54 protein-coding genes and 2 riboswitches (1 of these 56 only partly in view) are annotated in these 53,277 nt (G+C 34.3%); of the genes, 25 read left to right on the forward strand and 29 right to left on the reverse strand.

Going from position 1 to position 53,277, the window contains the following annotated elements; all coding sequences use genetic code 11:
* The 10 genes from ACNQGN_RS05275 to ACNQGN_RS05320 form a co-directional block, all read left to right on the forward strand.
* On the forward strand, positions 1-441 hold the 3' portion of the coding sequence (locus ACNQGN_RS05275; protein WP_417986797.1) for a queuosine precursor transporter. The gene continues 213 nt to the left of window position 1, outside the view; 441 of the gene's 654 nt are visible here — the last part of the coding sequence; its start codon lies beyond the left edge, outside the window; the stop codon is at positions 439-441.
* Between the two features lie 2 nt (positions 442-443).
* Positions 444-1,004, forward strand: a complete 561-nt coding sequence (locus ACNQGN_RS05280) for a DNA-3-methyladenine glycosylase I (protein ID WP_417986798.1) — start codon at positions 444-446, stop codon at positions 1,002-1,004.
* Positions 1,005-1,094: 90 nt separating this feature from the next.
* A riboswitch (TPP riboswitch) is annotated at positions 1,095-1,190 on the forward strand.
* A gap of 64 nt (positions 1,191-1,254) precedes the next feature.
* Positions 1,255-1,461 carry a sulfur carrier protein ThiS gene (thiS, locus tag ACNQGN_RS05285; protein ID WP_417986799.1) on the forward strand — a complete coding sequence of 69 codons (207 nt, stop codon included), beginning with the start codon at positions 1,255-1,257 and terminating at the stop codon, positions 1,459-1,461.
* Between the two features lie 185 nt (positions 1,462-1,646).
* Positions 1,647-3,470, forward strand: a complete 1,824-nt coding sequence (thiC, locus tag ACNQGN_RS05290; RefSeq protein ID WP_417986800.1) for a phosphomethylpyrimidine synthase ThiC — start codon at positions 1,647-1,649, stop codon at positions 3,468-3,470.
* A 6-nt stretch (positions 3,471-3,476) separates the two neighbouring features.
* Positions 3,477-4,076: a thiamine phosphate synthase gene (locus ACNQGN_RS05295; protein WP_417986801.1), complete on the forward strand. Its 600-nt coding sequence runs from the start codon at positions 3,477-3,479 to the stop codon at positions 4,074-4,076.
* Positions 4,049-4,804, forward strand: coding sequence for a hydroxymethylpyrimidine/phosphomethylpyrimidine kinase (locus ACNQGN_RS05300; RefSeq protein WP_417986802.1), 756 nt, complete (start codon positions 4,049-4,051; stop codon positions 4,802-4,804). The genes ACNQGN_RS05295 and ACNQGN_RS05300 overlap by 28 nt, the downstream gene beginning before the upstream one ends.
* The gene (locus ACNQGN_RS05305; RefSeq protein WP_417986803.1) at positions 4,797-5,435 is read left to right on the forward strand and encodes a thiamine phosphate synthase; all 639 of its coding nucleotides are present in this window, start codon (positions 4,797-4,799) and stop codon (positions 5,433-5,435) included. The genes ACNQGN_RS05300 and ACNQGN_RS05305 overlap by 8 nt, the downstream gene beginning before the upstream one ends.
* A complete protein-coding gene (locus ACNQGN_RS05310; RefSeq protein ID WP_417986804.1) occupies positions 5,416-6,192 on the forward strand; it encodes a thiazole synthase in 777 nt (258 codons plus the stop codon). Before ACNQGN_RS05305 ends, ACNQGN_RS05310 begins: the two co-directional genes overlap by 20 nt.
* Positions 6,193-6,195: 3 nt before the next feature.
* Positions 6,196-7,317: a 2-iminoacetate synthase ThiH gene (gene thiH / locus ACNQGN_RS05315; protein WP_417986805.1), complete on the forward strand. Its 1,122-nt coding sequence runs from the start codon at positions 6,196-6,198 to the stop codon at positions 7,315-7,317.
* Between the two features lie 20 nt (positions 7,318-7,337).
* Positions 7,338-8,048: a HesA/MoeB/ThiF family protein gene (locus tag ACNQGN_RS05320; protein ID WP_417986806.1), complete on the forward strand. Its 711-nt coding sequence runs from the start codon at positions 7,338-7,340 to the stop codon at positions 8,046-8,048.
* On the opposite strand, the gene ACNQGN_RS05325 is transcribed toward ACNQGN_RS05320, so the two are convergent.
* The 4 genes from ACNQGN_RS05325 to ACNQGN_RS05340 form a co-directional block, all read right to left on the reverse strand.
* Entirely contained in the window at positions 8,045-8,839 is a 795-nt protein-coding gene (locus ACNQGN_RS05325) for an MOSC domain-containing protein (RefSeq protein ID WP_417986807.1), read from the reverse strand. The genes ACNQGN_RS05320 and ACNQGN_RS05325 overlap by 4 nt on opposite strands.
* Positions 8,840-8,912: 73 nt before the next feature.
* Positions 8,913-9,554, reverse strand: a complete 642-nt coding sequence (aat, locus tag ACNQGN_RS05330; protein WP_417986808.1) for a leucyl/phenylalanyl-tRNA--protein transferase — start codon at positions 9,552-9,554, stop codon at positions 8,913-8,915.
* Between the two features lie 77 nt (positions 9,555-9,631).
* On the reverse strand, positions 9,632-10,009 hold the full coding sequence (locus ACNQGN_RS05335) for a DUF3127 domain-containing protein (protein WP_417986809.1): 378 nt from the start codon (positions 10,007-10,009) through the stop codon (positions 9,632-9,634).
* A gap of 27 nt (positions 10,010-10,036) precedes the next feature.
* On the reverse strand, positions 10,037-10,912 hold the full coding sequence (locus ACNQGN_RS05340) for a flavin reductase family protein (RefSeq protein ID WP_417986810.1): 876 nt from the start codon (positions 10,910-10,912) through the stop codon (positions 10,037-10,039).
* Positions 10,913-11,086: 174 nt separating this feature from the next.
* On the opposite strand from ACNQGN_RS05340, the gene ACNQGN_RS05345 reads away from it, so the two are divergent.
* Positions 11,087-12,241, forward strand: a complete 1,155-nt coding sequence (locus ACNQGN_RS05345) for a sensor histidine kinase (RefSeq protein WP_417986811.1) — start codon at positions 11,087-11,089, stop codon at positions 12,239-12,241.
* Here ACNQGN_RS05345 and ACNQGN_RS05350 read toward each other — a convergent pair.
* The 3 genes from ACNQGN_RS05350 to greA all read right to left on the reverse strand — a co-directional run bounded on the left by ACNQGN_RS05350 (position 12,233) and on the right by greA (position 14,433).
* A complete protein-coding gene (locus ACNQGN_RS05350) occupies positions 12,233-13,405 on the reverse strand; it encodes a transglutaminase domain-containing protein (protein ID WP_417986812.1) in 1,173 nt (390 codons plus the stop codon). The two genes, ACNQGN_RS05345 and ACNQGN_RS05350, sit on opposite strands and share 9 nt — an antisense overlap.
* A 98-nt stretch (positions 13,406-13,503) precedes the next feature.
* Entirely contained in the window at positions 13,504-13,893 is a 390-nt protein-coding gene (locus tag ACNQGN_RS05355) for an HIT family protein (RefSeq protein WP_417986813.1), read from the reverse strand.
* A 63-nt stretch (positions 13,894-13,956) separates the two neighbouring features.
* The gene (greA, locus tag ACNQGN_RS05360; RefSeq protein WP_073352474.1) at positions 13,957-14,433 is read right to left on the reverse strand and encodes a transcription elongation factor GreA; all 477 of its coding nucleotides are present in this window, start codon (positions 14,431-14,433) and stop codon (positions 13,957-13,959) included.
* 161 nt (positions 14,434-14,594) lie between these two features.
* Between greA and ACNQGN_RS05365 the strand changes: the two genes are divergently transcribed.
* The gene (locus tag ACNQGN_RS05365; protein ID WP_417986814.1) at positions 14,595-15,008 is read left to right on the forward strand and encodes a Rieske (2Fe-2S) protein; all 414 of its coding nucleotides are present in this window, start codon (positions 14,595-14,597) and stop codon (positions 15,006-15,008) included.
* 166 nt (positions 15,009-15,174) lie between these two features.
* Here the strand turns inward: ACNQGN_RS05365 and ACNQGN_RS05370 are convergent, their stop codons facing one another.
* From ACNQGN_RS05370 to ACNQGN_RS05395, 6 genes are all read right to left on the reverse strand, one after another.
* A complete protein-coding gene (locus tag ACNQGN_RS05370) occupies positions 15,175-17,370 on the reverse strand; it encodes a TonB-dependent receptor (RefSeq protein WP_417986815.1) in 2,196 nt (731 codons plus the stop codon).
* 264 nt (positions 17,371-17,634) lie between these two features.
* Positions 17,635-18,039 (reverse strand): alternative ribosome rescue aminoacyl-tRNA hydrolase ArfB, encoded by a 405-nt coding sequence (gene arfB, locus ACNQGN_RS05375; protein ID WP_417986816.1) that lies wholly within the window; start codon positions 18,037-18,039, stop codon positions 17,635-17,637.
* Between the two features lie 2 nt (positions 18,040-18,041).
* Entirely contained in the window at positions 18,042-20,168 is a 2,127-nt protein-coding gene (locus ACNQGN_RS05380) for a DUF4301 family protein (protein WP_417986817.1), read from the reverse strand.
* Positions 20,117-20,752, reverse strand: coding sequence for a nicotinamide riboside transporter PnuC (gene pnuC, locus ACNQGN_RS05385; RefSeq protein ID WP_417986818.1), 636 nt, complete (start codon positions 20,750-20,752; stop codon positions 20,117-20,119). Before pnuC ends, ACNQGN_RS05380 begins: the two co-directional genes overlap by 52 nt.
* 14 nt (positions 20,753-20,766) lie before the next feature.
* Complete coding sequence (locus ACNQGN_RS05390; RefSeq protein ID WP_417986819.1) at positions 20,767-21,483, reverse strand: phosphoglycerol geranylgeranyltransferase; 717 nt, start codon at positions 21,481-21,483, stop codon at positions 20,767-20,769.
* Positions 21,484-21,540: 57 nt separating this feature from the next.
* The gene (locus ACNQGN_RS05395; RefSeq protein WP_417986820.1) at positions 21,541-22,200 is read right to left on the reverse strand and encodes a 4'-phosphopantetheinyl transferase family protein; all 660 of its coding nucleotides are present in this window, start codon (positions 22,198-22,200) and stop codon (positions 21,541-21,543) included.
* Between the two features lie 275 nt (positions 22,201-22,475).
* Here ACNQGN_RS05395 and ahcY point away from each other — a divergent pair, with 275 nt between their 5' ends.
* Entirely contained in the window at positions 22,476-23,792 is a 1,317-nt protein-coding gene (ahcY, locus tag ACNQGN_RS05400) for an adenosylhomocysteinase (RefSeq protein ID WP_417986821.1), read from the forward strand.
* Between the two features lie 361 nt (positions 23,793-24,153).
* On the opposite strand, the gene rpmA is transcribed toward ahcY, so the two are convergent.
* Positions 24,154-24,420 carry a 50S ribosomal protein L27 gene (gene rpmA, locus ACNQGN_RS05405; RefSeq protein WP_026709571.1) on the reverse strand — a complete coding sequence of 89 codons (267 nt, stop codon included), beginning with the start codon at positions 24,418-24,420 and terminating at the stop codon, positions 24,154-24,156.
* Positions 24,421-24,443: 23 nt separating this feature from the next.
* Positions 24,444-24,866, reverse strand: a complete 423-nt coding sequence (rplU, locus tag ACNQGN_RS05410) for a 50S ribosomal protein L21 (RefSeq protein WP_291248821.1) — start codon at positions 24,864-24,866, stop codon at positions 24,444-24,446.
* A 264-nt stretch (positions 24,867-25,130) separates the two neighbouring features.
* On the opposite strand from rplU, the gene ACNQGN_RS05415 reads away from it, so the two are divergent.
* Both ACNQGN_RS05415 and ACNQGN_RS05420 read left to right on the forward strand, forming a co-directional pair.
* On the forward strand, positions 25,131-26,456 hold the full coding sequence (locus ACNQGN_RS05415; protein WP_417986822.1) for a M16 family metallopeptidase: 1,326 nt from the start codon (positions 25,131-25,133) through the stop codon (positions 26,454-26,456).
* A 13-nt stretch (positions 26,457-26,469) separates the two neighbouring features.
* On the forward strand, positions 26,470-27,885 hold the full coding sequence (locus ACNQGN_RS05420; protein ID WP_417986823.1) for a M16 family metallopeptidase: 1,416 nt from the start codon (positions 26,470-26,472) through the stop codon (positions 27,883-27,885).
* Between the two features lie 85 nt (positions 27,886-27,970).
* Here ACNQGN_RS05420 and ACNQGN_RS05425 read toward each other — a convergent pair whose 3' ends face one another.
* Positions 27,971-28,837 carry a DMT family transporter gene (locus ACNQGN_RS05425; RefSeq protein WP_417986824.1) on the reverse strand — a complete coding sequence of 289 codons (867 nt, stop codon included), beginning with the start codon at positions 28,835-28,837 and terminating at the stop codon, positions 27,971-27,973.
* A gap of 105 nt (positions 28,838-28,942) precedes the next feature.
* Here ACNQGN_RS05425 and ACNQGN_RS05430 point away from each other — a divergent pair, with 105 nt between their 5' ends.
* Positions 28,943-29,326 (forward strand): heavy-metal-associated domain-containing protein, encoded by a 384-nt coding sequence (locus tag ACNQGN_RS05430; protein WP_417986825.1) that lies wholly within the window; start codon positions 28,943-28,945, stop codon positions 29,324-29,326.
* 62 nt (positions 29,327-29,388) lie between these two features.
* On the opposite strand, the gene gldD is transcribed toward ACNQGN_RS05430, so the two are convergent.
* The 4 genes from gldD to mutY are packed head-to-tail and all read right to left on the reverse strand — an operon-like array spanning position 29,389 to position 32,803.
* Positions 29,389-29,952: a gliding motility lipoprotein GldD gene (gldD, locus tag ACNQGN_RS05435; protein WP_417986826.1), complete on the reverse strand. Its 564-nt coding sequence runs from the start codon at positions 29,950-29,952 to the stop codon at positions 29,389-29,391.
* Positions 29,953-29,958: 6 nt separating this feature from the next.
* The gene (locus ACNQGN_RS05440; protein ID WP_417986827.1) at positions 29,959-31,254 is read right to left on the reverse strand and encodes a gliding motility-associated protein GldE; all 1,296 of its coding nucleotides are present in this window, start codon (positions 31,252-31,254) and stop codon (positions 29,959-29,961) included.
* A gap of 23 nt (positions 31,255-31,277) precedes the next feature.
* On the reverse strand, positions 31,278-31,718 hold the full coding sequence (locus tag ACNQGN_RS05445) for a single-stranded DNA-binding protein (RefSeq protein WP_417986828.1): 441 nt from the start codon (positions 31,716-31,718) through the stop codon (positions 31,278-31,280).
* Positions 31,719-31,765: 47 nt separating this feature from the next.
* Positions 31,766-32,803, reverse strand: a complete 1,038-nt coding sequence (gene mutY / locus ACNQGN_RS05450) for an A/G-specific adenine glycosylase (protein ID WP_417986829.1) — start codon at positions 32,801-32,803, stop codon at positions 31,766-31,768.
* A 133-nt stretch (positions 32,804-32,936) separates the two neighbouring features.
* Between mutY and ACNQGN_RS05455 the strand changes: the two genes are divergently transcribed.
* Entirely contained in the window at positions 32,937-33,227 is a 291-nt protein-coding gene (locus ACNQGN_RS05455) for an HU family DNA-binding protein (RefSeq protein ID WP_016989051.1), read from the forward strand.
* Positions 33,228-33,552: 325 nt separating this feature from the next.
* Positions 33,553-35,097 (forward strand): Rne/Rng family ribonuclease, encoded by a 1,545-nt coding sequence (locus ACNQGN_RS05460; protein WP_417986830.1) that lies wholly within the window; start codon positions 33,553-33,555, stop codon positions 35,095-35,097.
* Between the two features lie 165 nt (positions 35,098-35,262).
* Here ACNQGN_RS05460 and ACNQGN_RS05465 read toward each other — a convergent pair whose 3' ends face one another.
* A complete protein-coding gene (locus ACNQGN_RS05465; protein ID WP_417986831.1) occupies positions 35,263-35,706 on the reverse strand; it encodes a nucleoside deaminase in 444 nt (147 codons plus the stop codon).
* Between the two features lie 38 nt (positions 35,707-35,744).
* Between ACNQGN_RS05465 and ACNQGN_RS05470 the strand changes: the two genes are divergently transcribed.
* Positions 35,745-37,514 carry a 1-deoxy-D-xylulose-5-phosphate synthase gene (locus tag ACNQGN_RS05470; RefSeq protein WP_417986832.1) on the forward strand — a complete coding sequence of 590 codons (1,770 nt, stop codon included), beginning with the start codon at positions 35,745-35,747 and terminating at the stop codon, positions 37,512-37,514.
* Positions 37,515-37,551: 37 nt separating this feature from the next.
* Complete coding sequence (locus ACNQGN_RS05475; protein WP_417986833.1) at positions 37,552-38,592, forward strand: DUF3078 domain-containing protein; 1,041 nt, start codon at positions 37,552-37,554, stop codon at positions 38,590-38,592.
* A 4-nt stretch (positions 38,593-38,596) separates the two neighbouring features.
* Here ACNQGN_RS05475 and ACNQGN_RS05480 read toward each other — a convergent pair whose 3' ends face one another.
* A complete protein-coding gene (locus ACNQGN_RS05480) occupies positions 38,597-39,943 on the reverse strand; it encodes a deoxyguanosinetriphosphate triphosphohydrolase (protein ID WP_417986834.1) in 1,347 nt (448 codons plus the stop codon).
* Between the two features lie 210 nt (positions 39,944-40,153).
* Positions 40,154-40,347, forward strand: a riboswitch (cobalamin riboswitch).
* Positions 40,348-40,533: 186 nt separating this feature from the next.
* Here ACNQGN_RS05480 and metE point away from each other — a divergent pair.
* Complete coding sequence (gene metE / locus ACNQGN_RS05485) at positions 40,534-42,858, forward strand: 5-methyltetrahydropteroyltriglutamate--homocysteine S-methyltransferase (protein ID WP_417986835.1); 2,325 nt, start codon at positions 40,534-40,536, stop codon at positions 42,856-42,858.
* An 85-nt stretch (positions 42,859-42,943) separates the two neighbouring features.
* Here metE and ACNQGN_RS05490 read toward each other — a convergent pair whose 3' ends face one another.
* From ACNQGN_RS05490 to ACNQGN_RS05505, 4 genes are all read right to left on the reverse strand, one after another.
* Entirely contained in the window at positions 42,944-43,438 is a 495-nt protein-coding gene (locus ACNQGN_RS05490; protein WP_417986836.1) for an RDD family protein, read from the reverse strand.
* A gap of 234 nt (positions 43,439-43,672) precedes the next feature.
* On the reverse strand, positions 43,673-46,087 hold the full coding sequence (locus ACNQGN_RS05495) for a ribonucleoside-diphosphate reductase subunit alpha (RefSeq protein ID WP_417986837.1): 2,415 nt from the start codon (positions 46,085-46,087) through the stop codon (positions 43,673-43,675).
* A 178-nt stretch (positions 46,088-46,265) separates the two neighbouring features.
* On the reverse strand, positions 46,266-47,243 hold the full coding sequence (locus ACNQGN_RS05500) for a ribonucleotide-diphosphate reductase subunit beta (protein ID WP_417986838.1): 978 nt from the start codon (positions 47,241-47,243) through the stop codon (positions 46,266-46,268).
* Positions 47,244-47,507: 264 nt separating this feature from the next.
* Complete coding sequence (locus ACNQGN_RS05505) at positions 47,508-48,074, reverse strand: DUF3109 family protein (protein ID WP_417986839.1); 567 nt, start codon at positions 48,072-48,074, stop codon at positions 47,508-47,510.
* A 266-nt stretch (positions 48,075-48,340) separates the two neighbouring features.
* Between ACNQGN_RS05505 and ACNQGN_RS05510 the strand changes: the two genes are divergently transcribed.
* The 3 genes from ACNQGN_RS05510 (at position 48,341) to ACNQGN_RS05520 (ending at position 49,858) form a co-directional block, all read left to right on the forward strand.
* Positions 48,341-48,919, forward strand: coding sequence for a MarC family protein (locus ACNQGN_RS05510; protein WP_417986840.1), 579 nt, complete (start codon positions 48,341-48,343; stop codon positions 48,917-48,919).
* A 128-nt stretch (positions 48,920-49,047) separates the two neighbouring features.
* Complete coding sequence (locus ACNQGN_RS05515) at positions 49,048-49,251, forward strand: hypothetical protein (RefSeq protein ID WP_417986841.1); 204 nt, start codon at positions 49,048-49,050, stop codon at positions 49,249-49,251.
* A 1-nt stretch (position 49,252) separates the two neighbouring features.
* Entirely contained in the window at positions 49,253-49,858 is a 606-nt protein-coding gene (locus ACNQGN_RS05520) for an FAD-dependent oxidoreductase (RefSeq protein WP_417986842.1), read from the forward strand.
* Between the two features lie 41 nt (positions 49,859-49,899).
* Here ACNQGN_RS05520 and ACNQGN_RS05525 read toward each other — a convergent pair whose 3' ends face one another.
* From ACNQGN_RS05525 to ACNQGN_RS05535, 3 genes are read right to left on the reverse strand one after another with little or no spacing between them, the layout of a single operon-like run.
* Positions 49,900-51,477, reverse strand: coding sequence for a S41 family peptidase (locus tag ACNQGN_RS05525; protein WP_417986843.1), 1,578 nt, complete (start codon positions 51,475-51,477; stop codon positions 49,900-49,902).
* Between the two features lies 1 nt (position 51,478).
* On the reverse strand, positions 51,479-51,910 hold the full coding sequence (locus tag ACNQGN_RS05530) for a deoxycytidylate deaminase (protein WP_417986844.1): 432 nt from the start codon (positions 51,908-51,910) through the stop codon (positions 51,479-51,481).
* A gap of 5 nt (positions 51,911-51,915) precedes the next feature.
* Positions 51,916-52,509 (reverse strand): HupE/UreJ family protein, encoded by a 594-nt coding sequence (locus ACNQGN_RS05535; protein WP_417986845.1) that lies wholly within the window; start codon positions 52,507-52,509, stop codon positions 51,916-51,918.
* 187 nt (positions 52,510-52,696) lie between these two features.
* Between ACNQGN_RS05535 and ACNQGN_RS05540 the strand changes: the two genes are divergently transcribed.
* Positions 52,697-53,128: a tellurite resistance TerB family protein gene (locus ACNQGN_RS05540; protein ID WP_417986846.1), complete on the forward strand. Its 432-nt coding sequence runs from the start codon at positions 52,697-52,699 to the stop codon at positions 53,126-53,128.
* Positions 53,129-53,277 lie beyond the last annotated feature (149 nt).

Genomic DNA, 53,277 nt, shown 5'->3' on the forward strand with positions numbered 1-53,277 from the left:
ACGGCTTGTTTGATTGCTTATGCTTTTATCATTTTACTTTTGGCGATAAGCATTCCAGCTGCTAAAGGCATAAGCCCGGTTAATGACGATCAATTTTATGCTGTTTTTGGGCAAAGTATGTGGATTATTGTTGGAAGTATCACTGCCTTTCTAATTTCACAATTGATTGATGTAACCGTTTTTTGGTTCTTTAAAAACCGCACAGGAAATAAAAAAATATGGCTGAGAGCGACAGGTTCCACCATAATTTCCCAGTTATTCGATTCCTTTATTGTGTTAGGAATTGCATTTTGGTTACCAGGAAAAATCAACTTTAACACCTTTATAAGTTCGGCCCTAACAGGCTATACATTTAAATTAGGAATAGCAATTTTACTGACCCCTTTAATCTATTTGGGACACTATATAATAAAGAAATACTTATCAGAAGAAATCAAATAATTATGGAAGATAAAAGAAGATGTAAATGGTGTGTTGGAATTGATATTTACGAAAAATACCATGATGAAGAATGGGGAGTTCCCGTATATGATGATCAAAAATTATTTGAATTCTTAATCTTGGAAACCTTTCAAGCTGGATTAAGTTGGATTACAATCTTGAAAAAGAGAGAAAACTTCCGATTAGCTTTTGATGATTTTGACTATAAAAAAGTTTCGGCTTATACAGAAGATAAAATTCAGGAATTACTTCAAGATGCGGGAATCATTCGGAATCAATTAAAAATTCGCGCTGCAGTTTCTAATGCAATTGCTTTTATGAAAGTACAGGATGAATTTGGCAGTTTTAGCAAATATATTTGGGAATTCACTGAAGGAAAACCAATAAACAACAAGCGGCAAACGCTAAAAGAAGTTCCGGCCACCACTCCCCTTTCTGATGCTATTAGCAAAAATCTAAAAAAACGCGGGTTTAAATTTGTGGGCTCAACCGTAGTTTACGCGCATATGCAAGCGACTGGAATGGTTGACGATCACATAGAAGATTGCTGGAAAAAGCAGTAACTTTTAAAAATCAATAACAAAACAGATTCGAAAAGTTTTATTTTTTTTTAAAATTTCAGAATTCTGTATTAAATAATATCCTACTTTTGTCCCACACTTTAGGGGTGTCTACACATTGTAGGCTGAGAATTACCCTCTGAACCTGATCTAGTTCATACTAGCGTAGGGAAAAGTAAGATGACTTCCGCGCACATTTTATGTGCCCTTGCAGCCATTCCTAAAGTATAACTATATACTAAACTCAAAAGGAATGGAGCTGAAAATCAACAATCAAAAAAAACAATTTGCAACTAACAGTCTAACTGTTCAGGAACTTCTTGACTTGGAAATTCCTGTCAAACAAAACGGAATTGCCCTAGCGATTAATAACACCGTTATTCCAAAATCTGACTGGAACTTCCATCCTATAAAAGAAACCGACAACATTCTCATCATTTCAGCGACTCAAGGAGGTTAATTGGGCTGCTCAGGCGAGCTATCCTTCCCACGCCACCCGAGGAAAAACCATAAAAAAAGTCTTCGTCAAGCTTCCGATCCGGTCGCTTTTCTAATCCTTGTTTGCATTTGGCTTTCCTCTTTACGCCGTTCCACTGCTAACCCTAGTACAACACAAGCATTCACAGAACATTAAACTTCAAACCAATGAATAACGAAGAAAAAATCTCAAGAACTCCTTTTCCCAATTCTACAAAAATATACGTAGAAGGAACTATTCATCCCATAAAAGTAGCGATGCGCGAAATCGCATTGGCAGACACCAAATTATCCAATGGCCGAATAGAAAAAAATCCTCCGGTAACGGTTTACGACACTTCCGGTCCTTTCACCGATCCAAATATCGAAATTAACATCCGAAAAGGATTGCCTCGCATTCGTGAACAATGGATTTTGGATCGCCATGACGTCGAAGAATTAACTGAAATATCTTCTGAATATGGAAAAAAGCGTTTGAATGACGAAAAACTAAACGACCTACGTTTTGAATATTTACACAAACCTATGCGTGCCAAAAAAGGAGCTAATGTGTCCCAATTATATTACGCAAAACAAGGAATCATCACCCCGGAAATGGAATACATTGCCATTCGTGAAAACCAACGTCTGGAGTTAATACACGAGCAAACAAAAGCAATGCAATGCCAGCACTCTGGTAATAGCTACGGAGCGAATACTCCAAAAACCAAAATAACACCTGAATTTGTACGCAGTGAAGTAGCCAGAGGCCGTGCTATTATTCCAAACAATATCAACCATCCAGAAAGCGAACCAATGATTGTGGGACGTAATTTTTTGGTGAAAATTAATGCTAACATTGGAAATAGCGCTGTAACGTCCACTATAGAAGAGGAAGTAGAAAAAGCAGTTTGGGCTTGTCGTTGGGGAGCTGATACGATTATGGATTTATCAACTGGAAAAAACATTCACGAAACAAGAGAATGGATCATCCGAAATTCACCTGTTCCGATTGGAACTGTCCCGATCTATCAAGCTTTGGAAAAAGTAAATGGCATTGCCGAAGATTTAACTTGGGAAGTCTATCGAGATACTTTAATCGAACAGGCAGAACAAGGTGTTTCCTATTTTACTATTCACGCTGGAGTGCTACTGCGTTACATTCATTTGACTGCAGAACGTGTTACTGGAATTGTTTCTCGCGGTGGTTCCATCATGGCCAAATGGTGTTTGTTTCACCACAAAGAAAACTTTCTATATACCCATTTTGAAGAAATTTGTGAAATAATGAAACAATATGATGTGGCATTTTCATTAGGCGACGGTTTACGCCCGGGATCTATTGCCGACGCAAATGATGCTGCACAATTTGCTGAATTAGAAACCTTAGGCGAACTAACAAAAATTGCATGGAAACACGATGTTCAAGTATTTATTGAAGGTCCTGGACACGTACCAATGCACATGATTAAGGAAAATATGGAAAAACAATTAGAACATTGTGATGAAGCTCCTTTTTATACTTTAGGACCACTAACCACTGATATTGCACCCGGTTACGATCACATTACCTCCGCCATTGGTGCGGCTATGATTGGTTGGTACGGATGTGCCATGTTGTGCTATGTTACACCAAAAGAGCACCTTGGACTGCCCAACAAAAAAGACGTAAAAGACGGTGTCATTACGTATAAAATCGCTGCTCATGCCGCTGATTTAGCCAAGGGACATCCAGGATCACAATACCGTGACAATGCATTGAGCAAAGCTCGTTTTGAATTCCGTTGGGAAGATCAATTCAACTTGTCATTAGACCCCGACACTGCTCGTGAATTCCATGATGAAACATTACCGGCAGACGGAGCCAAAGTAGCTCATTTTTGTTCGATGTGCGGGCCAAAATTCTGTTCTATGAAAATTTCTCAGGAAATACGTGATGTGGCTGAAGCAGAGAAAGGCATGAAAGAGAAGTCACAAGAATTTGTAGAAAGCGGCAAAGAGATCTATAGCTAAAAACAAATGATAGTTATATCCAATCCTACTACTTTTAAAAATGAAATCAAATTCATTCATTCGCTTTTCAGTGAGGAGTTGTTATTGTTTCACGTCAGAAAACCTTTCTTTACTGAAGATGAAATGAAAACATATTTATTTGAAATAGGATCGGAATATAACAATCGATTGATTTTACATCATCACCATCAATTAGCACAAGATTTTGGAATTACTCGTATTCATTTTACAGAAAAAATGAGAAACGAAACCTTAGAAGAACGTCTGAAAAAATGGAAAGAACGAGCGTTTAAACTCTCAACATCCATTCACAATATGGCTGCTTTTGAAAAACTATCCAATGCTTTTGATTATGCCTTTTTGGGACCAGTTTTCGAAAGCATTTCAAAACCAAATTACGTTTCAAATCTTGACTTTAGAATGGAACTGAAACAGCGAAAGAACAATAAAACTGCATTGGTTGCAGTAGGCGGAATTACACCAGAGAAAATCAAAACTGCATTAGAATATGGCTTTGATGACGTGGCACTTTTAGGAACCATTTGGAACAGTAATAATCCAATAGAAAATTTTAAATTATGCCAAAAAATAGACCTTTCGTATTAACCATTGCTGGGTTCGATCCCTCAGGAGGTGCAGGAATTTTGGCGGATGCGAAAACATTCGAGCAACATCGCGTTTATGGTTTTGCAATCAATACTGGCAATACCATCCAAACTGAAAACGAGTTCTTCGAAATGCAATGGACTGACTTGACTTTTGTTTTAAAATCAGTGGAAAAATTATTCCACCACTATAGCATCAAAGCAGTAAAAATTGGAATTATCCCTTCATTGGATTATTTAAAAGAAATTGTTTTACTTGTCAAAAAGCTTTCGCCTCAAACAAAAATAATTTGGGATACGGTCCTAAAATCCAGTACCGAATTTGATTTTATAAACATTAAAAATCAAACTATTTTAATTGAAATATTGAAAGAAATAAATTTAATAACGCCCAATTATAATGAGATCTTACAACTGTCTTCAAGAGAAAAAAATCCAGTACTGATTGCGCTGCAACTTTCAAAATATTGTCCTACTTTACTCAAAGGAGGCCATAATCCATTTGCAGTTGGTATAGATTATTTATACACCGGAAATGAAATCTTCAGGCTTGCTCCAAATGACACTCTGACTAGCGAAAAGCATGGTTCCGGCTGTGTATTATCATCGTCCATTACAGCGAACATCGCTTTAGAACAAGACCTGAAAACAGCTTGCTGTAATGCAAAAAAATATATAGAAACCTACTTACAATCCAATCAAACTAAACTAGGATACCATTATGTATAATAAATTACAATACATTTCGCAGGGAAAAACAATTGACGCGCAATTATACAACATCCATCAGGCTTTGGACAACGGTTGCGACTGGATTCAAATGCGATTCAAAACTAACAATATTCACGACGCCTATACTTTGGCGGAAGCAGTGAAAATAATATGCAGTGAATATCTCGCCAATTTCATCGTCAATGACAATGTACAATTAGCACAACAAATCGCAGCAGATGGAGTACATCTAGGCTTGAATGACATGAGTATTCAGGAAGCACGAAATATTTTAGGCACAACAAAAATTATTGGGGCTACAGCAAACACTTTTGAAGAAATTCTAAACAAAACAGTCGAAGGATGCGACTATATCGGACTAGGTCCATTCCGTTTTACAAAGACCAAACAAAATTTAAGTCCTATCCTTGGAATAGAAGGATATCGAACTATCCTCGAAAAAATTAAAGAACACAATCTTGCGATTCCTGTTTATGCGATTGGAGGCATCAAACTTGATGATGTCGAACCTTTATTAGAAACCGGTATTCACGGTATTGCGGTTTCCGGCTTAATTACAAAAAGCCAGAATCCTATGCACCTTATTAATCAGTTAAACGAAAAATTATATGCCAACGTCAATATTTAAAATAGGAGATAAAATCTTCAATTCCCGATTGTTTTTAGGCACAGGAAAATTCGGTTCCAATCAACAGATGGAAGAAGCTATTTTAGCATCAGGAAGTGAACTAGTAACTGTTGCGTTAAAACGTGTGGATTTAGAAACCGAAACAGATGCCATTTTAGCACATCTGAAACATCCACAAATTAATCTTTTACCCAACACCTCTGGCGCTCGAAATGCTAAAGAAGCCATTTTTGCAGCACAATTGGCTCGGGAAGCATTAGAAACCAATTGGCTCAAACTCGAAATTCATCCCGATCCAAAATATTTAATGCCGGATGCAATAGAAACCTTAAAAGCTACGGAAGAACTTGCTAAGTTGGGATTTATCGTTTTACCTTACATTCATGCAGATCCAGTTTTATGCAAACGCTTGGAAGATGTGGGAACTGCCGCAGTAATGCCTTTGGGCTCTCCTATTGGCAGTAACAAGGGATTAAAAACCATCGATTTTTTAGAAATCATTATCGAACAAAGCAGAGTTCCAGTAATTATTGACGCTGGAATTGGCGCGCCATCAGACGCTGCAAAAGCGATGGAGCTCGGTGCAGACGCTGTTTTAGTAAATACTGCTATTGCCGTTGCGGGGAATCCAAAATTGATGGCAGAGGCTTTTAGAGAAGCCGTAATTGCAGGAAGAAAAGCCTATGAAGCACAATTGGCGCAAAAGATAAACGGAGCGATGGCTTCCAGCCCTTTGACAGCATTTTTATTCGAATAACACATGGATACATTTAAAACGGTTTTTGACAACTACGATTGGGACACTGTTAAAGCCAAAATATACAACACTACTTCATCAGAGGTCGAATATACTTTAGCTAAAAGCAAACGCAATCTCGATGATTTCTTGGTATTAATTTCACCTGCTGCCCAACCCTATTTAGAACAAATGGCACAGCAGGCACATGAATTAACGAAAAAAAGATTTGGCAAAACGATTCAGATGTATGCTCCTTTGTATTTAAGCAACGAATGCCAAAACATCTGCACCTATTGTGGTTTTAGTTTAGACAATAAAATCAAAAGAAAAACACTTAATGAAAGTGAAATTGCATTAGAAATTGAGGTACTAAAAAAAACAGGGTTTGATCATGTGCTGTTGGTGACTGGTGAAGCGAATCATACTGTAAATATTAACTATTTCCTAAAGACAATTGCTCAAATAAAAAACGACTTTTCAATCATTTCAGCAGAAGTACAGCCGCTTTCTACAGAAGAATACGAGCAGCTACATAACGCTGGTATCTATTCCATTTTAGTGTATCAGGAAACGTATCATCGTGATGTTTATAAAACCTATCATACAAAAGGAAAAAAGTCCAACTTTGATTTTCGTTTAGAAACACCGGATCGCGTAGGAACTGCGGGTATTCATAAAATTGGCTTGGGCGTTTTGTTAGGATTGGAGGACTGGCGTACAGACAGCTTCTTCAACGCCTTGCATCTGGATTATCTAGAGAAAACCTATTGGCAAACTAAATATGCGGTTTCTTTCCCCAGATTACGTCCGGCTGAAGGAGTCATTGAACCCAACTTCATCATGGATGACAAAGACTTAACCCAGCTCATTTGTGCTTATCGTTTGTGGAATGAAGACTTAGAAATCTCTATGTCAACTCGTGAAAACGAAAAATTTCGCGACAATATTATACCAATTGGAATTACCAGTATGAGTGCCGGTTCTAAAACCAATCCAGGCGGCTATATCGTTGATCCACAATCCCTGGAGCAATTTGAGATCAGTGATGAACGTTCGGCTTCCGAGATTGCAACAGTCATTTCCAGTAAAGGATACGAACCGGTCTGGAAAGATTGGGACAGAAGTTACACGAATATAAATTAACCTTTTAAATTGCGAAAAACATGGGTATTATTCAAGATTTTTTACGGTATAACCGACAAATGATGTTGCCTGAAATAGGGGATTCGGGACAAGAAAAACTCAAAAAAGCCAAAATTTTAGTGATTGGCGCAGGTGGATTAGGCTGCCCTATTTTGCAATATATAGCAACCGCCGGAATAGGTACTATTGGAATAGTAGATTTTGACAAAATTGAATTACACAACTTACACCGCCAAATTTTGTATACTGACAAACACGTTGGTAAATCAAAAGCAATTACGGCAAAATCAGTTTTAGAAGCTTTAAATCCATTGATTGATATTATCGCTTTTGAAGAAAAATTAACTATTGAAAACGCAGCACAAATCATAATGAATTTTGATATAATCGTTGACGGCTGCGATAATTTTCAAACCCGCTATCTAGTAAATGACACTTGTGTTACGTTACGAAAATCATTGGTCTATGGCAGCATCCTAAAATTTGAGGGGCAGATGGCGGTTTTCAATCATAATGGAAATAAAAATCTTCGTGACTTATTCCCTGAACCGCCAAATCCAAAAGATGTTCCCAATTGTAATTTGAATGGAGTATTGGGTACCCTACCAGGGATAATTGGAACAATGATGGCGCATGAAACTTTGAAACTGATTTTGGATTTACCAACATTGGAAAATGAATTGATACTATTTAACAGCTTGGATTGGAGTTTTAACAAACTTAAGTTTTAAAAACTTAAAACATCTCCGACAGTAACGACACCCTCTGTGACACATACTAAATTGGTGCCAAAAAGAACGCTGTTATTCACGTTTCGATAAGTGCTTAGGGTCTTTAAAGGTTCCTTTAAAATAATACTTTTAATCGGATCATTATTGACCATTATGCATCTGCCGCAAGGCTTTACATTTTTAAATGTAACATCCCCAATTTTGACAATCCCAAAGTGATCCTCTTCATGTGCCAGCCTGCTTTTAATAACGATATTGGGCCTAAATCTTGCCACAGTAATCTTTTCTTCTAATTTTTCATTTAGTTGGTCTAAACTTTTGCTACCTACCAATAAATAGGGATAGCCATCTGCTAAGCTAACATTGAAAGTAACATTTAATGCTTTACTTTTATGTTTTCTATCTCCAATATACATGATTTTCACCAACTTACAGGCAAAACCAATACATTCACTAAACCAATCTGATGTCGTTTCATTAACTTCGAAAACCTCACTTTGATCGTCCCAAACAGGTACTAAAATAGAACTATTTGTATTTTCATTAATAAAAAAAGTGTGTTTTTTATCTTGATACATTACCTCAATTTTACCATCTAAAATCTGAGTATGGAATTGACTTAGAATAGGATGATTTCTTTGGCTTATAAATTGATTATTTTTATCAATTAACATCCATCGTCTGTCGTTTTCAAAACCCATTTCTTCAGCTCTGGCACTTTGACAACTGATTCCGCCTAAACTTTTGATAGGATAGATGTAGATTTCGCTAACAAAAAGGTTATTATCCATTAGATTATAAAATTTACCAGGCTATAAGATTCTTATTTTTTAAAATTCAAAAAACAAAGAAAGATAACTAAATTTACTTATTAGAAATATTCAAAATACTTATAAATTCTTCTCTGTCAATTTCCCGACAGCCCAAACTTTCGAGATGCGGATTATAAACCTGACAATCTAATAATTTATAATTGGCCGCCTTTAATTGGCTTACCAAAGCAATAAAAGCTACTTTTGAAGCGTTTGAGACTGTCGAAAACATACTTTCTCCGCAGAAAATATTTCCCAAATCGACACCATACAAACCTCCAACTAACTCGCGATCTTGCCAAACTTCTACCGATTTTGCTATTCCTAATTCATTCAATTTGCAATAGGCTTCAATCATATCATTGGTAATCCACGTCCCGTTTTGCCCATCACGTTTTATTTTCTGGCAGTTCGAGATTACCTCCCTGAAATTTTGATTATAGGTAACTTTAAAAATATTCCTGTTGATAATGTTCCGCATGCTTTTGGAAACAATCAACTCATCCAGAAATAAAACCATTCTGGGATTCGGTGACCACCAAATAATAGGCTCTCCTTCTTCAAACCAAGGAAAAATTCCGCTATTGTAAGCGAGCTGCAAACGCTCTGGCGACAAGTCCCCGCCTACGGCTAAAATCCCATCAGCATTAGCCTGAGAAACAGGAGGAAAAACCAATTCTTTAGATAAATACATGCTGTATACAACTATAAAAACCCGACAATTATTTGAATAACTATCGGGCTTTTTACTATTAATAAGAAATCAAATGATTAAAAAGGCAAATCATCCGCTTCTTCTTCATTTAAATTTGTAGCTGGAGCAAATGCTTCAGCCGCTGGCATTGGAGGCATTTGCGCGTTAGGCGCCTCAGCAGCCACTCTTTCTACTCTCCATCCTTGGATTGCATTGAAATATTTAGTCACTCCTTGTGGATCAACCCATTCACGCCCTCTCAAATTGATAGAAACTTTCACTGCTTCACCTACTTTAAAACTATTCAATAAATCACATTTATCTTGTACAAATTCCACTAAAATGTGTTGTGGATATTGTTCCTCTGTTGTTACTACAAGCTCTCTTTTTAAGAAACTACCGTTTCCTACATTCTTAGCATCCCCAAGCATTTTAATTTTTCCTGTAACTTCCATCTTCGTTAATTTTTATTGTTATTTAAGTTATTTTTTTGCTAAAAGCACTTTCCAAGCAGACAAAACATCATTGTTATCGAGATATTTTTTAGCTTCCAAGTGCACTTTTTCCTGATCATCAGAACTTAAAACGCCTTTTACGGCAAAATTCTTTTTTACAAATATACTAACTTCTTCCATTGTAGGCAAGGCTTCTATATTACCTAACATTCCTAAATCATTTCCATTAAAAACAGGACTTTCTTTTATAAAATCTGGAATAGCATCTATACCAATTCCTAATGTCGAAAGTGGCTTTGGCACTTCAAAAAGCCCTTGATTCGATCTGGAATACCAATTACTGCCTAATCTGGAAACCAAATCTATTTTATACTGATCAATTGCGCCATTTTCATCTAACACTGCTTCGTCTATGTGAATTCGCACTACTTCGCAAAGTATTAAATTTCCGGCTCCTCCTTCACTTCCCAATGGAATAATTTGCGTGACTTTGCATTCAAATTGAACCGGTGATTCTTTTACTCTGAAAGGCTTTACGATATCAGAAGGAATAGCCGTCAAACCGGATTTTACAAACTCATTTACACCATCCGCATATTCTGTACTTGCAAGAGAAGTTTGCTGTACAATATCATAATTTACCACATTAATTACTACTTCACGAGTAGCTTCTGCATTAATTAAAGTATGTTTTGTCGAATTATCTCGAACGCGTCTTGCCGGTGAGAAAATAAGAATTGGAGGATTGGCGCTGAACACATTAAAGAAACTAAATGGTGATAAATTAGGAATTCCATTTACACCAATAGTACTTGCAAAAGCTATTGGCCTAGGCCCCACAGCACTTTGTAAATAGCCTTGCAACTTAGCTGTTTCGATACTTTTAGGATCAATAGTAATCATATCTTTAATTTATTTTCGAAGATACAAAAATAGACAAATGAATCAAATTTAAGAACTAGGATCAAAGAGATTTAAGACAAATAATTACAATAGTTTTTACCAGAATAATTCTTTGTATAAAACTAAAATAATAGTGCCGATATTTCGTTATATTTATACCTCAAAATTCAATATATGCAGTTTTCTGAAAGAAAAAATACAACCCGTTGGATTATAATTTTTGTTTCTTTTTTAATAATTTCATTAATTCTCTGGAACACTTACACTTTTTTTCAAATCTTCAAAAATGAAGAACGATTAAAAATGAACCTTTGGGCGAAAGCACAAAAAACACTCATCAATGCAGATGAAAATACTGACGTGGAACTTCCGCGTCAGATTTTCACTGACAACACCTCTATTCCTATTATACTTACGGAAAATGACAGTATCATTAATACTGTAAATATTGATGATGCTATAGTGAAAAACAAACCTAAAGCTAAAGCATTTTTACATCAGTTAAAAAACGAAAACGAACCTATTGTCATTGAATATGTACCTGGAAAATTTCAAAAACTCTACTATGGCAATTCGGCATTACTGAATAAACTTAAATATTACCCAATTGCTTTATTGCTTATCATAGTACTATTTGGTGGTCTCGTTTATAATTTCTATCGAAGTATCAAAATGGCCACTCAAAACAAACTTTGGGCTGGAATGGCAAAAGAAACTGCACACCAAATAGGAACGCCCCTTTCTTCTTTGATAGGCTGGGTAGAGCTCCTGAAATCCGAAAATGTAGAGGAGAGTACAACTTTCGAAATTGAAAAAGACATTGAACGTTTACAAACCATAACAGACCGTTTTTCGAAGATAGGTTCAGAACCAAAATTAGAAAACAAAGATATTGTAGAAGAAACACTACAGTCTTACGACTATCTGCAATCTCGATTTTCAAAACAAATTGAATTTTCATTCAAAGCACCAAAGTCACCTATTATGGTTTCTCTTAATCCAACCCTCCACAGCTGGACCATTGAAAATTTGGTGAAAAATGCAATCGATGCCATGAAAGGAAGAGGTAAATTAGCGCTGGAAATAGTGCAAGAAGGGGAGTATGTGAACATAAACATTATGGATTCAGGAGGTGGAATTCAAAAAAAACAATTCAAAACTATATTTGAACCTGGTTTTACAACTAAAAAACGGGGTTGGGGCTTAGGTCTTTCATTAACAAAAAGAATTGTAGAAGAATATCACAAAGGAACCATAAAAGTGCTGAATTCCGAAATAGGAAAAGGAACGACCATGCAAGTCAGTTTTAAAAAAAGCAATTTAGTTTAGTGGAACTCCGGACCAAAAAACCTTAGTAAACATAGTTTTTCTGGCAATTTTTGACTTACTCAGATATTCTTGTACAAATAATTCATGCTCTTTTGCTTGCGCCAAAACATCATTGACAGATTTTTTTAACGAAGTCAAGTTAGAAGAATTCTCAGTACCGACCGAACCGATAGCGTAAAGAGCATCTTGACATTTGGCTAATTTTTCAATGGGCAATTGAATCATGTTGTTAATTTCATCATCAGTTAAAATCGGTTTAAATTTATTATTTCTATAATAAACAAAGTCATTTAATAAGTCAACAGCCTCATTATAATTATTGACTATTGAATTTAATTTTTCAATATTCGACTTCCGTTGCAAATAGGATATCTCTCTCTTTTTACCTTCAAGACGTTGCGAAATCAAAGCGTTTTTTACACCATTTTTTTCTATTCTTCCAGCAGAATCAAATAATTTATCGATTTCTGACAAACCATTATATTTAATGATTTCACTCTCAAAATCGAAGTATTTCTTCGATTTATTAATTTGGGTTGCACCTTCATAAAACTCACTGTTGGTAATTGGATAATTTAAAAACTGCCACAAATAATCAAAAGGAATATGAGAAGAAACCAATATTGTAGGTTTCGCCTTAAAATAATTCTCATTAAATTTTTTGAAAAATATTCCGCTATTGACATAGCCGGAACCCCAGGTAGGATCAAATAAATACCACTTATCATCAATTTTTGCAGCACACCAGGCATGAGCCAAGTTTGCCACTTTTCCATATTGCTTTGTGTAGCCTTGTATTATATAGGACTGTATTCCTATTTTATTGGAAATATCATTAAAAATCTGAGCATAGTGAATACAAACACCTTTCTTTGTTTTCAAGGTTTTCGCAATTTGCTCTTGTGGAGTTTCATTGAAGTTTACAGTGAGCATATTAGCAACATCGTAACTAATATTTGATGCCGTCCAATAAAAAACCGCACGGATTTTATCGCTGTCTGTTTTGAAATTAGCTTTTATGTAATTGGCAATGGCCTCAGTAGAATTATTTGAGCTTGTGGAAATATTAGACATTTTCTTGTCAATCAAAGCATATCCAGCATTAACCTGACCAAAACTTAAAATGGTAAAAAAGAAAGAAAAAATTAAATAAATATTTTTCATCTTGTAGAATACTAGACTTATAAATTAAAAAAGGAATAGATTTTCACCTATCCCTTTCTAAACGAAAACCGTACCAATTTATTTTATTTACAAAAATATTATAAATTGGCTTTAATATTTATTACCAATTCTTCGAATTCTTCTTTTGAAAGTGACACTTTATTTTGAAAACGCATTTCATCCATTTCATTCAAAGGAATCAAATGAACATGTGCATGGGGAACTTCAAGGCCTATAACTGCCATTCCAATTCTTTTACAAGGAACCGTTTTCTCCAATGCAATTGCTATTTTTTTTGAGAACTGCATTAGTCCTATATACAAATCATTTTCAATATCAAAAAGTTTATCAATTTCTTGTTTTGGAATACAAAGTGCATGCCCTTTTGCGTTTGGATTTACATCCAAAAATGCTAAAAAATTATCATCCTCTGCAATTTTATAACAAGGGATTTCTCCGTTTACGATTTTAGTAAAAATACTTGACATAATTGATCTATGATATTTGATACGATATTAAAAAGTGCAACTATAAATAACTGAATAGTGGATTTAGTCTCTGGTAATTTCTAAAATTTCGAATTTCAGAACACCATTAGGAACTGTAATTTCAGCAAATTCGCCAACAGATTTCCCCAGTAAACCTTTACCAATTGGTGAGGTTACAGAAATTTTTCCCGTTTTCAAATCCGCTTCACTTTCGGCTACCAACGTATATTTCATTTCCATTCCGTTGGTTTGGTTTTTGATTTTCACATTGGATAAAACCAATACTTTAGAAACATCAAGATGCGTTTCATCAATCAATCGAGCATTAGAATGCACCTCTTCCAGTTTTGCGATTCGCATCTCCAGCATTCCTTGTGCTTCTTTGGCTGCATCATATTCTGCATTTTCAGACAAATCACCTTTATCCCTTGCTTCTGCTATATCTGCAGATGCTTTTGGGCGCATTACACTTTTCAAATAATCTAATTCTTCTCTTAACTTCTTTAATCCTTCTGCGGTGTAATAAGATACTGTGCTCATAATTTCGTCATTTATATAAATAGAAAAAATCCCATCAGGACGGGATTTCTTTCCACAAAGATACTATTAATTTTTTTAGCCTATAAATATATGTTAATCATATATAATTCAAAGTTAAATAAATTAAATTTGTTTCGCTAATTCTTTTACTATATTTTAAAATGAAAAAATACATCCTACTTTTTCTTATTATTCCTTTTTTCTTTAGTTGTAGTGACAACGGTTTTGATAATAAAAATCCATACCTCCCAAATTATAGTTTCACAATAGACATCAATATGAATTTACCTGCCTATTCTAATCTACAATATCCAAGCAATGCTATTTATTATTCGGGAGCGGGCGTAAAAGGCATATTTGTATTCAATACCGGAAGTGGCTACAATGCATTCGATGCCGCTTGTCCTAATCAAACTTTAAGTAGCTGCTCTACGATGTCCATAAAAGGAATAAATGTAATTTGTCCTTGTGACAGCAAGGAATACAGCTTGTTTACAGGCCAAGGTAGTTTACAATATCCCTTAAAACAATATCGAGTAGAAGTGAATGGAAATGTATTGCGCGTGTATAATTAAAATAAGAGGACAAAGCAAATAATGTATTTAACTTTGTCCCTATCACAGTACACCAAGGTATGTTCTAACGAACACTCTCGGCTAAGCAATTCCCATTGGCAGCTCGCTAGGGACTTATAACGTATAACCATAGGAAATAGGCTTTGCACGCAAAAAATATCCTATTCTAAAACTTCAATGTTAAGCCTACAAGAAAGTTAATTCCAGCTTGAGGATAATACCCAACCCCTTCGATTGTTGTAATTGCCGGTGGACTAGAATAATCATCATCATAGGTATAGAAATAGCCATTAGACACATACTTATAGTCAAAAATATTATTTACTAAGCCTGACACCAACACTGATTTAAAAATCGTCTTAGGTTTAAATTCATAAGAAATGTTTATATCATTTACAAAATAAGCTTTTAATTTAGACACCTCAGAATCTATATTTCCCATATATTGATCTCCAACAATCTTAGACAATAAGGATACCTGAAAATTACTAACCGGCATAAAAGTCACAATATTACCCGCAATAAAATTCGGAGAGTAAGCTATATTTGTATTGCCCAAAGGCGATAAAACACCGTCTCTTTTAAAGTAAAAATCCTTGTTTTTATTTGTACTTATAGTAACATTAGGACGAATAATTAAATTGTCTAAAATTGCGATATAAGCATCAATTTCAACTCCTAATCGGTAACTATCACCACTGTTTTTTCTAATAGGACTTCCGACATCATCCAATTCACCTGTTAGAATCAATTGGTTTTTATATGCCATGTAATAAATATTAGCATTCCATTTTACTTTTGCAGTAGCATGACGTAATCCTAACTCAAAATCATCCAATTTTTCTGGCCTTGGACTTCCATTTTCATAATCGGTTCTATTTGGTTCCCGGTTGGCTCTGGCATATGAAAAGTACAGTTTGCTTTTAGCATTGATATCAAAATTCAATCCTGCCTTTGGATTGAAAAAATTAAAGGTATCATTTACCAACCCCGTTTCGTAACTATTGGCTTTGTACTGAACATTTCTAAACTGTAAATCTCCAAATAAACTTACTTTTTCTGTGATTTGATAATTTGCCTTTGCAAAAACATTGCCATCGGTTTTGGTTACAGAATCATCATAATAACGATCTCCCAATTCACTTTGAGAAGCATACCGCGCCCAGATGACTTTTCCAAAATGATCACCGTCGTATTTGTTATAACCGCCTCCAAAAGTGACATCCAATTGTTCCGTTGCATAATTTACAGAAAATATAGTTCCATAAAAATCATTATCCAACCATTTTTGACGAACCAAATCAGTTGTAGTTATTAGACCGACAGGAACTAATCCATAATCCGAAAAATCCGCATCTTCTTTATAATTTTCATAGTACCCTTTCCCTTTAGTATAATGAAAAGCTAAATTGGCATTCCAATTTTCGGACACTTTTTCGCTCCAATGCAACTGATAATGATCTTGCTGGTAATTATCCGTTTCGTTATCATAATAGCGTATTTCACCAAACTCGTCCGTAAAAATTCCAGCTGAATTGAACGTTCTGTCACTATTTAAAGTTGTTTCATCAATACCATTCCACGATTGATACGTCTTTTCTTTTCCTCCAAAAGCCAAAGCTTTGATTAATGTGGTTTTGCCAACATACGTTCCTTGAAGAAAATAGGATTTCAAATCTGATGCAGCTCTATCAATGTAACCATCAGATTTTAAAGCAGACAAACGTCCTGCTAATTCAAAATGATTGTCAATTAATCCTGTGCTGAATTTTACAGTATGCTTTCTAGTATTAAAACTCCCAAAAGAATTCGAAATTTCACCCGTAGCTTTATCAGAATAAGAATCCGTCAACATATTCAAACTTGCACCAAAAGCACCAGCTCCATTTGTTGAAGTTCCGACGCCACGTTGCAATTGCAAACTCTCTACCGAAGAAGCAAAGTCTGGCATATTCACCCAATAGGTTCCATGACTTTCGGAATCATTATAAGGAATTCCGTTAATAGTAACATTCACCCTTGTTGCATCGCTACCACGAACACGAATTCCGGTATATCCTACACCATTTCCGGCATCGGAAGTAGTGACAACGGACGGCAGATAATTCATCAAAATAGGAATGTCCTGTCCCAGATTTCTATTCTTGATTTCCTTTTTATCCAAATTACTGAAACTAACCGGTGTTTTTGAAGTAGCGCGAACTGCCGACACCAAGACTTCATCAAGTTGGTTTACTTTGGTAGTGTCTTTAACTTGTGAAAAAGAATAAATGGATAATAAAGAAAAGATAATAGACAACAAAAATCTTGAACTTTGTGTCTTTGCGCCTTTGCGGTCAATAAAATAAAATAAGGTATTCATCCGTAAAAAGATTACGAATAAAAGGGGGAATTATTCTTTTGTTAAATTAAAATGATTGCTTCCTATGACAAATAAAAATAGCGTACATGCAGCTTTTTTTTGCCATTTTTTCCCTTGACAACATTACTTGTCCAGGTTCTTTGGGTATAATCTCAGCTCGTTATTTAGAGCACCCCTTTGAGACGGTGCAAATTTAGAAAAGATTTTTAAATATTTAGATTGTTTAACCCTTAGATTTAAAAAAAATATTAAACAGAAAAACAATCAATTTAAATCTGGTTTTCTACGCGTTTTTTTAATTTCGGATACATTCTTTTTTTCTTTAATTCGCTTTCTAATAACTGACTTCGGGATTTTGGTAGCCTTGCGCTCTTTTGGAACAATTAATCCATTTTTTATTATTTCAAAAAATCGTTTTATTACAATCTCCTTATTTCTAAGTTGACTTCTATCTTCATCACAGTTTAAGATTAAAACTAAATCCGTTGTTAACCTGGACGCTAACTTTGTTTCCAACAACACTTTTTCCTCTTCTGTCAAGGCCTTAGAGTTTTTTAAATCAAAAGACAAAACAACTTTAGAGGAAACTTTGTTTACATTTTGTCCGCCAGCACCACTACTACGAACGGCTTTGAAGCCTAATTCTGATATAATTTTTTCTTTTTCCAATTTTATTGAGGCTGGTGTGCTGATTTTAGTAAATCATTTACACTTTTTACAGGATTAAATGTAATTAAAGGAACTTCAACAAATATGGTAATCCAGTTTGCCATCGCTCCATTCCATAAACCAGGCAATTCATATGATTTAATATTCCTTCCAAATGTAGTTTTCTCTACTATAAAACCCCTATTGTGATCAACAAACTCTGTTAAATCAAACTTCTCTTTTTTATAATTTTTAATTCCGCAAACTAAGTCGACAGGATTAAAATGTGTTGAAGCATTGAGGATTTTCTTTTGATTATCATTCGATAAATCCACTTGCGAACTTTCGACAATCTGAAGCGAAATAACGCCTTTATCATCTTTTACCCAAAATGGCCCTCCTCCTGCTTCACCCTCATTCTTAACCATTCCACACACTCTGATGGGTTTGTTTAAAACAGCTTTGATTTCAATGATTTTATTTTCAAAACTAAGTTTGTCAAAATCCTCGGGAATTCTAATATTTAATTTTTCCTCCAAAAAAAGTAAAATTTCATCAACATATTCCTGTTGAATTTCTGTAGCATCAATTCCGTGCAGGTACTTAAATAATTGCTGCTGCAATTCCATCAAAATTCCTGCTAATGCTTTTTTATACCTTGCCGTTTTTTCAATATTATTCTGAATAACATTATCGATATTTTTGATAAACACAATGTCAGTATCTAATTGATTTAGATTTTCTATCAAAGCGCCATGACCTCCTGGTCTAAAGAACAATCCCCCCTTTTCATCTCTAAATGGATTATTCTCAAAATCTACTGCAAGGGTATCTGTATTCTTCTTTTGAAATGAATAACTTACATTTATAACTGTTTCTGATTTTCTTTCTGCTTCAATTTTAATAGCATCTATAATAGTTTCAAATTGTCCCAGATGCGACTCTGACATTGTAAAATGCATATTTGAAACATTATCAGAACTCGAATAGTAAATGCATTCATGAAGATGCTCTTCCACAGGTGTCACTATCCGTTTTTGATATTTATGAAAAGGAAGAGCTCCTTTAGGTTTACTGGAAAAATCAAAGTAATCTTTATCTAAAAGCAATTTTACAAAATAATAATTTTTATAATCCCGATCAAGAGATTCAAAATCAGGATATATCTCCCGCAACTTTTTATCAATTGTTTTAAAAAATGGAAATTTTTCTAAGCCCACTATAAAAATAGAAAGCTCTGTGTCTTTTTTTCTGTTTATATATGCATTGATGGTCTCATTTTCAATATCAAAATCTTTCAAAAAAGAAAGTAAAAACTTAAACATTCTACTTGCGGCACCTGATGCAGGAACAAATTTTTCCAGTTTTAAATTTGATTTATTTTTATCAAAAAACATCACTTTTTCTTGAAAATCATTTTCAGATAATTTTAAAATACCGTTAAATAAAGTTGCTGGACCTACAAGATCACTCTTCGCTATTCCGTTCCTAAAAAAACCCAATTGTTGTTTGATATTTTCTAATGGGATTTCATTTTCATAAATTTGTACAAAATCACTAGAAGAAAAGCCCATTTTTATAGCTGCGGTCAAATCATCGATGACAGAAATTGCTTTGCTTAATCTTAAATTCTTATCTCCCGAAAGCGTTATAAATGGTTTTTTATTATCAATTAAAGATTGCTTAAAAACAGCAAATACCGATTCTCTTTTTTCAGGGCTATCTCTTAAATCATCTTTTTCCCAAGGAACATCAATATCAGTAAGGAAAAATAAATCATATTCATGTGCAAGAGCAGCTTGATCCAACAATGGATCACAAAATTTATAATACACTTCCGAAAAAACCTTGGTCACCATTAAATTAGTATCGCAAAAAAGATATTTATTTGCAATTAAAGCACTACTGTTTTCTAATTGGGTCTGGCCATACGCAATAGGTAACATGTCATCAACATCACAAATTTGCTGACTCACATCCCATTTTTCTTGAAGATAATCTCTTGCAAACTCAGGAACCCACTCCGTTTTATAATATTCGGCCAGTTGTTTTGCTAACGTAGTTTTGCCTGTACTTTCAGGACCAAAAAGGGCAATTCTTATGATTTCTGTAGTTCCATTTTTCGAGAACTGTCTAAGGTTTTTTTCCATTCTAAATAACCGTAAACGGCAACAATTGTAAATACTAAATACTGAAAACTCGTAAAAGTGAATCCTTTTGCAAAATATAGCGGAATGGAAATTACATCCCCAATAATCCAAAATATCCAATTCTCAACTTTTCTTTTGGCCATTAGCCACATTCCCACAAAGAAAATCCCAGTTATAAAGGTATCAACATAGACGTACCAGGTAGTAAATTTACCAAAATACTGATATACTGAAACCACAAAGGCGACTGTAAATATAAAAAGAATAATGGCAATTCGTTTTTCAGAACTTGAAATTTTTGAAATTGGGAATTCAACAGAATCTCCTTTTTTTCGAGTCCAATGGTACCAACCATAAATACTCATCACAAAATAATATCCATTAATCATCATATCACCCCACAAAGTCCATTTCCATAACAAATACACATAGATAAACGTACTTACTAATCCTGTTGGAAAAACTAAAATATTATCTTTTTTTGCATACCAAACACTGAGTAGCCCAAAAACGACTGCCACAATTTCCAATACTATGTCGAATGTTGGATAATCTCTATATTGAGAAAAAAAATATTCTATCATTAGATTCTTTTAAATTATTCATTAAAAAAATTCATATCATTTTCGAAAGCAGTCCCGATTACCACTAAATCAGCTCCTGCATAATACGCATTTTGAATTCCTTGCAAATCTACAATTCCACCTCCAACTAGTAACGGAATTTCAATGTTTTGAGAAATTTTTTTAATCATTTGTATGGGAACAGCTTGTTTTGCACCACTTCCCGCTTCCAGATAAATTAATTTATTACCGAGCATTTCACCAGCTTGTGCGGTTTGAATTACATAATCAATATCATCCCGATCCAACGGTTTGGTTTTACTAACGCGCTCCACTGCAGTTTTATTTCCACTTTCTATCAAAATATATCCAGTTGAAATAATTTCAAGCTGGGTTTGTTTTAAAATGGGTGCCGCTTTTACTTGGTGTTCAATTAGAAAATCGGGATTACGACCTGAAATTAAAGACAAGAACAAAATGGCATCGGCTTCATTTGAAATTTGGGTTGGATTTCCAGGAAAAAGAACGATTGGCAAATTTATTTTTTGCTTTATGCAAATGATTAACTCATCTATGATATTACTTCTAACAAGGCTTCCGCCAATGAAAATGTGAGTCGCTGGTGATTGATTGATTTTTAAAATTAAATAATCCAAATTCTCCCAAACTACTTTATCAGGATCGATAAGAATCGCGAGTAACTTTCCGTTTTCGCTTTTTGCTTTTAGAATATTGTTATAAATATTTGTCATTTTGGACACGTAGATGACGCGGATTTTAAGAATTTACGGGGTTATTTAACTAAATCACTAATTTTCAAAAGCATAAACTAATGTGAAATTTTGCTTTGTGTGTTCGCTATCAATCGATTCTATTTCTTCAAAATGAATTTTAAAATCCTTCACTAAGCTATTAAAATGAAGCTTAGCAATTGTTTGTTTAACCTTTAAATCGAAAGCATTGATTATGATATGATCTTTAAAACTAATTCCTTTTTCGTTTCGGATTTTGAAAAGCGCTTCTTTGGCTCCCCAAATCACAGTCAATTTCCGTATATAATCTTGTGTCTTTTTTGATTCTAAGAATTGAAATTCTAAGTCACAAAATTTATCAGCGATTCGGATGATTTTATCTCTTTGTAATTCGACATCGATTCCTACGGTTTTATCACTAATGATAATAGCCGAAAAATCATGGGAATGGGTAATTGAAATATGTTTTTCGCTTTTAAGGTGCGGTTTACCGAATTCATCATAATACAAATCCAAATCTGTGTGACCCGTCTCCTGCAATAACTTGCGAACACTTAGAAAAGCACGTTGATGCATTTCAGATTTCATTCCGTCAAGCCGGATTCGATTGCGATCATTTAAAACCACTTGCCCAAATAACTCTTCAAAGGTTTCGGTGATTTTCCAAATGAAGATTTGAGTGTTGGAATCAAAGTTTATGGTTTTGTAAAGCGGCATCGTGTTATAGTCTTGATTTTTAGTTCCGATTATTTCACTTGATTTCCATTTATATCGGAGTTCACTATACTTCGCTTGAAGTAAAAATTCTTTTTATTATTAAGAAAAAACAAAAAGACTGCAACAAAAAGCGAAAAATAGCTCCAAAAAAATTATTTAGTTAATGTTCAAAAGATTAGCCAATTAAACAATTCATAAATCTTTTAGAAAACAGTTAAATTCTAAAGTTATTACGTAAATTTGCAAAAAAATTTACAATTACAAATATACTATAAATGAGTACTACAACTATGCCTTTTGTGGCTTTCAAAGTAAAAGACATTTCTCTAGCGGCTTGGGGAAGAAAAGAAATTGAACTAGCTGAAGCTGAAATGCCAGGTTTAATGGCACTTCGTGCGGAATACAAAGACGAACAACCTCTTGCTGGCGCTCGTATTGCAGGATGTTTACATATGACAATCCAAACTGCGGTTTTGATTGAAACTCTTATTGCTCTGGGTGCTGAAGTAACGTGGAGCTCTTGTAACATTTTTTCTACTCAAGATCAAGCTGCTGCTGCAATTGCTGCTGCAGGAATTCAAGTTTATGCTTGGAAAGGACTAAATGAAGTAGATTTCGACTGGTGTATTGAGCAAACCTTATTCTTTGGCGAAGACAGAAAACCATTGAACATGATTCTTGATGATGGTGGAGATTTGACCAATATGGTTATTGACCGTTTTCCTGAATTGGTTGCCGGAATCAAAGGATTGTCTGAAGAAACTACAACTGGTGTTCATAGATTGTATGAAAGAGTAAAAGCAGGAACATTGCCAATGCCCGCAATAAATGTAAACGACTCGGTTACTAAATCGAAATTTGACAACAAATACGGTTGTAAAGAATCTGCAGTTGATGCTGTTCGTCGTGCAACTGATATTATGCTTGCTGCAAAAAGAGTAATCGTTTGTGGATATGGTGATGTAGGTAAAGGAACTGCAGCTTCTTTTAGAGGTGCTGGTTCTATTGTTACTGTTACTGAAATTGACCCTATCTGTGCTTTACAAGCTGCAATGGACGGTTTTGAAGTTAAAAAATTAGACACGGTTATTGCAACTGCTGATATTATCATTACCACTACTGGAAATAAAGATATCGTTTTGGGGTCTCATTTCGAAAAGATGAAAGACAAAACTATCGTTTGTAATATTGGGCATTTTGATAACGAAATTGATATGGCTTGGTTAAATGAAAACCACGGCGCATCAAAAATCGAAATCAAACCACAAGTTGACAAATATACTATCGCTGGAAATGATATCATCATATTGGCCGAAGGTCGTTTGGTAAACCTTGGATGTGCTACAGGTCACCCAAGTTTTGTAATGAGCAACTCATTTACTAACCAAACTCTAGCTCAAATCGAATTGTGGAAAAACAGCGCGGCATACAACAATGACGTGTACATGTTACCAAAACATTTAGATGAGAAGGTAGCTATGTTACACTTAGCTAAACTAGGCGTTGAATTAGAAACATTACGTGTTGATCAGGCTGATTATATTGGAGTTCCAGTTGAAGGTCCTTTCAAACCGGAATATTACAGATACTAGTCTTTTTAATGACACATTAAAATTACGAATTACTATGAAGACCCTTGCAATTCAATGCGAGGGTTTTTTGTTTTTGGCCGTGACATTTTGGTGCTTTTTTACTGTTATCTATTACACATAAACACTAGGTCAACATAACAAAAAATGATTGTTTAGCTAATCGATACAAATGGAAGAAAAGTAAAAAATCGTGGAAAAGGATCAGAATAAATCTATTTACCTGTTTTTTTCAATCCGCAAAACACTATATCATCTTTGATTCTCTTTCATAATGATGTTTTTTTATGTCTGCTTAAGGAGGGGACAATCCATAAAAAAACCCGTTTCTTTCGAAACGGGCTTTTTAATAATTGACAATCAATTATGCTTCAACTTCAAATGGAAGTATAGAAACATATGATTTATTATCTCTTTTCTTTTGGAACTTAACAACTCCATCTACTCTTGCGTGTAGTGTGTGATCTTTACTAATGTAAACGTTTTCACCTGGATTATGTTTTGAACCTCTTTGTCTTACGATGATGTTCCCAGCAATAGCAGCTTGACCACCAAAAATCTTAACACCTAAACGTTTTGATTCTGATTCTCTACCATTCTTAGAACTACCGACACCTTTCTTGTGAGCCATGACGTATTAGTTTTATTTTGTTATTATTCTTGTGTATCTTCTTTTTTAGCTTTAGCTACTTTTTTCTTAGGAGCTTCTACCTCTTCTGTAGTTGCTTCAACTGCTGCTTTTTTAGGAGCTGCTTTTTTAGCACCAACACCAGTAATACCTTCAATTACAATTTGAGTAAGATATTGTCTATGACCGTTTCTCTTTTTGTATCCTTTTCTTCTTTTCTTTTTGAAAACGATAACTTTATCTCCTTTTAAGTGTTGTAACACTTTAGCTTCTACTGAAGCACCTTCTATAGCTGGGGCGCCTATTGTGATTGTACCGTTATCATCTAACAAATAAACTTTGTCGAAAGAAACTTTCGAACCTTCTTCATTTGCCAAACGGTGAACGTAAACCTTAAGGTCTTTGCTTACTTTAAATTGTTGCCCTGCTATCTCTACGATTGCATACATACTGAATTGTTTTAATAATTTTTAAGGTTGCAAATATACAATTAAATATTTATCCTGCAATCCCTCAAGCAAAAAAATACCTTAGCTGCTTTAAAGTTTGTTTTTCAATACTTTAAGCAATCTTAAACGCTATTGATCCAATCAAAATTTGTTAAAATTAACGGAAACTTTAAATCATCAGACAATCATGATTAAAAAAAGGTATTTTTGAAGTATAAATATTTTTCGTTTTTATCTATTGCAAATAGAAATGTATTAATCCGTATGAAAAAACTAATAATAATGTTAAGTACTGCACTTATGCTTGGAGGAATAGCTTCGGCTCAAAAAATAGCTTTCGAAGAATATGATTTAGAAAATGGCATGCATGTTATATTGCATAATGATTCTTCTGCGCCAGTGGTGGTTACTTCTGTAATGTATCATGTAGGTTCAAAAGATGAAACACCGGACAGAACAGGATTTGCTCATTTTTTCGAACACCTCTTATTTGAAGGTACTGAAAACATAAAACGTGGCGAATGGTTCAAAATAGTCACTTCTAATGGCGGAATAAATAATGCCAACACCTCTGATGATCGCACATATTATTATGAAGTATTTCCTTCCAACAATTTAGAATTAGCGCTTTGGATGGAATCCGAAAGATTAATGCATCCTGTTATCAATAAAATTGGCATTGACACACAAAACGGAGTGATTAAAGAAGAAAAAAGAAGTCGTTATGATAATCAGCCTTATGGAAATATTATTGGAGCCGTAAAAGAAAATATATTCAAGAACCACCCCTATCGCTGGACTACTATCGGCTCGATGCAACATTTGGACGCTGCCACTTTAGAAGAGTTTCAGGCCTTCAATAAGAAGTTTTACATTCCAAATAATGCCGTACTGGTTGTTGCTGGAGATTTCGAAAAAACAAAAGCCAAAGAGTGGATTCAGAAATATTTTGGACCAATCCAAAAAGGGAAGATCCTAAAAAAACAAACTTTCGCTGAAGAACCAATTACACAAACTATAAAAGCGACATACGAGGATTCAAATATCCAAATTCCAATGGTCATCGCTACTTACAGAACGCCTTCGATGAAAACGAGAGACGCCAGAGTCTTAGATTTAATTTCATCTTATTTAAGCGACGGAAAAAGCTCTAAATTATACAAGAAGATCGTTGATGAGAAAAAGATGGCTTTACAAATTGACGCTGTTGGTTTTAGCCAAGAAGATTATGGTATGTATATTTTGTATGGCTTACCAATGGAAACACACACTTCTGCAGATTTAATAAAGGAGATTGACGAGGAAATTGTAAAAATTCAGACAGAATTGATTTCGGAGAAAGATTTTCAAAAATTGCAAAACACATTCGACAATCGATTTGTAAACAAAAATGCCACCTTAGAAGGAATTGCAGAAAATTTAGCGACCTATTATTTGCTTTACGGCGATGTGCATTTAATTAACACTGAGATCGATTTATTGCATTCAATTTCACGTAAAGAAATTAGAGAAGTGGCAAAAAAATATTTAAATCCAAATCAAAGACTTATTTTGGATTATATCCCTTCGAAAGCAAAGGCTCAAAATTAAGACGTTTTCAATCATGAAAAAAATAACTATTCTAATATTCATTTTGCTTATCACAGGATCCATGCAAGCACAAAATCGTCCACAGCCAACACCTGGAGTTTCTCCAGTCGTAAATATAAAAAAACCACATACCTTTATTTTAGACAATGGTTTAAAAGTACTGATTGTCGAAAATCACAAATTACCCAGAGTAACTTTTAACCTTGCATTAGACAACGCACCTTATGCAGAAGGCAATAAAAAAGGCGTTGATGAATTATGTAATAACCTAATAGGAAATGGAAACATAAAAATGGCTAAAGACGCCTTCCATGAAGAAATCGATTTTTTGGGCGCCAACATAAACTTTAGCACACAAGGTGCTTATGCCAGCTCCCTTTCTAAATACTCAGGAAGAATCTTAGAACTCATGGCTTATGGCGCACTACATCCAAAATTCACACAAGAGGAATTCAATAAAGAAAAAGCCAAATTATCAGAAGGACTCAAAGCCCAGGAAAAAAGTGTTCCTGCAATCGCTAATAGAGTTGTTGATGCACTAGCATTTGGAAAAAATCATCCTTCCGGCGAATCCATAACCGAAGAAACCCTTAAAAATGTTACGCTTACCGATGTCGAATCCAACTATCAAAATTATTTTGTCCCCGAAAACGCCTATTTAGTGATTATTGGAGATATTAAATATAACAATGTGAAACCTATTATTGAAAGGCTCTTTGGTTCATGGAAAAAAAGAAGCACACCAAAACTAACGTATCCTGATCCGCAAAATGTTGCCTTTACCCAAATCAATTTTATTGATATTCCCAATGCCGTTCAATCCGAAATCTCACTAGTGAATACGTTAAATTTAAAAATGAGCGATCCTGATTTTTTCCCTGCTGTAATAGCTACTTATATTCTTGGCGGAGATTTCAATAGTTATCTCAATATGAATTTGAGAGAAAAAAATGGCTGGACTTATGGCGCAAATTCAATCATCGGCTCTGGAAAATATGTCACAAAACTAAGATCAGCATCCGCTGTAAAAAGCGCTGTCACCGATCTTGCTGTGGTAGAATTTATCAAAGAAATTAAAAAAATAAGAACCGACAAAGTCTCAGAAGAACTACTTAAAAATGTGAAAGCTGGATATATCGGTCGCTTTGTAATGCAGGTAGAAAAACCACAGGCAATAGCTCGATATGCTTTAAACATAGAAACCGAAGATCTTCCTGCTGATTTTTATGAAAACTACATCAAAACCATAAATGCAGTTACTCCTGACGATATCCTTCGTGCGGCCAACAAATATTTTCTTTTAGACAATACCCGAATTATTATTGCCGGAAAAGGATTGGAAGTTATTCCCGGATTGGAAAAACTAAACATACCTATATTTTACTTTGACAACTATGCAAATCCCGTAGAAAAACCAGTTTACAAATAAACTTATTATTGTATTAAAAAAAGCAAAGACTGTTCAAAGCAGACTGTCTTTGCTTTTTTTAAAACTTGCAACACCAATCTGAAAACTACTTTTTAGCAGACAAATACACTCCAATCAAAATAATAAAAGCACCAAAAAACTGAACTGTAGTCAGCATTTCATTATCCAATAATCCCCAAAAGAAAGCAACTACAGGAATCAAATAGGTTACTGATGTAGCAAAAACCGGAGAAGACATCTGGATTAATTTAAAGAAAAGAATATTAGCAATTCCAGTTCCTACAACTCCCAAAATCATTATAAACAAAACCGAATGCTGCACTTTATCAACGTGAATTACATCGAAAAAACCAGAGAAAAACAAAATACTTATTGTTGGTAACAATAGAAATGCAAAATTACCAGTAGTAATACTCAACGGGCTTAAATCATGCAAATATTTTTTTAACAAGTTAACATTCACGGCATAGCAGACCGAAGCGATTAAAACTAAAACAGCATAGTAATAATTTTGTTCCGGATGATGAATCGCTCCATTTAAAATCAACAAAACACTTCCTATTAAGCCAATTAACACTCCAAAAATTTGATTTCGTCTAAACTGTAATCCAAAAGCCAAACCTCCCAAAACCAAAGTATTTAAAGGCGTTAAGGAATTCAAAATTGAACTTACTGAACTGTCGATTTCTGTTTGAGCAATCGCAAAAAGATACGCAGGAATAAATGTTCCAAACACAGAAGTCATTGCTATATATTTCCATTTTTCTTTTGGAATATTTGCTAAACTTTTAAAACCTATCAATAAAAGAAAAATTGCTGCAAAAATGATTCGCAAAGATCCTAATTGCAAAGCAGTTAAACCAACCAATCCTTTTTTTATCAGTATAAATGAACTCCCCCAAACTAGAGCAAGAACTATTAAATAAAACCATTTCAATTGCTTAGAATCCATAACCATAATTTTGCCCCAAAATTGTAATTATTTTATGAAATACCGCTCCTTTTTTTCATTAATTTTGTGGCTCATTGTTAGTCCTTTAATTTAAATCAAATAAAAATGAATTTCACAAAATCAATAGCAGCTATAACACTTGCTTGTGTTGTGTTTATAAGTTGTAAAAAAAACGCAGCAGAAACTACTCCGACTACAGCGGCTTCAGCAGAAACAAGCGCGCCGAAAGTTAAAAAAGAAATTGCAGCAGCTAATCTACAAACCGCAAATTTCAAAGTTGAAGGAATGTCCTGCGCTATCGGTTGTGCCAAAACAATTCAAGAAGACTTGACAGAACTTGAAGGAGTTCAAAAAGCAACTGTAGATTTTGATACAAAATTAGCCACCGTAACTTTTGACAAAACGATTCAAAGTCCAGAAAAACTAACTAAAGTTGTGGAAGCAGCTGCAGATGGAAAAACATATACTGTTTCTAATATGAAGTCGTAGTTAGATTTTCATTTAACAGAATAAAAGCATTCACTGTTCGGTGAATGCTTTTATTTTATGAATTATTTCCATTTTAAGGTTTCCATCAATCTTTGCATATCGTTTTTGATATAACTTGCTGCGGGCATAATGGAATCAAAATTAGGCTTCGTATAGAAATAAACAGAACCTGTCACAAAATGCTTGGTACTGTCCGTCGCATAAAACTGTGAGTTCGTTGCTGCATCACCATCAACCTGATAAAACATGCCGTAGACCTTTTTACTGGGATTCAAATAAGGCTGTTCTAATATATCATCTGCTTTTATAACATGCTCATAAGTTAGCTTTTGAGCATCCCGTAATAATTTATCGATATCATTATTCACGGGTTTATAAGTTAGGTAAATAGTAGCCTTCATTTTTGGATACGAAATCGTAAAGCCACAACTTTTCTCCCCTTTGATGATAGCATTTGAATTTATTTCGAAAGCAAAGGGACAATCGTTTTCAAAATTAACATATTTTGCTTCGGGGTAATCCAAACGCAAATAACTTGCTGGTTTAGGCACAACATCGTCCTTGCAACTAAAACTCAATAATGAAAGTAGTACTATTGTTGAAAAAGTGATTATTTTTTTAAACATTTTTAATTATTCAATCGTTACTTTTATTTGTTTAACTCTTTTTTTATCTACCGCCTCTATCGTAAACAGGCAATTTTGAAATACAATTTTCTGGTCTTTTTTCGGAAAATTTCCCAAAATCTCTAGAATAAATCCGGCTAATGTTTCCGCTTCTCCTTTCTTTATTTCGAATAATTCTTCATCAACTTCAATGATTCTATAGAAATCCTTAAGGTTAATTTTTCCTTCAAAAAGATAATTTTTATCGTCAATTTGAGAAAAATTAATATTTTCATCGTCAAATTCATCACTGATATCACCAACGATTTCTTCAATCACATCTTCTAAAGAAACTAAACCGGAAGTCCCACCATATTCATCAACAACAATAGCCAAATGACTTTTCATACTTTGAAAATCTTTAAGCAAGTTATCTAATTTTTTATTTTCAGGAACAAAAAAAGGTTCTCTTAGCAGTGACTTCCAATCAAATTCACTCGTATTTATATGAGGCAGTAAATCCTTCACAAATAAAACGCCTTCTATTTGATCAATATTATCCCGATAAACAGGAATTCTTGAATATCCTTTTTCAATAATTTTTGGACAAATAACTGAAAAAATTTCTTCGATTTCCAAAGCAAAAATATCGATTCGAGGACTCATTACCTGTTTCGTATCCGTATTTCCAAAGCTCACAATTCCCTCTAGTATTTTTTGTTCATCGGACGAAGTTTCATCTGTGGCGGTAAGCTCTAATGCCTGAGACAATTGATTTACGGAGAAGTTCGTTTTTTGTTTTCCTAACTTATTATGCAAATAGATAATAGCAGAGCGCATCGGTAGACTTATCGGAGAAAGCAATTTGTCAAGTGCTGCAACAGGATACACAATTAGTTTAGCAAACTTGATATTGTTTCTGCTGGCATACACTTTTGGCAAAACTTCTCCAAATAACAATAACAAAAAAGTAAGTACAATTACCTCCAGAATAAATTTTAACAGCGACGAATTCACAGCAGCAAACAAATTTCTTCCTACAAATGAAAATAAGATTACAACTCCAATGTTGATAAAGTTATTAGCAACAAGAAGTGTCGCTAAAAGCTTTTTTGGTTTTTCTAAAAGTTCAGCAATGATTTTTCCTTTTGAAACATTTTCCTGCAAAGTTTCATCAATATCTTTTTGAGACAAAGAAAACAATGCTACTTCTGCTCCTGAAACTATTGCAGAACAAAAAAGCAAGGCAAATATCCCGACAAAACCAAACACTAGGTCAGTGTCTACGGCATAAGCAAAATATAAACTGGGCTCTGGGTCCAAATTAAAAAAGATTAGTTAAACAATCAAAACGGCAAATCATTGACTGGCAAACCGTTGTTTTGTGGGTCAAAGTTAGTATTTTTTACGGATTCTGAATTTTGACTTTGTCTGTTAATCTCGTTATCCTTCTTTATAGATAAAAAAGTAAACTCGGTCACTTGAATTTCAGTCGTGTATTTGGTAGATCCATCTTCCGCTTGCCACTGACGTGATTTCAATCGACCTTCTACATATATCTTATCTCCTTTCGACAGGTACTTTTCACACAATTCGGCCGCTTTATTGCGCACAACCAAATTATGCCACTCCGTGGACGTGATTTTTTCATTGGTTGTTTTGTTAATGTAGACTTCATTTGTTGCCAATTGAAATCTACCAATACAATTTCCTCCATCAAAATAATGCATTTTTACATCATCTCCCAGATGACCTATCAGCATAACTTTATTCAATGTTCCGTTCATATATGTTAAAATTGTATTTCAATCAAAGATACATTTTTTTAGAAACTTTATAAATCCTTTTCGATAAAATTATGAATCACAATAGGAAACGGAAACGTTTTCAAACTGACATTATTTATTCCGTTTTCAAGTACACCATCGATATTCACCTTCCAAAACTTAATATATAAATGTTGGTGCGACAATTTATGAATGATGCTTTTTTCACTACATTCACCAACACTTATAATGTCATAATTAACACCCAAAGTCTTTTGTATTTCTGTTGAAATAAAATCGAAGTCTTTTTCCTTTTCGGTTTCAATCAAAGGAAACTCATATAAATTATGCCAAATTCCTTTATTAGTTCGCTTTTGAATTAAAGTATTCTCTTTTTCATCATTCAGCACCAAATAATTAAAAAAACGATTTCTTACTTTCACTTTCTTAGACTTAAATGGCAATTGCTCTATTTTGTTTTTTTGCAAGGCAGCACAACTTTCATTAAAAACACATATCCCACAATTAGGGTTTTTTGGAACACATTGCAATGCACCAAACTCCATAATAGCTTGATTAAAAATGGCAGGATTATCTTTTGGCATTAATTCAAAAGCTAAAGCGGCAAATTCCTTTTTGGCAGAACCTGCTGCAATATCCGTCTCAATGTCAAAATAACGAGACAAAACCCGAAAAACATTACCATCAACAACAGGAACCACTTCGTTATATGAAAAAGAAGCAATCGCGGCGGCAGTATATTCTCCAATTCCTTTTAGTTTCAACAAGTCCTGATATCTATTTGGAAAAACTCCCGATAATTCTTCCGCTACATGCTTAGCGGTTTTATGCAAATTTCGGGCACGAGAATAATAGCCCAAACCTTGCCAAAGTTTCAAAACTTGTTCTTCATCGGCTTTTGCCAAATCAAAAACAGTAGGAAATGCGGCTGTAAAAGACAGAAAATAAGGCATTCCTTGAGCAACACGTGTTTGTTGCAACATGATTTCAGACAGCCAAATAGGGTACGGATTGGTAGTATTTCGCCAAGGCAAATCACGCTTGTTGCGTAAATACCATTGTATTAACAAGTTAGAAAAAGTCATGTTTTAATTATTTGTTGGCAAAAGTAAAAGTTTATGTTATTAAAATTTAATGAATTAGCTTGAATAATTGTTTTTTAAATTCCTATATTTGCAAACTCAAAAAAATAGTACAACATAATAAATAGGAAAGAAAATGACGAAAGCAGATATCGTAGCAAAAATTTCAGAAAAATTAGGTCTTGAAAAAGGAGATGTGCAAGCAACTGTAGAGACTTTTATGAATGAAGTAAAGAATTCATTAGAAACTGGAGACAATGTTTATTTAAGAGGTTTTGGAAGTTTTATCGTGAAAACTAGAGCTGAAAAAACAGGTAGAAATATCTCTAAAAATACAACAATAAAAATTCCTGCACACAACATTCCTGCATTTAAACCTGCAAAAGTTTTTGTAGAAGGAGTGAAGATAAATAACGAAGCAAAATAATATATTAATTAATCATAAATCTTCAAGATATGCCAAGCGGTAAAAAAAGAAAGAGACATAAGGTAGCGACTCACAAACGTAAAAAAAGAGCGAGAGCTAACCGTCACAAAAAGAAAAAGTAGTTTTAAACTACTTTTTTCTTTTTAAACGTTCATTGAAATTGAGAAAGAGACGAAAAGATGAAAGACAAACAGATAAAAGGCCAAATAAGCTATTATCTTTAAATCTATTATCTAAAAAACTTCTTCTCCCCGGGTTCAATACCTGTTAAAAATATTGTTTAATCCATTTGTTCGCCTCGGCGAATAGATAAAAAATTTACAGCGTGAATAAAGAATTAATCATTAGATCTAGTTCTGAAGCCGTAGATTTTGCCTTATTAAAAGATGGAAAACTAATTGAATTACACAAAGAAGAAGAAAAAAGTAACTTCCAAGTAGGTGATATTTTTATTGCCAAAATTAGGAAACCCGTTGCTGGACTTAATGCCGCTTTTGTAAATGTAGGCTTCGAAAAAGATGCTTTTTTACATTATCACGATTTAGGCCCTAATTTATCTTCCCAACTGAAATTCATAAAACTTGTAAGCGCAGGTAAATTAAAAGATTTCTCCCTAAAAAACTTTCAGTTTGAAAAAGAAATAGACAAAGATGGTACCATCACAGATGTATTAAGTGCCAATCAATCTATTTTAGTACAAGTCGTCAAAGAACCTATATCGACCAAAGGTCCAAGAATTAGCGCTGAGCTTTCTCTTGCCGGAAGATTTATAGTTTTAGTTCCGTTTTCTGACCGTGTTTCTATTTCTCAAAAAATAGAAGACAAAAAGGAAAAAGAACGCTTGAAACGATTAGTACAATCCATCAAACCAAAAGGATTTGGTGTTATTGTTCGCACAGTAGCAGAAGGCAAAAATACAGCCGAATTAGAAAAAGATTTGCAGAACCTGCTTAGCAGATGGACTGCAATGTGTAAAAAATTACCAACTGCTCATCATCCGTCTAAAGTATTAGGAGAACTCAACAGAGCATCTTCTATATTAAGAGACGTATTTAATGATACCTTTAGTGGTATTCAAATTGATGATGAAGAGTTGTACAACCAAACGAAGGATTATTTGCAAGAAATTGCACCTTCAAAACAATCAATTGTTAAGTTTTATCAATCAAACGATACGCCTATTTTTGAGAAATATAACATAGAGAGACAAATCAAAACTTCTTTTGGAAAAACAGTATCCATGAGTAAAGGAGCTTATCTTATTATCGAACACACTGAAGCTTTACACGTTATAGACGTAAATAGCGGAAACCGTTCAAATAAGGCTACCAACCAGGAAGATACGGCCATGGAAGTGAATATGATTGCTGCTGCTGAAATTGCAAGACAATTACGTCTTCGCGATATGGGCGGTATAATTGTAGTCGATTTTATTGATATGTCTAATCCCGAAAATCGTAAAGTTTTGTTCGAATTCCTACGAGAAGAAATGAGCGATGATAAAGCAAAACATAAAATCTTACCTCCGAGTAAATTTGGATTAGTTCAGATTACAAGACAAAGAGTAAGACCAGAAGTAAACATTAAAACTAGAGAAGAAGATCCAAACAATGAAAATGGAGAAATTGAAGCTCCAATATTAATCATTGATAAAATTGCTTCTGATCTAGAAAGAGTTTTAAAAAATCACAAAGAAGTTGTCCTTAATGTACATCCATTTGTGGCAGCATACCTTACAAAAGGTTTTCCATCATTACGTTCAAAATGGTTTCTTGAACATAAAAAGTGGGTGAAAATCATACCTCGTGACGCTTACACGTATTTAGAATATCATTTCTACGATAAAAAAGAAAATGTTATTATAGAATAAATTAAAACCGCCTTTCGTGAGATTGGCGGTTTTTTTATGCGCCATTGTGAGACAAACGAAGGAATTTGGAGCTATTTACTCCTATGCCCTACAATTTTTTTCAAAGCTTTTTAGGTTCATTAGATCTCCACTGCCATTTGGGCCACGAAATTCGAATAATAGATTTTATTTTCTTCTCTCAGTAAAAAACCGCTTCATCAACTCTGAAGACTCCTCAGCTAAAACTCCTCGAACAACAGTAGTTTTAGGATGTAATTGCGTTCCCATTTTTACAAAACCTCGATTTTCATCGGTTGCACCAAAAACAATTTTCGAAATCTGACTCCAATATAAAGCACCGGCACACATCTGACAAGGCTCTAAGGTCACATAAAGCGTACAACCTATTAAATACTTACCTCCCAAATAGTTAGAAGCAGCTGTAATAGCTTGCATTTCGGCATGAGCAGTTACATCAACAAGCATTTCAGTAAGATTATGACCTCGCGCTATTACTTTATTATCAACAACAATAATTGCACCAACAGGGATTTCGCCTTTTTCAAATGCCATTTCAGCTTCTTGCAAAGCTTTTCTCATAAAGTATTCGTCGTTGAAAGGATTTATCATAGTTACAAAAATAAGAATTCAATTCGTACATTTGCTTCATGTCAGATAATTTACTTTCAAACATAAATAACCCAATTGATTTACGTTTACTTGACGAAGCCCAACTTCCTCAAGTCGCTCAGGAATTACGTGATTTCATTATTGATATTGTATCTGTAAAAGAAGGACATCTCGGCGCAAGTCTAGGAGTTGTAGAACTTACCATTGCTTTGCATTATGTTTTTGACACACCAAACGATGTTTTGATTTGGGACGTAGGACACCAGGCTTACGGGCATAAAATATTGACAGGAAGAAGAGAAAATTTTCACACAAATCGACAATTAGGCGGTATTTCCGGTTTCCCTAAGAGAAGTGAGAGTATTTACGATGCTTTCGGCGTAGGCCACTCCTCTACTTCAATTTCGGCAGCTCTTGGAATGGCAATTGCTTCTAATTTAAAAGGCGATCATAACAAACAACACATCGCTGTGATCGGAGATGCCTCCATCGCTTCAGGGATGGCTTTTGAAGGACTAAATCACGCCGGAGTTACGGATGCTAATTTATTAGTAATTCTTAACGATAACGCCATAGGTATTGATCCAAGTGTGGGAGCATTAAAACAATATCTAACTGCTGTGAAAGAAGGAAAAAACCCAAGACAAAACAATATGATTAAGTCCTTGAATTTTAATTATTCAGGACCAATTGATGGACATGATATTTTTGCAGTTAATAAAGAATTGAAACGACTGCAAAAAATAAGAGGCCCTAAATTCCTCCATATCATTACCACCAAAGGAAAAGGATTGCAACAAGCCGAGGAAGATCAGGTAAAATACCATGCTCCCGGAAAATTTAATGCAAATACAGGCGAAATTCATATAAAATCTGAAGAAAATTTACCTCCAAAATATCAAGATGTTTTTGGCTTGACTGTATTGGACCTGGCTAAAAGCAATGAACGAATTGTTGGAATTACACCAGCTATGCCATCAGGAAGCTCCCTAAAATTCATGATGGATGCGTTTCCAAAACGTGCTTTTGATGTGGGAATTGCCGAGCAACATGCAGTAACTTTAGCAGCAGGAATGGCAACCCAAGGGATGATCGTTTTCTGCAATATTTATTCGACTTTTTTACAAAGAGGATATGATCAAGTGATTCATGATGTGGCTTTACAAAACTTGCCGGTTATTTTTTGCTTAGACAGAGCCGGATTAGTTGGAGAAGACGGCGCAACACATCACGGCGTTTTTGATTTAGCTTATTTACGATGCATCCCAAATATGATTATTTATGCCCCGCTGAACGAAATAGCATTACAAAATATCTTATATACTGCACAATTAGGATTAAGCAATCCTATTGCTATTCGCTATCCACGAGGTCGTGGCGTACTTACTGACTGGAAATCAGACTATAAAAAAATAGAAATCGGGAAAGCAAATTGCCTTAAAAAAGGCTCTAAAATTGCTGTTTTATCCAATGGAACAATTGGTAACAATGTTACTTTGGCTATAGCCAAAACACACCACCCCGAATCCATTGCGCATTATGATTTTTCTTTTGTTAAACCATTAGATGATAAGGAATTACATTCTATTTTTACTACATTTACAATCATAATAACAATAGAAGACGGCGTTATCAAAGGTGGCTTTGGAAGTGCCGTTCTCGAGTTTGCATCCGAAAATAATTATACGTCAAAAATAACCCTTCTTGGTGTTCCTGATGAATTCATTGAACAAGGAACCGTTAGCGAATTACAACAATATTGTAAAATTGACGTTAAAAGTCTTGAAATACTTTTTTCAGGTTATTAAAATAATTATTTTGCACCCTTAAATTCAATATGCTTTTATGAAATTACTGTCCCACGCCTTACTCTTCTTTTTACTAACAATTTCTATAACTAGTTTTTCTCAAGAGACATCAGCAACACCCGTAATAGCAGGGCTTACTCCTACAACAGCACTTGTAAAAGTCACTACTTTAGCACCTTTGACAGTTGCATTAAAAATACACCCGCCAATCCCTATAATGACTGTATCTCCTTGGACAAAAAAAAATAGTTTAGGTTTCTACCTCTCTGAAATTGCTTTTGTCAATTGGAGTGCCGGGGGAACAAGTTCCATATCAGGCTTGATTAAAGGTGATTTTTCAAGGGTTTACGCCAAAAAAAATCGCAAATGGGTAAATGAACTTGTAATTCGATATGGTTTAAATAAACAAGACGGAATTGAGATAAGAAAATCCGATGACGCGTTGCAATTTAACTCCACATTCGGTTATAGAAAAGACACCATAACCAATTGGTATCACAGTGCAAAATTTAATTTTAACACACAGTTCACAAATGGATATTCCTACCCAAACAAAGAAATCGCCATCTCAAAACCTTTAGCCCCAGCGTATGCATTTATGGGTATCGGTGCTGAAAATGCTAATAAAGAAAAAAATAGAATATTCTACATTTCTCCATTTACTTTTAAAACAACTTTAGTTTTAGATCAAAGATTAGCCAACCAAGGTGCCTTTGGTGTCGAAAAAGCTACTTATGACAGTGACGGAATTTTAGTTTCTGAAGGTAAACGATCAAAAACAGAACTTGGTTTTTTGATGACCAGTCTTTACAAAAAAGAAATTTTCAAAAACGTTAATATAGAAAACCGCATAAGTGTTTACTCTGACTACATTAATAATTTTGGAAATGTTGATGTAGATTATGATTTATTATTGGACTTAGTCGTAAACCAATATGTAAAAGCGAATATAGGTACACGAATAGTTTATGATGATGATATTAAATCCAAAAAGGAAATTGACGGTAAACAAGTTACCGAAGGTGCAAAAATACAACTAAAACAATTGTTAGGTGTAGGAATAGTTTATGCTTTTTAAACTCTTACGATCTTTTTCTTCCATTAATGGTTTCGAACAATTCTAGTGCATTTCCATCAGTTAAAAGAGACACATAATGACAAATATGGAGTAATCTCCCATAAAGATTTTCTTTTTCCAAATGATGTTTCTCGGGTAGCATTTTCATAATTAAAGCATCATAATTAGATGCTTCCCCGTTGAATTTATTATTGAAAGCCGTTATGAATTTATCTAACAAAGTTTGTATAATCTGATAACCGACAATTTCTTTCTCTATTACTTCACGACTTTGGTAGATATTTTTAACGCTAATTTTGATAATATCATCCATTTGCGCTTTATATTTACTCCTGTCCATTATAGCATAAGGAAATTTACCTGCCAGAATTAACGCTTCATTTTCTATAAAAACTTTAACTGCATCATTAATTAAACTACCAATTGCCAAAGCGCGCAAATAGCTAATTCTGTCTTCTTTGGTTTCTAAAGTCTTGTATTTAGAAGTATCGATACTGTCTTTTACCAATTTTATCAGATATTCCAAGGCAAAATCTTCGGAAACTAAACCTAAATTGATGCCGTCTTCAAAATCAATAATAGTATAACAGATATCATCCGCAGCTTCGACTAAATACGCCAAAGGATGTCTTTCGAAACCTATATTATCTCCTGATTTATTTGAAACTAGGCCCATGTCATTAGCCACATCCTGAAAAAAGGATTTGTCAGTCTGAAAGAAGCCGTATTTTTTATCGGCAATATTTTCAGTTGGTTTTTTAGGTAAACTTTCCTTTGGATATTTCATGAAAGCGCCAAGAGTCGCATACGAAATTCTAAGTCCGCCTTCAATTCCGGGACGACTTGCAGTCAATACTGAAAACCCATTAGCATTCCCTTCAAAATCGACTAAGTCCTGCCATTCTTTTGCAGTTAGCTGGTCTTTGTATTGCCTTCCTTTTCCAATCGAAAAATATTCTCCAATCGCTTTTTCACCAGAATGTCCAAAAGGTGGATTCCCAATATCATGAGCCAATGAAGCTGCAGCTACAATTGCTCCAAAATCATTCATGTGATAGCCATGAACTTCTTTCAGATGCGGATATTTTTCGATAATTTTTTTTCCAACTAAACGTCCCAAAGAGCGTCCCACAACCGAAACCTCTAAACTGTGCGTCAATCTGGTATGAACAAAATCAGTTTTTGACAACGGAATAACTTGTGTTTTATCCTGTAAACTTCGAAAAGCAGATGAAAAGATAATACGGTCATAATCAACTTCAAAACCCAGACGGGTGTCATCTTGTTCTACACGTAATCTTTTGCCTTTGTCGCCTTGTCGTCTTAGTGATAAAAGTTGTTCCCAGTTCATGATTTATTTTTAGATTTATTTTCAAAGATAAAAGAAATAGAAACATTATCAAGTGAAATAAAGTCAGGTACGACTTAATTTATAAGAAAAATCTAAAGTATCGAATCATATTAATACAATATCCTAAAAATAACAAATTTGTAAACCTATCGGAAAAAACTTTAAGTGATTAGTGGTACTTTTGCACAGAATTTAAGTTCTTAATTTATTTCTTCATCAACCGATAAGGGTTTTACTTAACTGTAGATTAATAGGGAATCGTGTGTAAATCACGAACTGTCGCGCAACTGTAAGTAACACAAAAAGTTTTTATCTGAAATAAGATCCACTGTTAGCTAATGGCAAATGGGAAGGGTGATAAAAATGTTACAAGTCAGGAGACCTGCCCTTTATCGAATTGACAATGCTTTCGCGATTTGAAGCAATAGTCAGGTATGGTGCGTTCTGAACACAACAAGCATGACTATTCATGACTTATTGTGCATTTCTCTTTTGTAACGTATTGCCCTTTCTAATTTTCATTTCTACTTCGCATTTGAAATGCATAAAGAGCTTTTAACTGATTTATTCATCATTTAAAAAGCAAAAAAATGCTAACAAACAATCTTGGCTACCCGCGAATTGGTAGCAACAGAGAATTAAAAAAAGCCTGTGAATCGTATTGGGCAGGGAAAATTTCAGTAGACGAACTTTTGGCTACAGGTGCGAATATCCGTAAGAAAAACTGGCAATTACAGGCCGACGCAGGAATCGATTTAATACCTTCTAACGATTTTTCGTTTTACGATCAAGTATTGGATTTATCGCTTACATTGGGTGTAATTCCAAAACGCTATTTAGAATTAGCTAAAACTAATTCCTCAATTGATTTGTATTTTGCAATGGCCAGAGGTACGCAAAAAGACGGACAAGATGTAGTTGCCATGGAAATGACAAAATGGTTTGACACCAATTACCATTACATCGTACCAGAATTTACTAAAAACCAAGAATTCAAATTATTTACCGAAAAAATAATCGATGAATTTAAAGAAGCCAATACTTTAGGAATTGCAACTAAGCCCGTACTTATAGGACCCGTGACTTACCTCCTTCTTGGGAAAGAAAAAGAAGAAGGTTTTCATAGAATTGATCTTATCGATAAAATACTTCCAGTATATTTTGAAATACTACAAAAATTACAGAATGAAAACGTAGAATGGATTCAATTTGACGAACCATTTTTAGCTTTGAATTTAACTGAAAAAGAAAGAAATGCAATCACTTATGTATATACTGAAATCAACAAACGCTTCCCTAAAATCAAACTAATTCTTGCTAATTATTTTGATTGTTTCGGTGAAAATCTCGAGACCATTCTTGCTTTACCTGTTCATACATTACATTTAGATCTAGTTCGTTGTCATTCCCAATTGGATGATATTCTGGAATCAGGGCAATTATCAAGCAACGTGAATCTTTCACTCGGTGTTGTGGACGGTAGAAATATTTGGAAGAATGATTTCAAAAAATCTTTAGCACTTATCAAGAAAGCGACAGATGCTCTTGGTCAAAACAGAGTGTTAATTGCACCATCATGTTCACTGATTCATTCTCCATGCGATTTAGAATTAGAAACGAATAACGAAACACTAACTCCTGAAATCAAGCAGTGGCTGGCTTTCGCCAAACAGAAGACAGAAGAAATAGTACTGCTTAAACATTTTGCTTCAAATGAAATAGATATTAGTAATTCTATCCCTTTTGAAGAAAATACTATCGCCAATGAAAACAGAAAAACTTCAAAATTAATACATAATGATGCGGTCAAAAATCGTGTCGCCAGTATTACAACCGGTGATGATCAAAGAAAAAATCCGTTTTCAATTCGAAGAGAAAAACAAATAGACGTACTGAATCTTCCTTTATTCCCTACTACTACTATTGGTTCTTTTCCACAAACCACTGACGTACGAAGCTGGAGAGCGAAGTTCAAAAAAGGCGAGTTAAATCAACAACAATATGATGACTTACTCAAAAAAGAAACAGAAGAGACTATTCGTTTTCAAGAAGAAACTGGCATTGATGTATTGGTTCACGGAGAATTTGAACGTAATGATATGGTCGAATATTTTGGCGAACAATTAGACGGATTTACTTTTACCAAAAATGGTTGGGTACAAAGCTATGGCAGCCGTTGTGTGAAACCTCCCGTTATTTATGGTGACGTCTCCCGTCCAAATCCAATGACTGTGAAATGGGCTGAATTTGCCCAATCATTAACAGCAAAATGGGTAAAAGGAATGCTTACCGGCCCTGTAACTATTCTGCAATGGTCTTTTGTTAGAAACGATCAATCCCGTTCGGAAACCTGCACCCAAATTGCATTGGCAATTAGAGATGAAGTCGTTGACTTAGAGAATGCAGGAATTAAGATTATTCAAATCGATGAACCTGCCATTCGAGAAGGACTACCTTTACGTAAAGAAGAATGGCCAACCTATTTGGATTGGGCTATAAAAGCCTTTAGAATTTCAGCAAGTGGCGTAACCGACGACACCCAGATTCATACACATATGTGTTACAGCGAATTCAACGATATCATTCAGAATATTGCCGACATGGATGCCGATGTAATCACCATAGAATGTTCTCGTTCTCAAATGGAATTACTTGATGCATTCGCCGATTTCAATTATCCAAATGAAATAGGACCTGGTGTATATGATATTCATTCACCACGTGTACCTTCTCGTACCGAAATGGTAAAATTATTAGAGAAAGCTTCGGCAGTTATCCCTATCGATCAACTTTGGGTAAACCCGGATTGTGGTTTAAAAACCCGTCATTGGGATGAAACTAAAAAAGCTTTAATAGAAATGGTAGCCGCAGCTCAAGAGATGAGAATTGCTATAGAAAAAATAGCAACCATTTAATAACCAAAATAAAAACCTAGTAAATTTAAAAATTTACTAGGTTTTATTAAGAAGAATTAATCACTATCCTTTAAAAAAAATAGTATTAAAATACTGTTTCTTCAGAGAGATTAAACAATTTATTTCTTTCAATAAACTCCTGTTTTTTTACCACATAAGTTACGGATAATACATCATGCCATCCTCGTGAATCACTAGCTAAAAAGGAAAAAGGCTCAAAAGGAATTAATCTGGATACCGTTCTTATAACAATGCTTTTCATATTTGGTTTTGAACCATCATACTTTACAACAATTGTTTTTGTAAAATACTTCGCGAAAGTCCTGGAAAAATACATTTCAGTAATTCCGTAGTAAAAGAACAATACAATCAGTCCAAAAAAGAAACTTTCAATTAGGCTCAATGATTCAACCCAATTAGAGGCACCATAACTATTGGTCAAGTCTCCAATTATAATTATAGTTGTTCCAATAGTGATTTCGATAAAATAGATAATCAGTAAATCGATACTAAAATTAAGGAGACGCTGGCTTTTAGAAGCTAATAAATCATCTGTAACAGTAAATTTTCTATTTTCCATACTAGTGTATAATAAACGATTACTTATAATGATAACTATCTCAAATATAGTGAATTATTTACAAATTTTAACAATAGACATTAGTATTTTAGCCGTGATTACAGTGTGAATTCTTTTTTAATCGTTTTCTTTTTGCGAGAAAAAGATTGTACAGGAAGGCAAGAAATAGTTAAAAAAAAAGCAATTATTATTACAATAACTGCTTTTTTCTTTAATCAAATTGACAAATAAAATTTACGACCCACACATTTCACATTCGTCTGGACCAGCATTTTTAGCAAGTTCAATCATTGCCTTGTATTCATCGGCAGTCATTTCTACTGCTTCCACTACTACAGGAACATCGATTGGTTGCTCTTTAATTTCAATTGGCTCTACTTTTTTATCATTGTTCAATGTAAATTTAATCGCATCCACCGCCGCTTTTGTTCTTAAATAGTACATTCCTGTTTTTAATCCGGATTGCCAAGCGTAAAAGTGCATTGATGTCAGTTTAGAATAATTGGCATTCTGCATGAATAAGTTTAATGATTGCGATTGATCGACAAAATAACCACGTTGACGAGACATATCGATAATATCTTTCATGGACATTTCCCAAACTGTTTTGTATAATTCTTTCAAGTCTTGCGGAATGTTTAGGTCTTGAACAGAACCGTTATTTCGCATTAATTCTTGTTTCAACGTTTCGTTCCACAAACCGCGTTCCACTAAATCGTGTAATAAGTGTTTATTCACTACAATAAACTCTCCCGAAAGTACTCTTCTTGTGTAAATATTAGAAGTGTATGGTTCGAACGCTTCGTTATTACCCAAAATTTGAGAAGTTGAAGCAGTTGGCATTGGCGCAACTAACAAAGAATTTCTCACCCCGTGCTCCATTACTTCTTTTCTCAGCGAAGCCCAGTCCCAACGACCCGATAGCTCCTCATCTTTCATTCCCCACAAATTGTATTGAAATTCTCCTTGAGACATTGGCGAACCTTTGAAAGTAGAATAAGGACCTTCTTCTTTGGCCATTTCCATTGAAGCGGTAACGGCTGCAAAATATAAGGTTTCGAAAATTTCCTGATTCAATTTTTTAGCTTCGTCACTGGTAAATGGCAAACGCAACATAATGAAAGCATCTGCCAATCCTTGTACTCCAAGACCAACTGGTCTGTGACGCATATTTGAGTTTTCAGCCTCCTTTACTGGATAATAATTTCTGTCAATAACTTTATTCAAGTTTCTGGTTACACGTTTAGTAACACTGAATAATAGGTCATGATTGAATTTTTTATTTTCCACAAACATTGGCAACGACAGTGAAGCCAGGTTACAAACCGCAATTTCATCTGTGGATGTGTATTCCATAATCTCAGTACACAAATTTGAAGAACGAATTGTACCTAGATTTTTCTGGTTTGATTTTCTATTAGCTGCATCTTTGTACAACATATAAGGGGTTCCAGTTTCGATTTGTGATTCTAGAATTTTCTCCCATAATTCATGAGCTTTGATGGTTTTTCTACCTTTTCCACGTTTCTCGTAATCAATGTACATCGCTTCGAATTCTTCGCCATACACATCATACAATCCCGGACATTCATTAGGACACATCAACGTCCAATAGCTGTCTTCTTGCACACGCTTCATAAACAAATCAGAAGTCCACATCGCAAAAAACAAATCTCTTGCACGCATTTCTTCTTTTCCAGTATTCTTTTTTAAGTCTAGAAATTCAAATATATCCGCATGCCAAGTTTCGATATAAATAGCAAAACTACCTTTACGTTTTCCGCCACCCTGATCTACGTAACGTGCCGTATCATTGAAAACTCTTAACATCGGAACAATTCCGTTTGATGTCCCGTTAGTTCCACGAATGTATGAACCCGTCGCTCTTACATTATGAATAGAAAGTCCAATTCCACCTGCTGATTGGGAGATTTTTGCCGTTTGCTTCAACGTGTCATAAATCCCGTCAATACTATCATCTTGCATCGCCAAAAGAAAACAAGAAGACATTTGAGGTTTTGGAGTTCCGGCGTTGAACAATGTCGGAGTCGCATGTGTAAAGAATTTTTTCGACATTAAGTCGTAGGTTTCAATTACAGATTTCAAATCCTCTAAATGAATTCCAACAGAAACGCGCATCAACATGTGTTGTGGACGCTCTACGATTTTTCCGTTTATTTTTAGCAAATACGATCTTTCCAAGGTTTTAAAACCAAAATAATCGTAGTTAAAATCTCTATTATATATGATATGTGAATCTAAGAATTCAGAATTTTCCTGAATCACCTTGAATACTTCGTCCGAAAGTAATGGCGCATCTTGACCATTTCTTGGATTAACATACAAGTACATATCTTTCATCGTATCTGAGAACGATTTTTTAGTATTCGAATGTAAATTGGAGATAGCGATACGAGCAGCTAATTGAGCATAATCCGGATGTGCAATAGTCATCGAAGCAGCAGTCTCAGCAGCAAGATTGTCCAATTCCGATGTAGAAACACCATCATATAGACCCTCAATAACACGCATTGCTACTTTTACAGGATCAACTAATTCGTTCAACCCGTAACATAGTTTTTTTATTCTATCCGTAATCTTATCAAACATTACTGGCTCTTTATGACCATCTCTTTTTATTACATACATAAGCTTACATTTTAATTATTATTGAAAAATTCAATCATTGAAACGGGAATTCCAATTCTTAAATCGTGTGTTTTTGTTTTCTTGAGCCAATCCCTTATCCGCTACAATATTTTATTTCTTATCGGGGCTAACCAAATTTGAGTATTTCTTCTAATCTAATTTTTGACCTTGCTAAAATTTAAAAATCAGCGTCAAATGATATTTTTTGAGCATCACTATCGGTATTCATAACACCTGCTTTTTGATATTCTGCTACTTTCTTTTCAAAGAAGTTTGTTTTCCCCTGCAGTGAAATCATATCCATAAAATCAAAAGGATTTGAGGTATTGTATTCTCTGTCACAACCTAATTCCACTAATAATCTATCCGCAACAAATTCCAAATATTGTGTCATTAATACCGCATTCATTCCTATTAAGCTTACGGGAAGTGACTCAGTAATGAATTCTCTTTCAATATTCAAAGCATCCACAATAATACTTCTGATTCTTTCTTTTGGCACTTTATTTACCAAATGGTGATTGTGTAAATGCACCGCAAAATCACAATGAACGCCTTCATCACGAGAAATTAATTCGTTAGAGAATGTCAATCCCGGCATCAATCCACGTTTTTTCAACCAATAAATAGAACAAAATGCTCCTGAAAAGAAAATTCCCTCAACAGCTGCAAAAGCAATTAATCTTTCAGCAAAAGAATCCGATTCAATCCATTTCAACGCCCAGTCCGCTTTTTTCTTAATCGCTGGAAAAACCTCTAGAGCATTAAATAATTCATCTTTCTCTGCCTCATCTTTCACATACGTATCAATCAATAATGAATATGTTTCGCTATGAATATTCTCCATCATTATTTGAAAACCATAAAAGAATTTTGCTTCAGCATATTGCACTTCGTTCACAAAATTTTCAGCAAGATTTTCATTTACAATTCCGTCAGAAGCAGCAAAAAAAGCAAGAATATGTTTTACAAAATAACGTTCCTCATCAGAAAGTTTATTATTCCAGTCGTTTAAATCTTGTGATAAATCTATTTCTTCAGCAGTCCAGAAACTAGCCTCCATTTTCTTATACCATTCCCAAATATCATGGTGTTTGATAGGAAAAATTACGAAACGATTTTTATTTTCTTGTAAAATTGGTTCAACTTGCGCCATTATAATTGTTTATTTTTTTGAAATTTTAACGAAATTTTATGCATTATGTGGATTACAAAGATTGTGAAATATTGCGGAAATTAAAAGCCAAACTTATTCACAATCAGCCCTAGTTTTTAACAAATGTAAAAAATTAGGACACTTTTCACACAAACCATAAAAAACTGTATATCAGTAGTTTAAATTTTAAAAAAGAGCGTAAAGCACCGTAAAATATAGGATTTTAAAAACAGTAAACAAGAAAAATTTAATTTTTTTTTGGATTTATTTTTTCATGTCCAGAGCTACTTTTTCAAGCTCTATATACCAGTCTTCCCCAAACTTTCTAATCAATGCTTCTTTAACAAATTTGTAAACAGGAACCTCAAGTTCCTGACCTAAAGAACAGGCCGCATCACAAATGTCCCATTTGTCATAATTGACAGCAGCAAACTCGGTAAAATCTTTTACACGAATAGGGTATAAATGGCATGAAACTGGTTTTTTCCAGTCAATTATTCCTTGGTTGTATGCTTGTTCGATACCACAAAGTGCTGTTTTACCGTCAAAAATTACATACGCACAATCCTTATTATCAATTAGTGGCGTTTCAAGATCACCATCTGTTCCGTTTACCCAAGTTCCCTGTGCTTCAATAACAGCAATTCCCTGTTTGCGAAGAAACGGTTTTACTTTTGGATAGATTTCTTCTAATATCCTAGTTTCCTCAACACTCAATGGAGCCCCAGCATCACCATCCACACAACAAGCCCCTTTACAAGCCGACAAATTGCAAACAAAATCTTTTTCGAGTATGTCTTCCGACACGATGGTTTTTCCTAATTGAAACATTATTTTGGGTACTGAGATTATAAAGCGCAAAGGTAGTTAAAGTAACTTGTATTTTTTTAGATAAAACCAACTTTAACTTTCATTGTAAACCAACTTATCAATCAACTTTGTAAAGTCATTAACAAACTAACAATAAACTTTATAGAATCTAAAATGTCAAAAAAAGTAATTGAAAAGGATCCATAAAAAAGGCTCAAACAAACTGAAATAAAATTCGATTTTAATCAAAAACCTATCGAAAAGTTTAACTTTGCAAACAAAAAATCATGTTTGAAATCGATTTTAGAGAAGTAATTACCGTAGGAATGGTCCTTTTTGCAGTAATTGATATCGTGGGAACCATTCCTATTATTGTTGATTTAAGGTCGAAACACGGACATATAGAATCCGAAAAAGCTTCAATAGTAGCGGGTATAATTATGATTGTCTTTCTTTTTGTAGGAGAAGAATTATTGAATTTAATCGGAATTGACGTGAACTCTTTTGCAGTTGCGGGTTCGTTTGTATTATTCTTTTTAGCCTTAGAAATGATTTTGGGAATTCGTATTTACCGTGATGAGGAAGCGAGCTCTGCCTCGATAGTCCCACTTGCCTTCCCCTTGATTGCCGGAGCAGGCACAATGACAACTTTATTATCCTTACGTTCCCAGTTTCACACAGTAAATATTGTACTTGCGATAATTTTAAATATTATTCTGGTATATATTGTTTTGAAATCATCCTCTAAAATTGAAAAAATACTAGGAGAAAATGGACTTGGAGTTATTCGCAAGACATTTGGAGTGGTTCTTCTTGCAATTGCTGTTAAATTATTCGCTGCTAATGTTAAAGGTTTGTTTGTCTAAAATAAATTTTCATAAATTTACCCCCATAACGTAATAAATGTAAAATAATTTGATTTTATTTGGAGTTAAATTTCCAAAAGAAATATCCCTAACCATCTATTATCTTACATTAAAAACAAAAACATACCATGAAAATCTTTACTAACATATTAGTGTTTTTAGCAATAGCTTTAATCATATTTAATGTTACTTTGCTTGATTTCAGAAATCCATTTCAAGGAGACAGTGTTGTTGCTTTTATTGGAATTGCAGCTTCTTTTTGCGCTGTTTTGATTCTTCTAATTTTTAGAATGTCAAAAAAAATTGAAGAAAATTCAAAAGACAAACTTTAAAATGTTTGACACTCTTATTTTTGGCGGTGGTGTTTCCGGATTGTCTTGCGCCCTTATATTGGGCTCTGCAAAAAACAAAACCTTTGCCACTGATAAAAAAATCGGCATTTTGACTCATCAAAAGGCATCTGCTCTTCAAGAAGGATTATTTAATAATGCTTACGGAATAGCACCAGGCAAATTAGGCTCCGAATTATTGACCGAAAGCGTTCAGCATCTTTCGCAAACCTACCCACACATAACACAAATTCCCGACGAAAAAGTATTGAAAATTGAAGGGCAATTTCCTGAATTTACAGTTACTACAAATAAAAGTACGTACAAGACCAAAACAATCGTAATAGGCATTGGATCTGCAAATACTTTTGCAATCGATGGACTGATGCAGTATGTGGAACCACATCAAAAATCACTACCTGAAAAACAAAGAATCCAATTAAAAAACAATGATCACAAAGTTGTTGATGGTATTTATGTTATTGGAACTTTAGCAGGGTGGAGAAGTCAATTGGCTATTGCTTCAGGAAGTGGCGCAGCCGTCGCTACCGATATCCTTACTTTATGGAATGGAGGCAAACAAACCCATTGCCACGACAGTATAAGATAGTATATTTCAGATTATAATAAAGATTGAAGATAAATTCTTCTTTACTTATTTCTAATCAAAACAACTTTAATCATCGCATCTTCTTTCAGAACAATTTCATAATAATATTTTTCTCCATACACTTGTCGGCTAAATTCTGCGGCAAGGTATCGCTTTACTAATGACTTGCTTTTTTCGAATTTCAAATCCAATCCGTTTTGAAAAACATACTTTTGAAAAGAATTAAAATACATATCCGTTCCATTCATTTTAGTCCTAAATTGTTGAAAAGACAATCCTTTAAAAACATTCCTATTTTTATCTAATTCTTCGAACACAAAATGCCCCACAATTCCCGACTGCATTAAATAAGCTGTACTTTCATTTCCATGCTCTACTTCAAGTGGCACAAAAACATCAGGAACTATTCCGCCTCCTCCGTATACGATTTTACCTTTTTTAGTTTTAAATTTCAAAGAGTCGGAAACTTTTATACTGTCTTTTTCAAACAACTCCCCGTTCTCAAAACGAGTATCTGATTCTCTAAAATAGGCTTCGTTCCCTTTCGAATAAGGCTTTTGAATAGAGCGACCCGTTGGTGTGTAATATCTCGCTATAGTCAGCCTAACAGCCGAACCGTCTTCAAAATCCATTTCACGTTGTACCAATCCTTTACCAAAAGAACGTCGCCCTACTATTGTCCCTCTATCGTTATCTTGTATTGCCCCTGCAAGGATCTCACTTGCTGACGCACTATTTTCATTAATCAAGACAAATACATTTCCACTTTCGAAACTTCCTCTTTCCGTTGCAAAAGTTTTATCTACATTTCCTTTTTTATTTTTGGTAAAAACAATCAATTCATTGTCTTTCAGCAATTCATCTGCAATTGCAATAGCTTCCTCCATATAACCACCGCCATTGTCTCGAAGATCAATAATTAATGATTGCGCCCCTTGCTTTTTCAATGCCGTCAATCCCTTTTTAAACTCGGCATAAGTGGTTTCAGCAAATCGATTTATTTTTATATAACCGGTATTATTTTTCAAAAGCATAGAAACATCTACGCTTTTTAAAGGAATAATATCTCGTTTTACTATCAATTTAATTTTTTTACGCTCCGACTTTCTGTAAACTGTAAGTTCAATTTTAGAACCCACAGCCCCTTTAAGCTTCGAAAACAAACTGTCATTCGGTAATTTACGTCCAAATAATTTGGTTTTATCGGCATACAAAATTCGGTCGCCTGCTTTTACTCCCGCTTTCGCCGAAGGGCCATTTTCCACAGGTTTGATTATGGCAAGGGAATCATTATACATGTAGAAATTCACACCTATACCAACAAAATCGCCTCTCATACTTTCAACAACTTCAGTTTGTTCGCTAGGAGGAACGTATACAGAATGCGGATCTAATTTTGCAAGGATATTGTCAACTGTAAGATTTACAATAGAATCTGTATTGACATCATCTACATATTCGTTATCAATGAAATCAATGAGTTCATTCAGTTTATTTTTTGAACTATTTTTAGTGAAAAAATGATTCTGATTTGGGGTATTCAACAACCCACCAAGAACAATTCCTATAGCAAGAGCTACACTAATGAGTATAGGGAAGTATTTGTTATCAATTTTCATTTTATTCTTCTAATGCCGAAATATGCTCTACTTCAACTCCCGCTTTAATTAAAAACTGAATTCCGGAATCATCACGGTATCCATTATGATATACCACTCTTTTTATTCCGGATTGATGGATTAACTTACTACATTCTTTGCAGGGAGAAAGCGTAATATATAAGGTAGCGCCTTCACAAGATTGCGTTGAGCGAGCCACTTTTAGGATTGCATTGGCTTCTGCATGCAATACGTCCCAACGCGTCAACCCTTCCTCGTCTTCGCAACAATTTTCAAAACCTGACGGCGTTCCGTTATACCCATCAGAAATTATCATTCTATCTCTTACTATAATGGCACCCACTTGCTTTCTTTTACAATAAGACAAAAGTCCCCATTCTGTTGCAATTCTAAGATACGCTTTATCGTATTTATTTAATTTTTTTGTACTCATTTTTTTTATCTAATCCAGATTTCACTTTCAATAATCATTGGTAAAACTACTCCTATTATAAATGCCGACATCACCAAAGTCCAATCCCGTTTCGAAAATCTAAAAACCGTTTGAACAATATAAGATAAAACCAACACAACAAAAACCACAACAATTTGAGCGGCTTCTATACCTAAGGCGAATTCTCCCAAAGGCAACAATTTAGAAGTTGCACTCCCCCCCAGAATTGATTTAAAATAGTTTGAAAAACCCAAACCATGAATAATCCCAAAGAAAAGTGTTATAAAGAACACTACACTTATACTTTCTTTTTTACTTGATTTTCCAGCAGTAAAAAGATTATAAAACGCCGTTATTAATATTGTTATCGGAATCAACAACTCAACCACATTAACTTTAATGGCAATTATACCAAAAATAGAAAGCAACAAAGCCATAGTATGTCCAATTGTAAAAAGTGTTACCAGCAACACTATACGTTTCCAATCCTTGAAAGAGAAAGGAACGGCTAATGCTATTAAAAACAAAACATGATCGTACGCATGGATATCCAAAACGTGTTTTAATCCTATTTGAAAGTAAATCCAAAATTCTGACATAGGTAATTTATTAAATTGATATTGGGGCTGTAAACTTACGATTAATTTTGAAAATGATTGATTTGAAAATATAAATCATTACTTAAAAAATGATTTAAAAACACGCTACTTTACGAAACAAAATTTAAAATAAAAAATAAATAATTTAAAAATAGACTTATCTTTGTAAGATAAAAAATTAATAATTATGTCATTTTCAGATTTATTTGATAGCGAATTCAAACAAAGAAATAAAGGTCATTTTTCAGCCATAGTTCGCGTAGCACTTGCCGACGAGAAGTTCGCTCCAGAAGAAAAAATGTTTTTAGATAAACTGGCCGTTAGACTAGAAATTTCTCATGAGGAATATGCTGAAATTTTAGAAAACCCATTAAAATATCCTATCAATGCTCCTTATTTACATGAGCAAAGATTGGAACGCCTATATGATTTAGTCAGAATGGTTCATGTTGATCATCAGCTAGGAGACAAACAAGAATTGTTATTAAGAAAAATTGGTTTAGCATTAGGCTTCACTGCCGAAAACGTAAATTATATTGTAGCTAAGGCGCTATCATTAGTAGATAAAAAAGTAGACCTAGACACTTTCATTTTCGAAATGCAAAACATGCACAAATAATAAAAAACATATCTAAGAAGTCTCCCTAACACGGTACGAGTGGTCGGAAGAAATTTCGACCACTTTACGTTTTAAATACTTTGTCAGGATCCCCTCCTGAAAGTATGATCATTATTACCGTAATAAGCTCTCTTAATTCCATAACAAAC

The sequence above is a fragment of the Flavobacterium rhamnosi genome (assembly GCF_048286515.1).
GTDB lineage: Bacteria > Bacteroidota > Bacteroidia > Flavobacteriales > Flavobacteriaceae > Flavobacterium.

What these genes read in the sequence shown, in the direction of transcription:
- ACNQGN_RS05300 (WP_417986802.1), top strand. Translation starts at nt 4,049, where the DNA reads ATGCCAAAAAATAGACCTTTCGTATTAACCATTGCTGGGTTCGATCCC.
- ACNQGN_RS05525 (WP_417986843.1), bottom strand. Translation starts at nt 51,477, where the DNA reads ATGAAAATTGATAACAAATACTTCCCTATACTCATTAGTGTAGCTCTT.
- ACNQGN_RS05420 (WP_417986823.1), top strand. Translation starts at nt 26,470, where the DNA reads ATGAAAAAAATAACTATTCTAATATTCATTTTGCTTATCACAGGATCC.
- ACNQGN_RS05305 (WP_417986803.1), top strand. Translation starts at nt 4,797, where the DNA reads ATGTATAATAAATTACAATACATTTCGCAGGGAAAAACAATTGACGCG.
- ACNQGN_RS05355 (WP_417986813.1), bottom strand. Translation starts at nt 13,893, where the DNA reads ATGTCAAGTATTTTTACTAAAATCGTAAACGGAGAAATCCCTTGTTAT.
- ACNQGN_RS05415 (WP_417986822.1), top strand. Translation starts at nt 25,131, where the DNA reads ATGAAAAAACTAATAATAATGTTAAGTACTGCACTTATGCTTGGAGGA.
- ACNQGN_RS05345 (WP_417986811.1), top strand. Translation starts at nt 11,087, where the DNA reads ATGCAGTTTTCTGAAAGAAAAAATACAACCCGTTGGATTATAATTTTT.
- thiC (WP_417986800.1), top strand. Translation starts at nt 1,647, where the DNA reads ATGAATAACGAAGAAAAAATCTCAAGAACTCCTTTTCCCAATTCTACA.
- ACNQGN_RS05470 (WP_417986832.1), top strand. Translation starts at nt 35,745, where the DNA reads ATGTCAGATAATTTACTTTCAAACATAAATAACCCAATTGATTTACGT.
- ACNQGN_RS05505 (WP_417986839.1), bottom strand. Translation starts at nt 48,074, where the DNA reads ATGTTTCAATTAGGAAAAACCATCGTGTCGGAAGACATACTCGAAAAA.
- ACNQGN_RS05455 (WP_016989051.1), top strand. Translation starts at nt 32,937, where the DNA reads ATGACGAAAGCAGATATCGTAGCAAAAATTTCAGAAAAATTAGGTCTT.
- ACNQGN_RS05480 (WP_417986834.1), bottom strand. Translation starts at nt 39,943, where the DNA reads ATGAACTGGGAACAACTTTTATCACTAAGACGACAAGGCGACAAAGGC.
- ACNQGN_RS05490 (WP_417986836.1), bottom strand. Translation starts at nt 43,438, where the DNA reads ATGGAAAATAGAAAATTTACTGTTACAGATGATTTATTAGCTTCTAAA.
- ACNQGN_RS05320 (WP_417986806.1), top strand. Translation starts at nt 7,338, where the DNA reads ATGGGTATTATTCAAGATTTTTTACGGTATAACCGACAAATGATGTTG.
- aat (WP_417986808.1), bottom strand. Translation starts at nt 9,554, where the DNA reads ATGTATTTATCTAAAGAATTGGTTTTTCCTCCTGTTTCTCAGGCTAAT.
- ACNQGN_RS05500 (WP_417986838.1), bottom strand. Translation starts at nt 47,243, where the DNA reads ATGGCGCAAGTTGAACCAATTTTACAAGAAAATAAAAATCGTTTCGTA.
- metE (WP_417986835.1), top strand. Translation starts at nt 40,534, where the DNA reads ATGCTAACAAACAATCTTGGCTACCCGCGAATTGGTAGCAACAGAGAA.
- ACNQGN_RS05365 (WP_417986814.1), top strand. Translation starts at nt 14,595, where the DNA reads ATGAAAAAATACATCCTACTTTTTCTTATTATTCCTTTTTTCTTTAGT.
- ACNQGN_RS05350 (WP_417986812.1), bottom strand. Translation starts at nt 13,405, where the DNA reads ATGAAAAATATTTATTTAATTTTTTCTTTCTTTTTTACCATTTTAAGT.
- pnuC (WP_417986818.1), bottom strand. Translation starts at nt 20,752, where the DNA reads ATGATAGAATATTTTTTTTCTCAATATAGAGATTATCCAACATTCGAC.
- ACNQGN_RS05430 (WP_417986825.1), top strand. Translation starts at nt 28,943, where the DNA reads ATGAATTTCACAAAATCAATAGCAGCTATAACACTTGCTTGTGTTGTG.
- ACNQGN_RS05370 (WP_417986815.1), bottom strand. Translation starts at nt 17,370, where the DNA reads ATGAATACCTTATTTTATTTTATTGACCGCAAAGGCGCAAAGACACAA.
- ACNQGN_RS05340 (WP_417986810.1), bottom strand. Translation starts at nt 10,912, where the DNA reads ATGATTACTATTGATCCTAAAAGTATCGAAACAGCTAAGTTGCAAGGC.
- ACNQGN_RS05280 (WP_417986798.1), top strand. Translation starts at nt 444, where the DNA reads ATGGAAGATAAAAGAAGATGTAAATGGTGTGTTGGAATTGATATTTAC.
- thiH (WP_417986805.1), top strand. Translation starts at nt 6,196, where the DNA reads ATGGATACATTTAAAACGGTTTTTGACAACTACGATTGGGACACTGTT.
- ACNQGN_RS05540 (WP_417986846.1), top strand. Translation starts at nt 52,697, where the DNA reads ATGTCATTTTCAGATTTATTTGATAGCGAATTCAAACAAAGAAATAAA.
- ACNQGN_RS05380 (WP_417986817.1), bottom strand. Translation starts at nt 20,168, where the DNA reads ATGGAAAAAAACCTTAGACAGTTCTCGAAAAATGGAACTACAGAAATC.
- ACNQGN_RS05475 (WP_417986833.1), top strand. Translation starts at nt 37,552, where the DNA reads ATGAAATTACTGTCCCACGCCTTACTCTTCTTTTTACTAACAATTTCT.
- ACNQGN_RS05445 (WP_417986828.1), bottom strand. Translation starts at nt 31,718, where the DNA reads ATGAACGGAACATTGAATAAAGTTATGCTGATAGGTCATCTGGGAGAT.
- greA (WP_073352474.1), bottom strand. Translation starts at nt 14,433, where the DNA reads ATGAGCACAGTATCTTATTACACCGCAGAAGGATTAAAGAAGTTAAGA.
- ACNQGN_RS05530 (WP_417986844.1), bottom strand. Translation starts at nt 51,910, where the DNA reads ATGAGTACAAAAAAATTAAATAAATACGATAAAGCGTATCTTAGAATT.
- thiS (WP_417986799.1), top strand. Translation starts at nt 1,255, where the DNA reads ATGGAGCTGAAAATCAACAATCAAAAAAAACAATTTGCAACTAACAGT.
- ACNQGN_RS05390 (WP_417986819.1), bottom strand. Translation starts at nt 21,483, where the DNA reads ATGACAAATATTTATAACAATATTCTAAAAGCAAAAAGCGAAAACGGA.
- ACNQGN_RS05295 (WP_417986801.1), top strand. Translation starts at nt 3,477, where the DNA reads ATGATAGTTATATCCAATCCTACTACTTTTAAAAATGAAATCAAATTC.
- ACNQGN_RS05395 (WP_417986820.1), bottom strand. Translation starts at nt 22,200, where the DNA reads ATGCCGCTTTACAAAACCATAAACTTTGATTCCAACACTCAAATCTTC.
- ACNQGN_RS05515 (WP_417986841.1), top strand. Translation starts at nt 49,048, where the DNA reads ATGAAAATCTTTACTAACATATTAGTGTTTTTAGCAATAGCTTTAATC.
- ACNQGN_RS05425 (WP_417986824.1), bottom strand. Translation starts at nt 28,837, where the DNA reads ATGGATTCTAAGCAATTGAAATGGTTTTATTTAATAGTTCTTGCTCTA.
- ACNQGN_RS05520 (WP_417986842.1), top strand. Translation starts at nt 49,253, where the DNA reads ATGTTTGACACTCTTATTTTTGGCGGTGGTGTTTCCGGATTGTCTTGC.
- ACNQGN_RS05535 (WP_417986845.1), bottom strand. Translation starts at nt 52,509, where the DNA reads ATGTCAGAATTTTGGATTTACTTTCAAATAGGATTAAAACACGTTTTG.
- ACNQGN_RS05510 (WP_417986840.1), top strand. Translation starts at nt 48,341, where the DNA reads ATGTTTGAAATCGATTTTAGAGAAGTAATTACCGTAGGAATGGTCCTT.
- rpmA (WP_026709571.1), bottom strand. Translation starts at nt 24,420, where the DNA reads ATGGCTCACAAGAAAGGTGTCGGTAGTTCTAAGAATGGTAGAGAATCA.
- mutY (WP_417986829.1), bottom strand. Translation starts at nt 32,803, where the DNA reads ATGACTTTTTCTAACTTGTTAATACAATGGTATTTACGCAACAAGCGT.
- ACNQGN_RS05495 (WP_417986837.1), bottom strand. Translation starts at nt 46,087, where the DNA reads ATGTATGTAATAAAAAGAGATGGTCATAAAGAGCCAGTAATGTTTGAT.
- gldD (WP_417986826.1), bottom strand. Translation starts at nt 29,952, where the DNA reads ATGTTTAAAAAAATAATCACTTTTTCAACAATAGTACTACTTTCATTA.
- ahcY (WP_417986821.1), top strand. Translation starts at nt 22,476, where the DNA reads ATGAGTACTACAACTATGCCTTTTGTGGCTTTCAAAGTAAAAGACATT.
- ACNQGN_RS05310 (WP_417986804.1), top strand. Translation starts at nt 5,416, where the DNA reads ATGCCAACGTCAATATTTAAAATAGGAGATAAAATCTTCAATTCCCGA.
- rplU (WP_291248821.1), bottom strand. Translation starts at nt 24,866, where the DNA reads ATGTATGCAATCGTAGAGATAGCAGGGCAACAATTTAAAGTAAGCAAA.
- ACNQGN_RS05335 (WP_417986809.1), bottom strand. Translation starts at nt 10,009, where the DNA reads ATGGAAGTTACAGGAAAAATTAAAATGCTTGGGGATGCTAAGAATGTA.
- ACNQGN_RS05325 (WP_417986807.1), bottom strand. Translation starts at nt 8,839, where the DNA reads ATGGATAATAACCTTTTTGTTAGCGAAATCTACATCTATCCTATCAAA.
- ACNQGN_RS05465 (WP_417986831.1), bottom strand. Translation starts at nt 35,706, where the DNA reads ATGATAAATCCTTTCAACGACGAATACTTTATGAGAAAAGCTTTGCAA.